The sequence below is a fragment of the Erysipelothrix piscisicarius genome (assembly GCF_003931795.1).
Taxonomy (GTDB): Bacteria; Bacillota_I; Bacilli_A; order Erysipelotrichales; family Erysipelotrichaceae; genus Erysipelothrix; species Erysipelothrix piscisicarius.
Window position 1 is genome coordinate 1,669,480 of sequence record NZ_CP034234.1, and the last position, 53,459, is coordinate 1,722,938.

Sequence of the window (53,459 nt, forward strand, 5' to 3'; positions counted from 1 at the left end):
ACGAAGTTTGTACGTAGTTTTCGCTTCTCCGTAACCATTCTCAACCAACCACGCTTGCATTGTTTCTATTGCTTCATCCTTACCCATACCATCTAAGAATCCAGAATTGATATGAATTCCATCTCCAGTGTACGCTTCTACAGAAGTATCGCCACCTTCAATCACTGGAATAATCTCAAGATTGTATTTCTTAGCAAACTCAAAATCACGTGTATCGTGTGCAGGTACTGCCATAATTGCACCCGTACCGTATGCTGCGAGAACATAATCTGCGATGTAAATTGGAACCTTTTTTCCATTTACAGGATTAATGGCATATGCTCCTGTAAATACACCTGATTTTTCTTTATTGAGTTCAGTACGTTCTAAATCAGACTTATGCAACACTTTCTCAACATAAGCATTTACTTCATCGATATTATCTGGCGTTGTAATTTCCTTAACAAAAGGATGTTCTGGAGCAAGAACACAATATGTATTTCCAAATAACGTATCTGCACGCGTTGTAAATACTGTAAATTCTTTATCATGATCTGCAATTTTAAAGATAACATTCGACCCTTCAGAGCGACCGATCCAGTTAATTTGCATTTCTTTTGTTGAATCTGGCCATTCGACTAAATCCAAATCTTCCAATAAACGATCTGCGTATTCCGTAATTTTTAAGACCCATTGACGCATTGGCATACGAATTACATCAAAACCACCCACTTCACTCTTACCGTCAATGACTTCTTCATTCGCAAGAACGGTTCCCAATTCAGGACAGAAGTTTACGGGTTTCTCATCAACGTAAGCCAATCCCATGTCATAAAGCTTTGTAAAGATCCATTGAGTCCATTTGTAGTAACCTGGATCTGTTGTGGAAATCTCACGACTCCAATCATAAGAAAGACCAAGACTTTTAATTTGATCAGTAAAGTGCGCGATATTTTGTTTTGTAAATTCATTTGGATGATTTCCAGTTTTCAAGGCAAATTGCTCTGCAGGTAGACCAAAAGCATCCCATCCCATAGGGTGTAAGACATTAAAACCATTCATGCGTTTATAACGTGCAATTACATCCGTCGCAGTATACCCACGTGGATGCCCTACATGAAGTCCATTTCCTGATGGATATGGGAACATGTCTAAAACATAATATTTTGGTAAATCAAAGTTATGAACATCTGTCTTAAACGTTTCATGTTCATCCCAATATTTTTGCCATTTTTTCTCAATTTTTAAATGGTTATACATTTTTTATCCTCCTATAACATAAAAAAAGTACCTCTAAAGGACGAATTGCTCGCGGTACCACCTTAATTCCTATCGATATTCGATAGACTCTCAATCCTTTAACGCAGGGGACGTAATTTCCTACTGATTCAGAAATTATGCTCAAAGATGAGTTCAAAAATCTTAATACACTGATTCACACCAACCATCAGTTCTCTTCGCTATTTTAATTTTCTACTATTTCTTATCATCGCTTTCTTAAATAATAGTGGAAACATCACCAAAAGTCAATAAACCAAGTCATTAAAAAAGGCGTCTTACGCCTCTTCATTTTTAGTTCCTTCTTTAACAATTGCCATGAGAACAATATTGGTTACGACTAAACCCGCAGCCAATAACATTGAGGGCTTCCGATTCGCCTTTTTAACCGCTTTATTTATAATTTTTTTCAAATGAACCTCGTAAAGATTTGATCGCGATTCTAATTTATCTAAGTGATAAACATCCCACAGATTAATGCGTTTTATGTTTGAATACTGTTCAGCTTTTTCAGTGAAAACACCATTGGTAACAACAATACCAATCTTCGCCTTATGAAACACCAAAGCAGCCGCGAGCTCTGAAATCGGATCGGTCCCTACTTCCTTAGGATTAAATACGATTTTAAATGCACAACGCATCCCATCTTTCTTTGCAACAACATGAACGCCATGGGCATACTTCGCCTCAGGAACTTGAATCGAATCATAACCCAACAGCGGTAACAGATTTAAGAAATAATTTTCAAATGCCTTCTGATTACGGACCTCTAATATGTGTTTAGGAGTTTTAGTTTTAAAAAGCGAAGCAATAAAATTCATATTTAATACCACCTTTCGTTAATCAATAATTAAACCGAGATAACCAATCAACGCACTTGCTTGATCAGCACGAATGCGCATTCCTTTTATAAGTGAGGGAGAATATACAATCGTATCAAAGGTGCAAGTCGTTAAATCTAAAGCGTTACAGCGCGTATCCGAGAGATTTAATCCTGTAAGCTCGCAATCGTTAAACTTCATATTCTTATATTTTGCCATCATCAAGGATGTCTCATTAAGTCGGCATCCCTCAAACACGACATTTTCAAAACTTGATTGTGACAAATTCATAAAATTCATCAGTGTATCTTTAAATAACACATCCTTAACTTTGCTATCGTAAATTTCACTCGCCATTAACTTACAGGACAAAAATTCACAGCGGTAAAGATAACTTTTTTGTAAAGAATGATTACTTAGATCACAACGATCAAACACAACATCCAGCAATTCGGCACGATCACACGCATCCATTTCAAATTCACATTTACTAAAACAGACTTGTTCACACTTTACTAATGCGTGATCTTGATAAATTAAACATGATTCATAACGTGTATTACGCTTTAATTCCGAAAAGAGTACACGAGCATTGCTCACTACCAACTCTTCGATAAACTGAGGTCTTTTCATAATTTCTCTTTTCTATAGATTGCAAGACCAAATTCTAAGCCTACATTTAAGTGTGAATACTTCGTCAGTCTTTCAATATTTTCTTTGGGTGTACGATGGGCATAAGGAGTCATCTTGAAAACATTTAAAATATCCTCGGTTGAGGTTATTTCTATGGGTCCCTTAATTTGCATCACATCGAGTAATTGGAATCCTTCATACATTTTCACGTCAACATCGTTTGCATAAGGCTGATCATAGACGATTTCTTTGAGTTCCATCAAATGATTCGCAAGTGGAAATACCTGAACAAAGATCCCATCGTCTTTTAAAACCCGAAAGATTTCTTCAATCTTAAAAGGAGCAAAAACAGATAAGCATGCATCGAATGAATCATCAATGATCGGTAAATCAAAGGTACTTCCCACTGCAAGCATCAAATCTGAGTTTCGTTTTGATCCCAAATCAACGGCATTCTTTGAAATATCAACACCATAAACCGTTCGTCCTGACTTGAGTAACGATTCCGTATACCAACACTCACCGCAACCCGCATCCAAAATGTGATTACTCGAGAACCTATCAAAGACATTCTTGATTTGATCAAGCAATAATCCGTAGTATCCTTTATCTAAAAATTCTCTCCGAGCACGAACCATCAGCTTATCATCACCATGTTGCTTCATTTTATCTTTTTGGGACATGAGTAAATTTACATAACCACTCTTGGCTCGATCAAACTGATGACCCTTAGAACAAACGTAAGATCGTTCCTGTTCTTCCAATGCTTGTCCACAATTAGGACACTTAAAATATGTCATATAAATCCCTGCCTTACTTAGTAATAATTATACCACACCTCATTCTCTTTTCTACCAACATACTTAACATATATATCGACTATGTTTATCTTGCAATTTTAGAAAAAAGTTTTATAATTTAAGAGACTAAGGAGGTCATTATGAAAAAAACATTACTCGTCCTACTCGTTTCAATTTTCGTATTAACAGGTTGCACCTCAAATAATCTCATGAAAGATTATAAAGGATTCACCAAGAAAGATCATCACTACGTAACAACTGATTCTGAAACGATCATCAAAAACTTAGAAGATTCTAAGGAAGGTATTTACTATATCGGTTATGCTGATTGTCCATGGTGTGTTGCCCTTGTTCCCGAAATGGAAACAGTGATAACAGACTTAGAAGCAAGCTACAAAGAACAAGGAATCGAAATTAAGCCTGAAATTATGATGTTGGATGTTCAAAATTCAGAATACAGTAATAGCGATGACTTGAAAAAACGGTTGTCTGATTGGGATAAACAACTTCCTGAAGCACTCCGATCAAATGGATATGTACCTTTTGTTGTAGCGATTGATAAAGATGGAAAAATTCAAACACATTTAGGTACGGTTGATGGACACAAACCTCCAGTTGCACTCACTGAAACTCAAGTTAAGTTCTTGCACTTACGTCTTAAAAATATGTTTGACGGTATCCATGCACATAGAAATTAGAGCCTAAGGTTCAATTCTATTTAGCACATTATGAATCAATAAAAAGCGAATCCCAATGCTTCGAGCAAGCATTGGGATTCGTTTTTTATTAGAACTTATTTAATGGGTTTATGAACAAACCACCAGTCAAGGTACTCTGTATCGCCTTCATTTGCTTGCGCTTTGCGTTTCTCAGCATCTGCGATTGTTGATGCTGGTGGAACAATTCCATGATCACCGATAAATTCATTATTTGGCCAATTTTCAGGGATTGCAACACTGTATTTATCCGCTGTTTGAAGCGCCTTTGTAGCACGAAGAATTTCATCAATACTACGTCCAACTTCTTGTGGATAATACATTGTTAATCTTAGCACACCTTTATCATCTACGATGAATACTGCACGAACTGTATTTGTACCCATTGCAGAATGAAGCATGCCGAGTTGTGATGCTGCACGTCCAAGTTCATCCGCAATAATTGGGAATGGAATCTTAACATTTGCATGTTCATCGATCCATTCAATCCATTTCATATGTGCATGAACCCCATCAATTGATAGACCAATGAGGTCTGCCCCAATTGCATTAAATTCATCTGCTGCTTTCGCAAATCCTATAAATTCTGTTGTACACACGGGTGTAAAGTCACTTGGGTGACTAAATAGAACGAACCATTTCCCTGCATATGCATCCGGTAAGGTCATTTGACCTTGTGTCGTTTTTACATTTAATGTAGGAAATTTTTCTCCCAACAATGGGAATGTACTGTTGTTTTCCATATATATCCTCCTAGTATAGGGCACCTGCCTTATACATTCATTATAGTGATAGTGATTATCATTGTCAACTTAATCCAGTGATATTCTCTAAGGATTTATGGTATGCTTATCTTACATTTATAAGGATTGAGGAAACGTATGCCAAAGATTATACATAACATTGAAGAAGAAATTTTTGCCAGCGCAGAACACCTTTTTTATTTACATGACTATGAAGACGTAAGTATGAAGATGATTGCGAAGGAGACAAACATCGCTGTGGGGACGCTTTATAATTATTATCGTGATAAAGCATCTCTCTATGCTGCAGTTGTGCATAAAAGTTGGGCCGACACATTTGCTCGTTTAAAAAATTGCATTACAACTGAAGTTGACTTTAATGCAAAATTTAGGAAGCGTTTGGAAGTTTTATACTACGACTCCGCGAAAAGACATGGCCTTGGAGTACATTTTAAACGTGTTCGAGGAATGAACGCTGAGAGCTTGGAAGATCTTCAAGGCTTTGTCCTTACCAATATTAAAGAAGTCTTCAAAGACATGCCGATTGCGAATCCTTGGGTGTTTGATACTGAGATTATCACAAAGTTAATCTATTCATTATTATCCAATCTTTCATTTTTAATTGAAAACTATCCGTTTTCGAAAGAAGATAACATTGATTTCTTATACCATTCATTGATTGCTTTTTTTCATTAATACAACGTAAAAGACCACACTTGGTAAAAGGTGGTCTTTTTTTAGAATTTTTTAATGTGATTATATAAAGATGGATCAATGTGCTCTTGTTCTTCAAGTTTTACGAGCATCGCTTGCATGTTCTCGGTAAAATGGGGCATTGGGACACATTGTCGTTTTCCTTCATGAAACACTTCGTAGCATATATACATCAAATCATCGATATTATTGTGTCGCTTCATCGATTCACGTGCAATTCGACTCGTTTTAAATTTAACTTTCATTCCCCAACCCGAAATACCCGCTGGAAATTTATAAGGTAAAATTTCTTGCTTGAAGTGATTCATATTGATGCCTCGTCCTCGAGCAATTAAGAGTGTTTCACGAATTGTTCGTATGCAATGCGCTAACGCTTTACTGTTTGTCATCACATACTCGACAGAAGCCCCCGGAAAACTAAGATTCCCATACAAAGCTACAGTTGATACAATTGCAGCACTTACTGACATTCTTACCCACATCCATTCTAACATGTCATGTGGTATCTCAAAGGTAATGTCACAACTTTTAAAAAGCGACATCATAAGATTGTAGTTTGGAATTCGAGCATTCGACTTTGACTCAATCATGGCATACTCATTTACGACGGCTGTAAGAACGCCTTCTTCATCCATCGAACCGCCTCCAACAGGATATCCTAAAATATAATTGTAGAATCCCATGATTTCATCGAGACGTTTGTGATCGGTCCAAACCCCCGTAAAGAGTAATACCGTTCCATGAATCTTCGCTTCCCGTAGGGAATCCATTGCTTCTTTTAGATTCCCTGATGATACACTAACAAAAATAAAATCATACTCTTTTTTTGTAGAAGGTTTAATTTTATAGTCAAAAGAAAGCTCTTTCCCCTTAGGATTGAGTCTTCCATCAAGTAATTTCACATGACCACAATCGACATGGTCTTTTCCTTCTCGAAGGAAATGTTCAACATTATGGCCCGCACGGAAAAACAAGGACCCGTATAGAGTTCCAATCGTGCCCAGTCCTAGAATTAAAATATCCATGAGCTCACGCCTCACTTCCTTTAACTCTATTTTAAACGATTTCTAAAATATTTTCATCTTTCTTATTATTTTCGTAGGCGATTATAGTTTCTATAGAAACGTTGATAACGTCGCCGTGATATTGGCAAACGTGTTCCATCATTTAAAAAAAGTAAGCTCGATGACACAGCGCGAACATATTTTAGATTAACCATTATGCCCCGATAACAATGTTCAAATGTAAATCGTGACAAAAGTCGTTCCCAAATTGAGAAAATACGATTACTATAAAATCTTCCGTTCTTAGTCACAACCGCAATTTTTCTCCCTTCTGTCTCTACATAGTAGATATCCTCTGCCCGAATACACTGGGACGGCTTCCCATCGATTACAATATTATCAGACCAAGGACGGTGCTCCTGAATAATCGTCACTAAGCACTTGTACAGTTTTTGCGGACAAAATGGAATATGGTATGTATACCTCAAAACATCATCTGTAAGAGGAACATCTAGATAGACAACATGCTGATCCATACCAACATGCTTTGACTGCGACATGCAATGATCAGTAATCACAATTTGATAATGCTGGTCCGCTTTACGAACACAGTACGCAACAATGGGCAACAGCAACAACTCACTACATTGAGTCACTACCTTTTTCACAAGTTCTCGATTTTTTTCTGCTTTAATACACATGGCAATAAATATCACTTCAATCACCTCATATCTTTCTCCACAAATTTATCGAATGTATAAACGCTTGTAAATGTAGTTTGCTTAAGTGGTATTTATATGCATAAGTGGCATTTTTTAATTAAACTTTTTCATCAATCTCGCCTAAGCATTTACCTTGACTTATACCGACTACAACTGTAATCTACTAGTAGAGGTGATTGAATGAAAGACACAAAATTAGTTTCCGATTCAGAATGGGAAGTTTTACGTGTTTTATGGACATTGAACCATGCTACAAGCCGTGAAGTTGCTGATCATTTTAAACTGTCAAAAAATTGGGAACCCGCAACGACGAAAACTTTAATTAGTCGATTGGTTAAAAAAGGTTATGTGAAAGCAGATACTGAGGGTAAGGCATATGTTTATCGGCCCACACTATCTGAAAAGCAAGGAACACAAAGCCGAATCATGGAGGCATTTGATTCAATTTGCGCCCAAGAAGTTGGTAGTACCTTAAAAAATATCATCGAGCACTATGAACTCTCGCATCATGATAAACACCTACTTTTGGAGGCGTTGAATCAAAAAACGTCAGTCGATGTTGTTAAATGTAATTGTGTCGTTTCATGTAACTGCGGTCAAGATACTTGTACTTGTAAGAAAGCATAATCTGCTTTCTTTTTTATTCTTAAGAGAGTCTTAATAGGTTTTTATATCGTTCTCTCATATAATAGAAACGAAAGGGGACTTTATGAAAACATTTAAAATACTTGAAACACTCAAGAAAAGTTTTATTCAAATTAAAGATGACACATTTCGTTACGTATTAATCATAATCCTCGCGGAATCCATGTCACTACTTTTAATTAAACAAATTGCAGATCGTGTGTTTAAGATTGCGCTTTTTAGAGCAAATATAATTGGAATTACCAATGAAAACTTTTGGGAATTACTTAGCAGTCCCACGGCGCTCTTTTTTCTTATTCTAAGCATCATTCTCATTGCCATTTTTATTTTATTTCAACTCACCGTCATCATTAAGTTTGCAAACCGACCTTATGAAAAGCAAAAATTGGTTAAAAATGATTTTATTAAACCACTTCGTAAAATATTTTCGTCACAGATTCTACTCATCCTGGTTTATATATTTTTAATTATGCCTAACGCAAACATTGGTATGACCACCAATATTACCTCTAATGTACACTTACCTCGATTTGTGGTTGATGCGGTCTTGGAGAACCCAGCTGGATTAGTTGCTTATACTATTGCGATTGTTACTGCATTTATTCTTAATATTCGTCTTTTCTTTACACCGGTAATTTTTATTACGCGAGACGAACTGAGTTTTATAGAAGCTGCAAAGGAAAGTTGGGGCCTAACAAAACGCCGTACATTTAAAATATTTCAGCTCGTCACAGTCATTGCCTTGCTAACCACTGCGGTTACGGTTGCAGGTGTTTTTATTCTCTCAATACCTATGGCCATAGTTCCCGAATCAAACATGCAAGTCACAAAGATTACGGGTGCTTTGTCTGTTTCTATGATTTTCTTTTTTCTAGCTTTTACCATTTCATACTCGAATATCTTTACCTTGCAAGCTACGGTTGTCGCCTATCACGAGATTCTAGATGAAAAGCCAATTCTTACTGAAAAGAACTTCGCCCCCAAAAAACATCATTTTCGCATCAATATTATTATGGTGGCAGTCTTTTCCTTGTTTGGTATCAATGTTTATTTAAGTACACCCAGTGATGCTTTAACTTCATCGACAAAAGTCGTATCTCACCGTGGTGAGTCTGTAAGAGCAATTGAAAATACATTGGAGTCTTTACAAAGAGCAAGTACTTACAAGCCTGATTATGTTGAAATGGATATCCAAATGACAGGAGATGGACATCTGGTTGTGTTTCATGATAATACGTTGAAACGACTGAGTGATCAAACGGACAACATTCATCTCCTCACACTTGAGGAAGTTCAAAATGTAACATTAGTACACAATGGATATGAAAGTCGTATTCCCACATTTGATGAATACGTTGCTGAAGCAAAACGCCTCAATCAACCGCTTATGGTTGAACTCAAAACATCAAAGTATGATGATCATACGTTTATTGATAAAATGATCGAGACGCTGGATAAATATGACATGCGCTCTGTGACTGCGTTCCAATCCCTTGATAAGACCGCAATACTAAAACTTAAAGCCATGTACCCTGACACGTATACCGGTTATATCTTAGGGTTGAATATCGGTGGTTTGGAACGGTTAAATGTTGATTTTTATTCGATTGAAGATTCATCAATTTCCTCTCGCACCCTTAATGATATTGCGCGTTATAATAAAGATCTCTTTGTATGGACGGTAAACGAAGAAGATCGTATGGATTTATATCTCACAATGGAAGTTACGGGTATTATTACGGACCACGTGGAAGCTGCACAAAAAGTAATTGAAGATTTAAAAGCGGCAACACCTTTTGACCGTATTTACAAAGATGTTTTGTCTTCTCTAAATTGAAAATTGTGAAAGTCGTTCCTCATTCTTCTTATTACTAATAAATCTTTTGCTTCTTCGTAAATTCAGTCATATTTTTTCAAAACTATCGTTTAAGACCTTTTCAAATTAAGTGAAAATCTATAAACTTATCCCGAGAGGATGTTGTAAGTATGAAAAAAAATTATTTAATTATATTTCTAATTATCACAAACCTATGTGCATTAAGCTACATTGGGTGGAAACAGTCACAACCTGTTCCCTATAAATCGGAGTTGAGAGTATTTGTGGAAGAAATTGCACGAATAACAGGCGAAAGTCCCGATACGATTAAGGAAGAAATACGAACACTTGCAAAAGATAATAACCTAAATAAAATGGAAGCTGCGCAGATTCGACTACGCGATGCAATTTTATCGCAGAACGAACACAATTTATTTCAAGAGTAAGGACCGCTATTAGCGGTCCTTATTGATTTCATTCAACGTTAATCGCAACGCACCTGCAATTGTAGCGGGATTATTACGAGGCTGCCCAAAGTGATGCGATACATGTTCCATTTGTTTTAAAAAAGTTTCTTGAAATAATTTGGTATCAATAACTTCACGGTTGATGGATTCATGATAAATATATGCATATTCGCGCAGTCCTTGTTCAAACCAATAAACCTGATCTGATGACACCGCATACGCGCTCAGCCAATCCCAAATTATCTCTGAATCACTGACATTTGGATTATCAGTATGACAATGTTTACAAAGTAAAACAAAGTTTGAAGGGGTATCCGCACCTCCAAGTGCATCCGCAAGTATATGACATCGATCTAATCGCTTTTTGACACCGCAACGCCAACAATGGGTGCTTGCTTGACTTGAAGATACGGTCAAATTCATCGTATCGATACGATCTGCCCAATAATCCGCAATTTCTTTTTTCGTTGTTTTGATACGTTTTGTCATCATGGCCTCCTACAAAAATAACACAGATATCTGTGTTATTTTTTCATTGCTTCAATTGCTTGTTCGAGTTTCAAATGAGGGTCTTCCCACCCCTTTGGTTTAATTGTTTTCCCATCTTCATTGTAATGAGGTTTTCCATCTTCCCAAAGTTTGCTCATATTTGCATGTTGGACAATTTCAAAAAGTGGTTCTGGTTCAATCCCCATCTCAACAAGCGTTCCTAACGCAAAATAAATTGTATCAATCATCGCGTCTGCTTGTTCAACAAGATCTTCTGCTTCAATGAACTCATTGATTTCTTCAAGCATCCATGCATAACGCTTTGCTGCACGATCCGCATCCATCATTACTGGTGATTCTTTGACAGGATGTCCAAACTTCTCATGAAATTCTTTAACGGCATTAAATTCTTTATTCATTCCCATAATAAACTCCTTTTATATCTGATATTAAGATACGTTACCTTAATGATATCAAATAAAGCTTTGAAATTCATGTCATTAACTAACCTTTATCCTCTTCGTCGATTTATGACGATGAGCGCCATTCCCAATCCGACCAGGAAAATCGAATCAAATTTTGATGACACACCCGTAAGCGGTAAATAATTCTCGTTTGAAGCATGATCCAGTGACTCGGTTTCGGGTTTTCTATTCGGACGCTCTGATGGTTTTTCAATCGGTTTATCGGTCGGGTTCTCTATTGGTTTATCAGTTGGGTTTTCCTCTTTATATTCTTCAAGGCTTTGATAGGCATTTGCCAATCGGATGTACCCCTCATCCACAACATCTTGGCTTAACGCTTGAAGACTAAGTTGGTCTTTCACTTCGTTCAAGACCTTTTGAAGATTACGCCAACTTCCAACCGTATATCGACGTTCCGACAGCCCTTCAACGGTTTCAATCAGTCTCTTGATTTCTTCTAAATTTAGTTTCTGTGCAAGATTTACGGCTTCAAATTCACGATGGATGACCGTACGTTTATCTTCAAATGAAACCTTCATAATTACATGTCGAGAGGCAATTCCACTGTGACTACGATTTTCTTTAGGCACATCGTAGAATGTTGTTTTAATATTTGATTGACCCGCATCGACGCTTAAATCTTCCAACTGAAATTTGTGTCTAAAATCAATCGTGTTGGCATCGGACGCAATCGTTTCATTCCCCAATCGTATTTCCACTCTATTTGGCGTAATCGGCGCATTGCGCAAAACGTGGATGACATGTGTAGCGGTCGTAACCCCATCTTCCGCAACGGCTTTTATATGATAACTTGTTACGCCATTAAAAATATCGAGACACACGCTTCCAGTTTCATCAACCGTTTTGATTATGCCGTGATCTTCATTCACAACCGTCACATTTTCATGAGGAACACTGGTTTTGATTTTTAAGTCAAGTGTATTCTCAGTATCCGTAAAAATAAATGTGTCATGCTGGCTTAAGTCAATGTTTCCAAAAGATGGTTCAATTGCTAGAATCTCAACTTCATTCGACTGAATTTTATTAAGATAGACGTGTTTGTTATCAAGTGTAATTGAGTCACGGTCTGCAATCGATACCGCCTGCAATGTTCCATTCAAATCAATGTAAGATAATTTAAGAAGATCTGCTGGAACTGTGAGAATCATCTGATCTTCAAGTTTTTGGTTGTGTATTAAAGCATAGGCTTCTCTGTCTTGGGTTGTATAGGTTTGGTGGATACGGTTCGAAAATTTTCCACTTGATGCTTGATGGATCACATCGATGTCATCGGTCTTCCCATCTTGTAAGGGGAATCGACCCTGATCCACATAGTTGATTTGCTCTTGGTTTCGAACAAATACATGTGTTTTTCCTTCATAATTCGTTTTAACGTGATACATGTTTGCTTCAGCATTCATTATCTCGAATGTTTCGAGATGATACGTATTCGAGTCTGGAATTTGTATTTTTAGCGGTTCTATATCACTACTTTCAAAGAGAGAGCCACGATATGCTTTAATATCACTCACTTCAAGTGTGCGATTCTTTTGTGTATTGCCCCAGCCTGCAAACGCAAAACTGGATGGTCTCCAAGATGCTCAATATTTTCAAATGTATGAATGTGTTTGAAGCCCTCATCATTTAGAACATAAGCATGCACTTTGTTATTGCGATGTTCCAACGCAAAGGTTTGCTTGGTCGTCGGATTATCCTCTATCGTGTTTGTTGCGGCTTCTTTCCCCTGCCCATTAATCTCCTGAACAAAACCAATACCATCAGCATGAGCCCGTTTACCCATCGAGATATAGTTATCGCGATCTAAGGTTCCATCTTCCTTTTTCTTCATTAATAACATATAACTTGAATCCCAACTGTTCTGAGCACGTAAAGGCAAGCCATCCATTGTCGCAATGTATACGCGAGCTTCATCGGATGTTGGTTCGAGATCGACGCGTACAAGATTCGATAATCGATTATCGTTTTCCCATAAATCTTGGCCATTTTCACGATCGATTGTAAAGGATGTCGTGTTAAGGTTTAGCGCATGATTTCGGTCTTCAATTTGAACTTGAGGATTTAGAACCAGCTGGTCTTCGGGTTGATCCACAACAAAGTACACAATGCCTTCTTTTTCATTGTAAGTTATCAATGCCTTGGCGATTCCGCTCTTTCTAATAGTTGGAATTCCACCTTCAAAAGATACTATCGCTTCATCAAAACTTTGAATGGTTAACGCTCTCATGTCAAAAGTCTCACCACCAATAAGCACCGATATGGAATCCATTGAAGGGTCTATATGGATAATGGGTTCATCAAATACAAGTCTTTCGGTCTGTATCTCATCAACGGTAATTGATTTCATGTTTGATTTGATGAGTGTATCATTCCAAACGGTATAGGCATAAATGTCTGTTTTTCCTTTTCGATGTGTTTGAATCACACCTTCAGCATCCACACTTGCGATGTCGGGATGCGTCGATACATAGTAAATGGCCCCCACAGGTTCAGTCGGTTTTCGATTTTCACGCTTGGTTAAAACATCGAGATCGACATCGTTAATCTGATAATGGTGAGGTCCCATCCCCTCAATAAGAACATTTTTCTTGAGTCCATCATCATAATTATTTCCTTCGACAATTACATTCTTACTATTCTTAAATTCTAAGACATTCGCAACTGAACCCGAATTGTTTTCTGGACCGTTGGGCAAGACACCTAGTCCCTGAACTTGATTACCATTCGCTTCCAAGCGGAGGGGGTATTCACGCCCAACAGCTAATGTTTCATCCCCGTCCAGGTGCAGACTTATTTCTGGGTTAAGACGTAATACCTTATTATTTCTAAAGGTGAGGTTCTCAACACTTTCTGCACGTAAGACACCATCACTTTCGAGATAAAAGGTATTATCTTCTATAAGAATATTTTTATGAATTGGATGCTCTGCGGATGGTAGATGGCCGCCTTTGGTTACAGGATGGAAGTAGATAGCCGGTGCATATTTCCACCAGGTCCTTCCTAGTGATCGAATTTTAAATGTATTGTTTCGAATCTCTAAATCACGGATTGGACCGGATTCATACCATTCATCCGAGTCATTCGAGAAAAATAAAGTTGGCATTGTCGGTGCATCAAAACGATTGTCTTCAATGATTACCTTTTTTCTTGAAGTTACAAGAATCATCCGAGTAAATACATTTTTGAAATCATTGTTTTTAATCAAAATTTCCGGTGTGTAGGTAATGTTTTCCGCAACATATTTGGGCTCGTTTCCAATGTTCTCATCAACATAATCGGGAATTCGTTCTTCAAATTCGACGACCATCGTACGAGGATTGGATGCATCCGGACCTTGAACATTTTTAACGGTATATTCCGTTTCTAAATCGTTAGATTCCAACGTATCGCGTGAATAGAAGATTACCTTGTCTCCAGGGTAAAATTGTGGAAACCCTCCTTGTTGTTTATGAATATAGTTTAATTGAAGTGTGGTGTCGGAGATTCTTTTTTCCCCACGGGTAAATGTTCCGTGAATATTTATGGGATCATCATGGGTATTATTAAAAAACGAATTGGTAATTTCAATCTTCCCTTTTGATCCCGATACATGAATTCCATCTGCATAACTTGAAGTATTTTTCCCTGTTTCAATATCTGTTTCCATTTTTAAACGATTAAAATAAACATTCTCAGACATTTGAACCAGCAGTCCAAAACCATGCATGTATGAAATCTTAACATCCTCAAACGTTACGTCTTTACTCTCCCACACAAGCGCTCCCGCAGTACTGCGTTCGGTATTGGACAGCAATTGATAATTCATGCCCAATACCGGATCAATCTGAGGTTTTGAGTTGTAGGTGAACCGTAGGCGTCCGCTGGGTAAGGTTTCAATATTTGAAACACCATGAAATGGGTCTTGATTCGCATAATAGCTTCGTCCCATCATTTCAGTAGGATATTTAACTTGAATTCCATAGTTCCTATGACCATTACGTTCAGTCCAATACGGCTTCCCACTTGTATCTAACTCGGATTTCCATAAGATCGAATTCCCTTGAATTTCATAATTAAAATATGATGGAATAAAAAAATCCACCGTTTTATTTTCAGTATCGAAATCAAAAACCGTCATTTCAGATGTTGTGGGAACTAAGAAATCCCACGATAAGTTTTGGATGGTAATGTTTGAAGATTGGACAACCGCCAAAGCCATCATATTCCCCTCAAACAGTATTTGGGCTCCTTGACCATTTAGCGTTAAATTATGATTGTCTTCAATCAGAATCCCAATGTGTTTGGTTGGAAAATCAACACTATCTGTGTTTGATGTATGAATATCACGTGTTTGCGCAAATTCTTTGGTTATCCGGTAAGTTCCCGGATTAAATTGGACTTCGACTGGACCTTCAAACGCTTTCGCTACTTCAAGTGCTCGTGCAACAGCCGGTCCACTTTCTTTCATTCCCGATGCATCCGCACCATAATCATTCACTGAGATGATTTTCATTGAGTTATCCCCGCTAATTTTTGTAATTGGTAACAATGGTATCGCTAGGCTAAGTGATAAAAGTGTCATCACCATGCGATATTTACTTTTTTTCATATTCCCCTCCTGTATACGCTTTCATTAATCATTATAGATAAATCGATGATGACTATCAACTTTAATCCAGGAAAGATTAGGCGGTAACAATACTGAAGTTTACTAAAAATACCGCATTGGCGCATTGAATCCAATTAAGGTGCGCAAATGATTGGAGTTTTTAGTGGGGAATTTGTTATATTTAGTGTACAAAGTGATTTAAAAGCATCGCAGTTACATGCTCTAAACAGCATAAAAATAGAAAGAAGGCATACAATGAAGAAAGTAAAAAATGTTATTATTGGTTTTGGAAAAGCTGGGAAAACACTCGCTAAACGACTCGCTTCAGAACAAGAAGAAGTCTTCGTTATTGAGACGTCATCGGAAATGTATGGCGGTACCTGCATTAATATTGGGTGCATCCCTTCGAAGTCCTTAATTCATGATAGTGAAACGCATATTCCTTTTACCGATGCAGTTCGTTCAAAAGATCAAACGGTTTCGCTGCTTCGACATAAGAATTATCACATGCTTCAGGACAATCCGCTTATCACGGTTGTAGATGGGACTGCACGTTTTGTTTCAAATACAGTCCTTGAAATCACAAATGACACAACGGAAACGTATCAAATCGAAGCTGAACGGATTTTTATTAATACAGGATCTGTTCCAATTCCACCCCAAGCTTCAATGCTTCAAAACAGTAAATATTTAATCGATTCCACACAGGCCATGAACCTTTCAAAATTACCCGAAGAGTTAATTATTATTGGAGCAGGCTATATTGGTTTGGAGTTTGCTTCGATGTTTAACGCTTATGGTTCCAAGGTAACCATTCTTGATGAAAAAGCGGTTTTCTTGCCTCGGGAAGATCGTGACATCGCCAATGCGATTTACGATGCCTTTACCGATCGGGGAATCGCGATTAATATGGGTGTTTCCTTGAGCGGTGTGGATGACTATCAAGACCATGCATTAGTAAGCTATATCACACAAGACGAACTGCACAGTACTCGTGCCTCGAAGATTCTCGGTGCAATCGGTCGTAAGCAAAATACCGAAAATCTTGGATTAGAACATACCGATATAAACGTTGATGATCGAGGTGCCATTCTTGTCGATTCACACCTTAAAACCAATGTCCCTAATATTTGGGCTTTGGGAGATGTGAAAGGTGGACCTCAGTTTACGTATATTTCTCTCGATGATTTCCGCATTGTGGAAGATGATCTCTTTGGTAATCATCAACGCACAACGGATAATCGAACTACCGTACCTTATACGCTCTTTATCACTCCTCCTCTATCACGAGTTGGCCTTACGGAACAACAAGCCCTTGATCAAAACATTGACATCCAAGTGTTTAAACAACACCTCAGCGCCATTCCTAAAGCACATGTAAGTGGCAATACAACGGGACTCTTTAAAATCATAATTGACCGCACCACAAATCATCTTATCGGTGCCTCACTCTTTGGCATTGAATCCCACGAAATGATTAACTTAATCACACTTGCCATGGATTTAAAACTCGATTATCGTATCTTGCGAGACCGTATTTATACTCACCCTACAATCACTGAGTCATTAAACGATATCTTGAAATAAAAAAAACAGAGTAGAACGCACATAACTGCGTCACACTCTGTTTTTTTGGGGCTACTGTTTGATAAGCAATGCAATGGTTTCCACATGTGGCATCACTAATATAGTAACATGATTTGTCTAAGTGGTTATTAGTATAGGAAGACAATTCAGCAGAGTTTTTCCCTATAGTTTTATTCTTTGCATTTTTTCTAGGAGATTTAAAGTCTTCTCCATTTAATCCATCCTTAAAGCCAGTCTTATATACAAAGGTAAGCTTATATGGATCCACCTTGCCATCATCGTCTATCTCTCCAACAATAACCTTTTCTACTATACTTTCAAATACATACCTGTCAAAGTCTCTTAGGAGTTCTTTTCTTTCCAGCATGGATTTAAAGTCCTTCATCCTACTCTTTATTTTATTGTTGTTTTCTAGGCTGTATTCTAAGGTTTCTTTTTCCTTCTTCTTTTCTAAATACTCCTTTTGGAAAGCTAGGTACTTTTCCTCATATAAACCACCATCTATTTTTTCTTCTAGTCTTAGCTCAACTAAGGCATTTTGCTTATTGTTTATTCTTATTATTTCTCCCTCTAGCTTCTTTATAGTTTTCTCAAGGCTCTTATCATTTAAGCTGGATTCTACTAGTTCTAAGAAGTCTTTGACTATATCCTTATTGTTTGAAGTTAATTGCCTATAACTCTCTAGAAAGGCCTTTTCTATGGCTATTTCCTCTATACCCTTACTATTAGGACAAAACTTTTCCCCCTTCTTAGTTCCAGTTACACATTGCCAAATAACCTTCTTGTATTGGGAATTGCTATGCCAGGTCCTTCTGGATAAATTCGAACCACAGAAGCCACATTCTAATAGGCAGGAAAAAGCATATTCCCTACTGAATTTATCTCTTTTACCATTCTTTGAGCCTACAGTATTTCTATTCTTAGCCCTTTTAAGTCTAATAACTTGAGCTTTATCAAAATCCTCTTCACTTATAATCCCTTCATGGTGGTCCTTTATAAAACTTATCTTCTTCACCAAAGTTCTCCAGTCTTCTTTAATAGGATCTAGAGTAAAGGTCTTTCCCATCAAAGATCTCCTTGTACTTTTCATTCTTTATAATTCCTAGTACAGTAGTTGCTGACCACTTACTAGAGCCTCTAGGAGAGCTGTATCCAAGGTTTTCTAGTTCTCTGCATATTACACTTCCCCCTGCCCCTTCTAAGTATCTCTTGAAGATATATCTTACTATCTGGGCTTCATCTTCATTTATGGATATAGTTTTACTCTCACTATCATAATCATAACCTAGACAACCATGAAAGCCTACTAGTTCCCCTCTTTGCATTTTCATCTTTAAACCTTTCTTAACATTGGCAGAAATATTTTCCACCTCTTGCTGGGCTACAGAACTAAGTATAACTAGGAGTAATTCTCCATCCATAGTTAGAGTGTTAATGTTCTCTTCTTCAAAAAAGACTGCCACATTCATTTCTTTTAATTGCCTTACATACTTAAGAGTATCTAAAGTATTCCTAGCGAATCTGGATATAGACTTGGTGATAATCATGTCTATATCTCCATTCATACAATCATTTATCAGTCTTTGAAAATCTAATCTTTTGTCTATTTGTGTCCCTGTGATAGCTTCATCTGCATATATCACTGCCATAGTCCAATCAGAGTTATCGTTTATTAAATCTGTATAATAGTTTACTTGGGAATGATAACTTTGAAGCTGATCTTCACTATCAGTACTTACTCTACAATAGGCTGCCACTCTTTTTAATTTTATCTCCACACCATTTCTTCTAGCATTTAAAAGTCCTTCACCTTTTATGACTTCAACCTTCTTCATAATCTCACCTCACTTTTGTATTCCTCTATAAAATCCTGTTCTACCGCAACTAGTTAAATTTAGCAGGTCAAATCTGAAGAAATATTATATTTTTCCATAAGAAGTTTTTTAATCTTAAAATATTCCTGCTTGTTTATTAGCTTTTTACTTAATAATTGCCTGATCATGGCAAGCTGAATGCTATATTCTAATATGTCCTTCATCTATTCTTCCCCCTTTAAAATTGTTACCAAGAGTTTCTTTATTCTCATAGGGCTACTTAAGTCCCCCTATATATAACAGTGAAAATATGACCATCTTGATTCGCTATTTTAAAAAAGTTTTTGGAAAGATTAAATAAAAATAGACACAAAAAAAGCGACTAACTTAAGAAAAATTATTCTTAAGTCAATCACCTTGTTTAATATTGATATTTTAAAATAACTTTAATAGACCAACTAAGAAAGTCAAGAGAATTTTTAAAAACAATTCCATTTTTTTAAAAACAAATGTTATTTTAAAAATAGGCACAACAAAAAGATCCACTGAATATATGTGTAATTTTGAAAACTAAGCTGCTTGTTTGTTATTTAGACGAATCATCTTTTGATGGTCATCTGGTGTTCTTAATTCAAATGTTTTTTGATCTCTAAGAACTGCAAAAATAATTTGTACTATCTTTCTCATTACAGCACACATAACAACTTTATAGGGTTTATCTACAATTTTCTTTTCAAAATAATCTCGCATAACAGGGTTTGGATATTTTCTGTTATGATTTGAATATACATTGGCCTTAGCTAACATATGAAGAATTGTACGAACATAAGGGGAGCCTCTTTTTGAAATCTTATTGTTTTTTCTGTTACAGCTTCCACTTTGCGATACACCTGGATCCAGTCCGAAAAAAGCTACCAGCTGTTTAGGTTTAGAGAAGTTTTCAATGTTCCCCATTTCTGATAATAAAACACAGGCTGTATATTCTCCTATGCCAGGAATTGTTTGCAGGAGCTTTACATTGATTTGGAATTGCTCGTCTACAATTGATAGTCTGCTTATCTCATCGTCAATAGCCCTTAAAGCTTCTTTTAAGCTAAAAATAACAGCTATTGTAGTTTGTATAAGAATAGATGTACTAAGGTTAGAAATGCAAATTTCACTTGAGTTTCTAGCAGCTTGATAAAGCTTGTCATATTTCTTAATAGCATAAGATTCGCTTTTATGGGAGATAGTTTTGATTTGATTGATTATCTTTGCCTTATCTAACTCAGGATCTAAAATAGCTGTTACTGTTGGATATTCTGCAAGAATAGTTAAGGCTGTCTTTCCTTGTAGATCAGTGAAAACCTTTCTGAAATCAGGGAAGGATGTATCTAGAAAACCTATTAAACGGTTGATATGCTCAACTATTTCATCAGTCAACTCTTTATGTTGGCGACAAAGTTTTTTGATACTAATAATTATATCTGCATGGGTCTCGGTTTCACTATAATTTTTAAGCCTATAGAGTAGTGCAATATTATATGCATCGGTTTTATCTGACTTTACTTTTCTGATGTTAATATTTTTATAGCATTACTTTGGATTGGATTAATAACAATAATTTTATAATCAAGCTTGCGAAAAAAATTAGCCAATAATTGATGATAATGAGCTGTAGCCTCCATAATAACTACTAGCTGAGTATTATAATCTGTTTCTAACTTTTTAAAAGTTAAATCAATAGATTTCATACCCTCATAATCATTATTGATTTTAGTATGGACAATAATTTCATTTCTTGGTGATAAAATACATATATCACTAAAAGCTTTGCTGATATCAATTCCAGCAACTAATTTGTTTGACATAGTTATTACCTCTTTCTATTTAGGATGCCCTATTATTCTAAAACCACACCAGGCTCACGATTTATCCAGGTAATCAGTAAATGAACCTAAGCACCCGAAAAGATGATAGGTGATAGAATGAGGGTGGAGTCTACTAAAAGAGTTATCCTTTATAGGAACCCAGCAAGCACATAAAACAATCCCATTACATCCCTAGTACTTTCATTATACCATCGATGATTATGTTCATTTTTAGAAACAAGCTTAAAGCTGTTCCTATACTATTAGTATATGAGCAAGCACAGTAAGTGTAGACACACTTACGAGAAAATTGATGAAGTGTACCCTTTTAGGTTCGCTTCATCAATTTTCTACTCTTCCTATCGGAATAATTTAGGGGACACCCCTAATACCCTCTTATAAATAAAAAAGTAATAACTAGAGAGATTTTTCCTCCATCAAGTGAAAACTTGATTTTCCTTTTTTCATTTCTTGCTTCTCCTTTCATTTTTTTGCATTAAAAAATTAAACTCCTTTTATTAAAAAAATAGTTGAAGGATATTTTGAAATAAACCAACTGTTGAAACACTTTTTAATTACGGTGTTCTATTAAATTTTATATTTTAAGTCTATGCCAATTAACTTATCTCCTAATAAAAGATGGTTTTAAAACCATCTTTTATTCATCAACGTAAGCCAACTTATTTTTTATTTTTATGATAGTCCTGCAAGTGTTCGCATTACTAAGTCAACGTCTTTATTTTCTAATTCCTGTATAATATGCAGATATGTTTTCTGAGTTGTATTTATACTGGAATGTCCAAGCCTCCTTGCTACACTTGCTGTGGAAACCCCTGCAAACAAAAGTAAAGAAGCATGGGTATGCCTTAATCCATGAATAGATATAATAGGAACATTACTTTTTTTACAGAGTCTTGCAAGTTTATCATTAATAGTCGAATTATATATTTTTTTATTTTCTTTTATAAATATCGGCTTGTCTTCAGGTAAACCTTTTATAAGTTCAGAAAACTGAATTACAGTCTGCCAATCAATTTGAACCTTGCGTTCTGATGAGCGATTTTTTGTTGGAAGAAAACCACCTTTACCTTTGTAATCCCATGTTTTAGAAATAGACACAGACTGTTGTCTAAAATTAAAGTCATCTGGAGTAAGAGCAAGTGCTTCTGAAAATCTCATTCCAGTTTTTGCAGCCAATAAAATAAAGTAATCCCAATTAACTTCCTCTTTAAGTTCAAGATTAGAAAGTAAAGTCTGGAGCTGAAACTGATTTAAATACTTGATTTTTTTTGCTCCCGGAGTTTTCCCTTTAATAATTGCTTTCCTTGTCGGATCTCTGTCAATCAGTCCTTCATCAACTGCATCAAGAATTGCACCTTTCATTTGATGATGAAAATCCATTGTTGTCTGTCTTTCATGAGTCTTGGCATATTCATTTAAAAGTTTTTGATATTCAATTCTATCAAGTTCTTCAAGTGTAAGTTTTGGTACAAGTCTTGTTATCCATCTATGTGTCATACGATATTTATTCATTGTAACTTCTCTTACTGCTCCATTCTTGTATACATCAATCCATCTTTCATAATAATCGCAGAACAATTCCTTATTTTTATCCTCTTTAGCCATAATTTTATCCCCCTTAACAAAAGATTAGCTTACGATGATGATGGAATTAAAATTAAAGCATCTTTTATATAGGTATTCCCCTGTACAAGAATATAATTATTAGAATTTGAAACTAAATAGAAATATAATAACTGTATCTTGGGAACAGCGTAAGTTGGGGGAGGTTGGAAAAGCAACAGGAGGAACTTCTATTGAATCAGAATTTGTAGCGGGTGGTAAATATAAAGTTATTAGCATAGTCTCATATTCTGAAGATAGCATATACACAGACCAAGGAATTAGAGCCAATGAAACAAAAAAAACATCAAATCGTATTTTAAACAAAGATGATTTAACAATGATACTTAATGATAAGACAACTTCAGGAAATATTATTGGACGTGTACTGCTTATAGACGCTGATGATGCTTATGTTTACAATCAGCGAACTCCAAGAATTGAGGTAAATAAGGATGAATATATACCAGTATTTTTATATCATTATTTGAACGCAACAAATATTCGCTCTAAAGTTATCAATGCATCTCAAGGGAATACTCAGATTTATGTTAATTGGTCTGCTATTAGTGAATTACAATATCTAATGCCTAAGTCTTTATCAGAACAAAAGCAGATTGGTACCTTTTTTAGCAAACTAGACAACCTTATCACCCTTCATCAGCGTCAGTTTTTCTCATGAAAAAGAGTCAGTATATTTCTGACTCTTTTTCGCAAGATTTAATATAAATCATTTTATTCTTCTGTTTTACTGTTTTAACCATCATAACATAAGCTCCAAATTATTCTTCTAACACTTCATGTGCTATTCTTCCTCATAAATATCAAAGCCACCAGTTAAAATAAATTCTCTCAGGAGTTTTGAAATATCCCTATTTACCATAAACATTGGAAGTTTTTTACCACTTTTATTTTCAAGAAGTTCCATATCTAGTCCAATAGCATTATGCAGATCTATAACTTGCTTATTCTTAGCAGATAACTGATATTCTGTAATATAATCTCTAAAAGATTTACCTTCTACAAGGTCTGCTTCCCCTCTCTCTACATCATGTAAAAAAATATTTGCAAACTTTTGTTCTTCCTGAGATAAACTAGCAAATGATTTATGAAGTTCATTAAGAGTCTTTTGGATTTCCTCTGGATCTATATTTTCTTGTCTTAAATCCCTTAAATACTTTTCAAATCTTGAATTCATATAGTTTGTATCTATCTTTCCAGTATCTATCTCTGTAAGATACCCATCTATATCAAAGGGTAAATCTCCATCAGAATCACCAGTTTCAACAAACTCTGATAATTCCTTATATCTCTGAGCCAATGTAAGATAAATGTATTCATCCATTTTAATATTAATTTCTTCACCATCTTCAAAACTATAGAACTTTTTGTCCCAAGTAAATCCCTGGACTTTTCCAGCTTCAAGATATTTATTAAATTCTGAGAAAAGTTTTGCAAACTGCCCTCTTTCCGATAAATCTTCTGGCAATTTTTCAAAATTAGGTATTCCTGCTCTATCAAAAAGATATTCAATATCCCTTGTCAATTCATTCATCTTACTAAGATTAAAAGGTAGATGTTCTACAAATAAATCAACCTCCCTATCACCTGAATAATACTTAACTGCCTCCTCTATATTTTCTCCATCGTATTAGGATAACGATAATATCTTATTACACCAAAGGGTTTATCTGGTCCAAACAATCTATTTGTTCTAGAAAATGCCTGAATAATATTCTCATATTTAAGACCCTTATCCAGATACAAGGTATTTACCCACTTAGAGTCAAAACCTGTAAGCATCTGATCTACAACAATCAAAATATCAATTCTTTATCCTTTTCATTTTCAATACGTTCATAAGGTTTTATGTGAAAGTCTAGAAGATATATCCTTTTTAAATTTATCATGAGTAGAAAGATTAAAATCTTGTCCATATCTCTTATTATAATCTGACATAATCTCTACAAGACCATCTTCTTTAAATAAAGCCCCCTCGCCTTTTCCATTACCATTATTATCAATACTAGAATCAAAAAGAGCTGTAACTTTAAGATCAGGTCTTTCTTTTTTTATTAATCTATAATACTTAATAGCTTCAGGTATTGAGCTTGTAGCAAAAATTCCATGAAATTTTCCATTGTGACTTAAAGTAACCCAATTTTCAAATATATCTCTAACTACCATCTTCCTATGTTCATCTCTATCATACTGGATAGATTTAATCTCATCTTCTATTCCTCTTACATATTTCCCAGCTTCATCTTTATATCCTGCCATAGGTATATCTATCATATATTTTAAATATATAGCTTTCTTTTCTTCATCTTTAAAGGCCTCTTCTTCGCTATCTGCTTTTGACTTTTCAAGAGCCACTGCTTTTCTTAAATCTCTATCTTTATAGGTTGTAATCTTGTATGGATCAAATCCCAATACGTTTTTATCTCTTATTCCATCTGCAATAGTATATCTGTGTAGTTCATCACCAAAAACCGTTGCTGTTGTAGAGTTTTTCTTTTTATTTTTATCATATATAGGTGTTCCTGTAAAACCAAAAAATATTGCATCGGGAAAAGTCTTTTTTATTGTAATAAGCATATCTCCAAAAGTGCTTCTATGTGCCTCATCAATAATAAAAACAATCCTTTTACTATTCATTTCCTCTATATCATGTAAGTTAAGACCATCTTCATCCTCTTCTATTCTAGACATCTTTTGAATAGATGTAACTATAAGAGTATTAGAAGGATCATCACTTTTAAGTTTGTTTATCAAGGTTTTTGTATCTTCTGTTGCCTGAACATCATCTGTATCATCTGCAAAAGCCCTATATTCATAAAGAGATTGGGTACCAAGCTCAACCCTATCCATAAGAAATATAACCTTATCTGCATCTTTAGAATTAGCTATAAGTTGGGCTGACTTGAAACTTGTCATAGTTTTACCACTAACTGTAGTATGCCAAATATAGCCACCACGTTGATTTTTTTCATCCCAATTTATCTTTGAAACTTTATCTGATATTGCATTTGCTGCATAGTACTGATAACTTCTCATAACCTTTAGGATACCATCTGAATCATCTGCTACAGTATAAAAACCTATAAGCTGATGGGCCATAGGAATTGATAAAAGTCTTGCAGCTATATCCTTCCAGTCATTTAATATCTCATTATTAAAATCTGCCCAATGAAAATAAAAGTCCTTATTAAATTTTCCATCAGGACCAGGATTAGCAAAGTATACTGTCTCATCAGGATTCATTGCTACAAATATTTGAACTAAAGAGTAGATTCCTGTAAATATTCCTTCATAAGCATATTTTTCAATTTGATTATAGGCTTGACTAACAGGTATTCCCGATTTTGTAAGTTCTACATGAATAACAGGCATACCATTTATAAGTAGCATGAAATCTCCCCGCCTACTATTTAAGATAGGGGATTTGCTGTTAAAAATTGGCTGCTGGGCTATCTGATATCTACTCTGACCTGCAGCAATCTCATGCCTATCATAAATTTTAAGGCTTACTTCCTTACCATAATGAAGTTTATCATCTGGATTGTCCCTAGTTATAGCAACAGTCCTTCCATTTATAAAAGAATTAAGTTTTAAAGGTGTTCTAAGTGATATAACCTGTTCTAAAATTTGCTCCATTTCAGTTTTAGTAAGAGGAGCATCGTTAAGCCTATCTATTCCTCTATTATTTTCAAATAAAATATTTGCCCAGTTATCTATTAAATCCTCTTCAGTAGGATATTTTAAAACTTCCTCCTCCCATCCCTTTCTTTTAAGTGCAGATATTAATGCTTCTTCAAAGTCTATTTCTGTCTTAAAAATCAATTTTCTGCCTCCTCTCATTCTTTAAAATATAATTTTTATCATTTTTTATAGAAAAACACTTACGCTGATGAAGGGTGATAAGCTTGTCTAGGTTAGAAAAGAAGGTACCAATTTTTTCTTGTTCTTCAATTATTTCAGGCATCATCAACCTCATATTTGCCATTTGCTTTCCAGATACCTCAACAAATGTAGAGCCTGCACCTACTGTTTCACCATACCTTTTTAACTCTTCAGTTCGAGAAAAAATAAAATAGGAATCAAGTTCATTTTTATGTGGAACAATAGACTGAAAGCCTTGATTAGTACATCCTTCTTTGGCTAAAATGGCAGTTTTTCCTATCCCTGCACGTGAAGTAAATAAAACGGTTCCTACAGGCAAAATCTTTGTTGAACTATTTTTAAACCCCTGATCTGTAATCTTTCTTTCACTTGAATTCACGTATATTTGATTATTAATTTCGGCAGGAGAATACCAATCTATTTTGCCATCCCAATAGTCAGGATTTAACGTACTTGGTGTTCCACCACCAACAATGTCTGCCACTTCTCCCAACCTACGCTGTTCCCAAGCTTCATTAAATCCTTTAAACCTAATTGCTGGTTTATTCTTATTCTCTTCCATCTTACTTACCTCCCAGCAAATTTTTTAATTCCTCTAATCCCTTAATATCCAAATCTGATCCAGTAAGCTGATCTATAAATCCTATAAGTTCTTTTTCAGTTTTTTTAATATCTTCTTCTATATCTGCAAAAGTAGTATCATACTTATCAGCTATAGCCTGTATTTTATTAGATAGTTTTTCTAAAACTGATCTAGGAAGTTCTGATATACCTTCTACAACAGGTTTTACCCATTTTATTTTAAGAAGTTCTTCTGCTTCACTTTCACTTAATTTATCAATAGCTTCTTTTGTTAAGGCGTGAAGTTTACTTTCAGCTTCTTTTATATCTTTTTTAAGGGATTTTTCTTCTTGAGAAAGCTCCTTTGTAAGAATAACCTTGTATTCTATACTTTCTTCATCAAAGGAGTCTAAGTTTCCTTCTTTTAGATATTCCTTTGAAAGTTTATTAAGTCCTCCAGCAAGGAAGGCTGTATTGTCATTGTTCAAAGCTTCCCCTAGGTCCTCTTTATCTTCTTCTGAAAATGAATCAAATATCTCCTCTTGCTGGCTTATAAGCTCATTAAGTCTTTCTTCTTTTTCCTTCAATACTTTTGTTTCTTCACTCAAAATTGTATCTTGGACAAGCTCAAATGGAATAATCCTTCCAGTCCAACCTTCTTGAACTTCCACATCTTTACCTTTTTTCTTTCTTGATACCATATTTGGATCAACTTGAGTGATTATAGATTTACCTTCTGTCTTAATCATTTCAAGGTCTTGTGATATTTTTATCCATTCGTCGTCAAGAATTTGGTATGCCTCATATTCATCTATAAGGGGAATATCTTCCATTCTTTTAAATATTTCTTCTGTTAAGAGAGTTGTTTCTCTAGAAATATTAAGTTTTTCCATATCTTTTATAAGTTTATTTTCCATAATTTCTTTAAAACCATCAAAAGAATTTCTGTAATTTTCTTTAAAGGTTTTTATATCTGGGTGATTTTTTATTGTATTATTTACAACTTCAGATTTAAGCTGAAAATGTTCTGAACTTTCCTCTATAAATAGATCCTCTTTTAAATTAGGAAAGGCTTTCCAATAATCTGATAGTTCTTCAATTTCATTTTTAGGAATTCCCCCAAACATTGAAGCATATATATCATAAGTTTCAGGTGTTTCTGATGAATCTACATATCTTGGGATGTTAAGGTTATAATCATTTTTCCTTATTTCTTCTCTTGATACTTTTCTAGAATATTTTTCTATATCTCGCCTATATTTTACAGTGTCTACAATTCTTCTTATATCTGAAGCTCGTAACTTATTATTTTTTCCTTCTTTTACAAAACCTTTAGAAGCATCTATTATAAGTAGATCTGTGGTTTCTCTTTTCTGCTTTAAAACCATAATTATTGTTGGTATGCCTGTACCAAAAAATATATTTGCAGGTAGTCCAATAATAGTATCTATATGATTATTTTCAATTAAATTTTTTCTTATCGTTCCTTCTTCCCCACCTCTAAAAAGCCCACCATGTGGAAGTACAATAGTCATAATCCCATCAGGCTTTATGTGATAAAGATCATGAAGTAAAAATGCATAGTCTGCCTTTGTCCTAGGTGCAAGTCCAAATCTTGAATATCTGGCATCATTTTCCTTATCTTCAGGGTTCCAACGCTGGGAGTATGGTGGATTTGATACAACAGCATCTACATATAGTGGATCATATGTAGCTACTGGATCATTTTCATCAAAATAAGGCCAATCATCTTCAAGAGTATCTCCATTTCTTGTGACAATATTTGATGGCAATATTCCTCGCATAATCAAATTCATTCTTGTTAGGTTATATGTATTCTGTTTAAGTTCTTGAGCATAGTATTTAATATTATCCTTATCATCCATATATTTAGCTACTGATTTACCAATATTTATAAGTAAACTTCCACTACCACTTGTACTGTCATATATTTGGATTGATTCTCTATCTTTTAAATGTTCTACTACAATCTCACTCATAAGAAGTGATACTTCATGAGGAGTGTAAAACTCTCCTGCCTTCTTCCCAGCATTTGCTGCAAAGTTTCCAATAAGAAATTCATAAATATATCCTAGAACATCATAGTCCTGGTTGCCATCGATAGGAATATCTTTTATAAGTTGAATTAAGTCCCTTATAGCCTTTGTTTGCTGTCCTGATGTTGTTCCAAGGTTTGATAACCCTGTTTCTAGTGTGTCAAAAATTCCCTCAAAAAGTTCCTTATAGTTTTTATCTATAAGACGGTTAAAGGCTGAAAGTCCGTCCCTTACATTTGATACATCAAAATCTTTCCCCATTTCTAGCCAAGTGGAAAAAAGATTGTCATATGATATGAAATATCCTATTTTAGATTGGACCCATTCTACTGTTTCAACATCTTCTTCATTTAAATATTCTTTCATATCTTCTTTAGCCATATCCTGACTTTCCATAAATCTAACTTCTTTATCCGATAAAAATTTATAAAATATAAAACCTAGGATATAATCCTTATATTCATTTGCTTCTATTTTGGAACGCATTTTATTAGCTGATTCCCATATTTTATTAGCCAACTCTTGTTTGTTCATCTACTTTTAACTCCTCCATGTCCTATAAAATTCTATTTATTATCTTTATCATCTACAAATTCAATAACTTCATTAGGTGTTAAATCAAGGGCAACACAGACCTTTTCAAGGTTCTTTAAATGGATTGCCCGATTTTTTCCCATCTTCGCCATAACATTAGTTGAAATATCAGCTATCTCAATAACTTCTGTTTTATTAAGTCCTTTTTTAGCCATTGCTACCCATAAGGGTCTATAACTTAATGCCATATAAACACCTCCTAGTTTGCTCTTATATAAATTAATTTTATCATTTTAATTGACTTTAAGCCATTTATCTTTGCTATTAGCATTGATAATATTGTAATTCCATTATTTTATAACCTAATACTGTAAATCACCGTTTCAGCGTATTTCCAATTTTAAAATCCAGGTTCATTTTTATCTTCTTCACTAAAATCAATATAACTCTATCAATCTAACTAATCTCTATATAGTTAGATTGTCATTTTGATAAGTCTAGACTTTTCTTTTTTACCATTCTTGAATTATCAAAATCGCCATTCTTGACTTGTCCTTTTGACAAGTCTGAAAGTATAAATGCAAAAATCAGCAAGTTTTTTATCCTTGCTGATTCTCACTATTGTCCTTATTTTCTTGTGTCTCCACTAACTAGGTCACCCACCACTGAAACATTAAAATACTTTTTTAGCACTTTTTTCTTAAAATTATGCTCATCTTCTTCGAAGGCAAAATAGTCATGAAATAGCTTGAATCTCAGGATTTCTACGAAATTTCCCTTTGTAGTAACGCAATGCACTCCACATGTGTGGTTTGAGGGAACATATCGACCGGTTGGACTTTTTCCAATCGATAACCACCGTCGATAAACATTCTTAAGTCTTTCGCAAGTGAAATCGGATTGCAACTTACGTAAACAATACGACGCGGATGTGATGTCAATGCGGCTTCAATAAATACAGGATCAAGCCCCTTACGTGGGGGATCCACCACCAACACATCAATTTCAATGCCTTGCTTAACCCATGCAGGCATAATTTTTTCAGCTTCACCCGCCTCAAACTGCACATTCTCAATGTGATTGAGTTTCGCGTTTTCTTTCGCCATAGTAATTGCATCTTCGACAATCTCAACACCATAAACAAACTTCGCTTTATCGGCAAGGTTTAAGGTAATCGATCCAATTCCACAATAAGCATCTACGACAACATCATCGTTTGTAACTTCTGCCATTTCAATGGCTTGTTGATAAAGAAGTTCCGTTTGTTTTGTGTTGATTTGGAAAAAGGACTTCGAAGAAATCTTAAATGTTTTTCCTAAAAGTTGATCCTGATAAATATCTTCTCCATAAAGAACGTTCTGTTCTCTTCCCAAAATAACATTTGTTTGTTTTGGATTAATATTTTGAACGATACTGACCGTTTTGGGTAAAGCTTCCACAATGGCATTCACAATTTCTTTTTCGAAAGGAAGTTTTGAACCATTTGTTACCAAAACCACCATTAATTCTTGCGTGTAATGGCCTTGACGCACCATAATATTTCGAATTAATCCGGTGTGATTTGTTTCATCATAGGCTGTAATTTTATATTGACGAAGTAAATCCCGAATCACTAAGATTGCTTTGTCCAAAGCTTCTTCTTGAATATAGTAATCTTCGATTGAAATAAGATCATGAGTTCCACGCTTAAAGAATCCTGTCTCTATGACACCGTTAACGGATTGGACCGGTATGGTTGCTTTATTACGGTAGTGCCATGGATTTTTCATTCCAAGTGTTGGTAGAACCGGAACACCATCAAGATTAATTACACGACCTAAGGTTGCCTTAACTTGATTTTTTTTAAACTCACATTGAAGGTCATATGCCATGTGTTGAAGGGGCATGGTTCCAATGCGTGTTCCGACTTTATCAACCAACTCTACACGTTTGGGTGATGGATTTTCAATGCTTAATATACGTCCGTAAGCATAGCGTTTGGTCACCTTCGTGACCCTTAGAGTAATGATTTCCCCTGGAATTGAATTTTCCACAAAAATTGGAAATCCTTCTTTTTTAACCACACCAAATCCTTCAAATGTGAGGTCCATTACTTCCAGTGTTAATTGTTCGTTTTTTATTACAGGTATTTTCTTCATATCCATCACCTTTTCTTCCTTTAAGAATAGCATAAATCCGGGCCATTGACACGACTTAAAGCATACAAGATGCAACCATCCTCCTTTAATTCTATAATAGGTATAAGGAGCGTGATTAATATGGAAATAACAAAAAAAGGTGTTCCAACCGCTTTAGCAGGATCTCAACCTGTTGTTGGAGAAAAAGCACCGACATTTAAACTTAAAAATTTAGAGGACGTTTATGTAGGAACGGATACACTCGCCGGAAACGTTGTATTGCTGAGTGTCTTCCCAGACATCAACACGCGTATCTGTGATTTACAGACGCGTCATTTCTTCCAAGTTGCGAGCGAACTTGACGATGTAACGATTGTGAATATTTCAAATAATACCAAGGAAGAATTTGCTTCTTGGTGTGCAACGAATGGCATTGATAGTGAGATGTTGCGTGATGAGGATCATGCATTTGCCGATGCTTATGGTATTTGGATTCCGGAATTTGAAGTGCTGGCACGATCTATATTTGTGATTGATCGCAAGGGCATGCTTGTTTATTCTGAGATTGTTCCCGAAATGGCACAAGAACCCAATTACGAAGCAGCAATTGCTGCCGCAAAAAATATTTAATAAAGAAAAACGAACATGAATCCACATGTTCGTTTTTTCTTTATTTTTTCTTCTTTGAGAACCAGTAGAAGATGCCTCCTATGAGGACAACTCCAATTCCCACATAAAGTGCAGTTTGAGTTGGCGTAACACCTGTTCCTGGTAATTTACCACCTGGTTTCTCTGCTTCTTTTTCTAAGATAGTAATGGGAAGCTCTGTTTTTTCACCTTTTTTATTCGTATAGGTGATGGTTGTTGTTCCTGCTTTGAGTGCAGTAAAGGTTGCAGGACTGTTGAAGGTTGCAGAGAAGAATACTTCATCGTATACCCATCCTTCGCCTTTTTCTTGGTCATCGTTGCTTGGTGTTAATACGAAAACATCGCCAACCCGAACTTTATCAGGTAATCCTGTAAGTTTTAAAGTTACTTTGGGACCCGGTTTTGGTTCTGGTTCTGGTTCCGGCTGTTTAACCTCAATATCCATCGTATCACCTAAGTATTTGGTGAAAATTCCATTGGTCACATAGCGATAATCATCTTTTTGATGTGCTTTGTTTGTAATCGAGTTTGCGAAGATTAGAAGATCATGTGTATCATTTTTAAGCTCGATGGCCTGAATTGAATTTTTATAAGTGTCAATATGATCTTGTGACATAAAACCTTCAATGGGTTCATCATCAGTCGTTTTAATAAGTACTGTTGATCCTTCAGGTGCTTTCACGATACTGTTTCCACCGTGCCCGTACATAATATAATCATTTTCTTGAGCATATTTTAATGTTATATAACTGGATTCAGGATACGTAACCGTTGTGAGGGCATCAAAGCTCATATCATAATTCGCTTCAATTTCGAGCCCCATTTTTTCAAGTGAATCCAACGCGTATCCACCATATCCAATATAGGATTTTCCAGCATTTACGGCATTCCGTTCATCCTCTCGTAATGGACGGTTCCCAATCACAATATCTGCTACGTCAAGATCCTGGGTTAAATCAAATCCAAGTTCTTGTCCCCAAACATAATAATCCCAGTTGAGGTTTGTATTGAGTCGATTTGTATAATTTGTATGACCGTAAGGCTCACCCGTGTCTTTTTTCACCGAGAATGTTGGTGCAGCACCCGGCACATAAAGCAGTGCGGATTTTGTGATAACTTGTGCCTTAGGCATTGTATTGGTTCGCGTTGCTTGAAGAATATAATCGTCTTCAATCAAATCAAAGGTTGCTTCAGACATTACAAAGTCTCCACGATAATCGCCATCGGTTATAAACCCAACTGCTTCTTCAGATTTAAGTAATGCATTTATGGCTTGGATTGAAGCGACACTGTTATTGGAAACAATCACAATTTCACCCTTACCATCAACATGCGTTGTGGTTTCAGGTGCTGCATCAAGCCATGTAAATTCTGCGCTTTCGAAGGCACCAACTTGGGTGATCACATCCATATCAAAGCCACGTAGCTCTGAGAATGCGGTGAGCGGTTCTGAATAGAGGTCGGTCCAATTTTTAATAACGATGTTGTTGTAGAGTGCTGCATTGGCCATATTTCGTTTTGCCTGATGCAAATCAACAATCATGGTTCCTTTAGGATTCGTGATGCCCTTAACGTCTATCTCATTTCCTAACACTTTTACCTTAACATCATTACGTAAAAGATATTCCATCATCTCGGATGCTGCGTGTAAGTTTTTTTGCATTGCCGGTTCCATTGGAATAACATAATACTCAGGGAAGAAGTTATTATTTTCTTCATAACGGGCACGGAAGATATCTGCTTCTGCACCTTTTTCATCTTGTTGATTTACGTAGTATGGGCGAATTTCATCGGCATCAATATTCTTATGACCTCGGTCCCAACCTTTCAATTGGTTGGTATAAAATGCTTTTTTATGCATTCCCACATAACGTCCATTGTTGAGTAGTGCATACTTAACTGCTTGCGTCGCATCCTCATTTCCATATGGAACTTCAACGGTATAAGCAACGACACCGTGAAGCATCGAATATTGGGGTGTATAACTTGAAGACATATCGTCAAACGGTTCCCATTCATAGCCACCTTTATCGCTTGCTTTTAAATAATCACGCATCGGCATTTGGAAACTGTTAATTGATTTATTATTTGTAATCGCAACACCCCCAAACTCTTCCCCTTGTGCGAGTGCATTCTCAATAAACAAATCATACTCCACGTTTGGCTCATGGGTTGGTGAGCAAGGTTCAATTTGGAATTGATTATAGAAACCATGAATTTCATAAAGGTTCACAGGATTCCACGTTGAAATAAGACGCGCCATGGCTTGTGTTTCTGGTTGTGTTTGGTAAGTGTTATCACGATTTAAATCGAACCCATTACCATTTGTTCGAACATTTGTTGCGGCTGCATCCGCATTTTCTGCAGGCACAACGATAAAGAACACATCCTCGAGCATCGTTTTAATGTTTAAGTCTACTTGCTCCATTTCATAAAATTTCGCAAGTTGTTCTTCACTTAAATTTGCAGCTGCATCGGTACTGTTAGGATGTTCTTCACTTTGAACGCCATTCCGGATATAACCCACTCCGGTGACATCATTTGCAATGAGTTCAGACCACTTAATACCTCTGCTTGCTTTTTCTGCCTCGACTTGTGCTTTTCCTTCAGACGTTAATCCACTAATACGACGGTATTCAACACTTCCATCAGCATTCTCGATCATCACGGATAAAAATTCCATAATCGCATCAATTCCCGGATTTTCATCGGAGTGAATGTTATTGTAGAGAATTGGAACTTTATAATCAATTGATCCCGATTCAATATCTTGAATCACAGATTGTGGATCCGCCTCTGCGCGTTCATTTAACGCAAGGTGATTCGACAGCGTCTCAGCCGTATCCGCAATAAAGATTGCATTCATCGGTCTTCCCATTGCCGTACGTCCCAATTCGCGAACTTCCGCATGAATTCCCTTGGATAATGCGAGTGCTGCAAGATCTGCAAGACGTTGATCGATTTCATTATAAAGTGTGTAGCTATTATAAGGTTTAAAGGACACGGGCGTTGTTGCCAATACCTGTTCCCCTTCCACCAGTTTTAAATCATAGGTCCCTGTGTAATCAAGAAGTGCATTACGGATTAAGGCGCGATCACGACCATCAATTCCATTCACACCAAACATCAGCACATTCTTAAACGTTAACTGCAATCCTCCAGGAATGACTTCCGTTTTTATATCTTTAAATAGAGTATCGCCTGCAGTGGTAAAATTAGTTTTAAAGACAGTCCATTCATTCAAAGGTCCACCCAAATACTGATAAGGGAAATCCTCCTCATTTTGACCCCCTTCATCCCGCGTCAAAGTCCAAGACGCATTCTCAGCCAAAACTTTAAGTTCCTCAGGCGTTTTCCCCTCAAACATTACTGTCGCTTTATATTCTTTTGACTCTGTCATGGAAATGACTTCAGACTCACCCGTAGTATTTATAAAATCAATGACCGGTTGAGTATCACTATAAATTGGACGCGCATGACTGAATACCAGTCCAATCGATAGTACAAATATGGTTAAGCATTTTAGGATTCTATGTTCATTTCTTTTGTCCATTTTTTTCTCCTCATAGTATTAATAAAAATATACGAACATCCAATACTTAAACCGCTACAATCCCCCTTCCTTTACTTTTAATATTTTTGTGAGTTCACGGACTCACGCTAAGCATATTGTAATCAATTTTATTGGGTGTTGTAGGACATTTATAACGACTTTTTATGTATAAACGGTTGCACTTTTAGGGAAACTTTTTATTGAAATGGCAAGATATCAAAGCCTTCGTCCCAAATTACGCAGCCATTCATAAAAACCGTGCAATTTTGTATTAAAAATAAAAAAAATGATTGAAATCCAATCATTTTTTATTTTTGAGAAAATTCATACCATATTCGATTGATTCACAGACTTCTTTGGTAAAGGCAGCCACAAAAATGCAACCCATATAAATAAAAATCAACCCCGTAAAATCGTCTAGAAAAAATACAGCGAGCATCATTATTATTTGTGCTCCGATAACCAACACTTCTTCAAAGCGTTCTTTATTGATCATCAACACGTGATTATCTTCGGTCTCAGACTTCAATAAGTCATCCACACGCACACCATAATACTTCGCAATTTGAAGCAGCATATTCGCATCGGGGTAACGTTTCCCTTGTTCCCAATTTGAGACAGCTTGGCGTGAAACGTTTAAGGCCTTCGCAACCGTATCTTGTGTAAGCGATCGTTTTTCTCGTAATCGTTTTAAATTATCATTAAGTTTCATAAAGCCTCCTCTAACTCACATTCTAAAGTAGCTTCACCGAATCGTAAAGACACATTTTGTTGCATCAAAGTTTTTCAAGGACCATAACACCAATTCCCAAAAGTCCCGTCAAAACAATAATCTTCGTAGGATCTAACTTAAATTTTCGTAAACCAAGGGTTGCGAATACAAATAGAATACCGTTTGAAACATCAAAATGACTTATATCGCGGAGACCTTCACCAAAAAACGCAGTAATAAGGATTGTAAGCCCCGCTGAAGCAATTAAAGCCACCACGGTAGGTCTTAGTCCATCCAAAACATTTTGAATGATGGTGATATCACTAAACTTGTAATAGATTGTCGCAAGAAGAAGGACAATTACAATTGAAGGAAAAACATTACCTAAGGTGGCCGCAACGGCACCTGGAATCCCTGCTACCCTTAATCCAACAAACGTAGCTGCATTCAACGCAATGGGTCCAGGGGTCATTTGCGATATTGTAATTAAATCCGTAAACTCGGTCATCGTAAGCCAACCATGACCGACGACCACTTGACTTTGAATGGGTGCAAGCGCTGCATAACCACCGCCAAAACTTACCAAACCAATTTGCATAAAAGAAATAAAAAGTTCCCAAAGAATCATTGTGACTCCTCTATCTTTCCACCTCGAGACAATGCCCCAACAATCCCTGCCGCAAGGATAATATAAAGGACATTAATCTTAAGGAAATATGCAGCAATAAATGACGTAACCATTATCACGATTGGTAAGGTTCGTTTAAGATTAAATACCTGCCGTGCCATCGTCATAACCACATCCACAATCACTGCCGCAACGCCCGCTTGCATCCCATGAAGTGCTGCATTCACAAACACATTGGATTTAAACTCCGCATAAAATTGAGAAATTATTGTGAGGAGAAATAAAGGTGGTAAAATGGTGCCGAGAATGGAAAATATCGCGCCCATAACCCCATCAACTTTATATCCAACTAAAATGGATGCATTCACCGCTAAAGATCCTGGAGAGGATTGCGCAAGTGCCATCAAATCCATCATTTCATCCTCATCAATCCAGCCTAATTCTTCCACAAATTTCGTTCGCATTAATGGGATGATAACATAACCACCCCCAAACGTAAATGCACTTAAGTGAAACGATGATTTAAACAATTTCCAATATACCTCTGATTTTTTCATAATTCACGACCTTCCACTGTTTACTATTCTATCGCGTATCTTTTCAAGATTGCAAATGCGAAAAAAAGAGCGTAACTCACGCTCTAATTATTTAACTAAATTTTCATAGATATCTTCCAGTTTTTGAACATTTATCCGCTCGTCAAACCCTTTTTCAATTAATTGTTCCCGAGTACTTCGACGCTCATAGTCTAGATGTCCCACAATATAATCAGCCCACTCATGGGGATTATCTATGGGTAGAAAATGAAAATGATCTGTGAGAGCACTTTGACGATCAATTGTATCGGATGCAAAGCATAAGAGTCCTGCCGCTTGAGCCTCTACCAGCACATATGGCAACCCTTCAAAAACGGAAGGGAGCAAAAAGACATCGAGAACTTGTAAAACATCCGGAATATCATCCCTTAATCCAAGGAACTTAACATGATCTTCAATTCCAAAATTTTTCACTTGCAATTTCACATCGTCAAACAACTCCCCTTCGCCTGCTAGTGCTAAGATTGCATTGGGTTTTGTTTTCACGACTTCATTAAACACTTCAATCAGAAATTTATGATTTTTTTGGAAGTTAAAACGACCGATATGACCAAATACCAATTGGTCATCCAAATTCAATGCTTTACGTAATCGTTTTCGTTTCGTTTCATTATACTCGTATTGTTCAAGATCAATTCCGTTATTCATAATTGTATATTCTAAATTAGGGTAGAGAAAATCGCCTGCTTCTTTTGAACACGCTAAAAGCACATCCGCATAATCAGGAATCTTCTTCATCAATTGATCCTTATATTTGATTAATAGAACATTGTCAACAAAATGACGACTCCCATGGGAATGTGAAATCATATAGGGAATTCCAATCTTACGAGCAGCTTGGAATATGAGTGGATTCAGTGCGTTCATATGACTGTGAATAATATCATATTGCTCTTTTTCTAACATTTTTAGAATTGTTTTACGTGAAGGATGTTTCCCAAAAAAATCATGGGGGGTTAATGGAATTCTAAAAATTTTACCCCCATGCGTAATGACTTCCTTATCGTAATAACCTTCCTTGCATCCAAAAACAAGAAAATCAATATGAACTTTTTTTGGATCAATATTTCGAAATACACTCATCATATATGCTTCAGTACCCGCTTTTTCAAGCGTTCCACCGTGGGCAAATAATACTTTAATTGGTTTCATAGACACCTCGAAAATAATCGTATCATTTAAAAATTACGATTGCAATGACCACAAAATACCACTTGACTGTTATTGCTTGACTTGATTGTAATATTCTATAAATTGATTCATGACCCCATCGATAAAGGTTACAGTCCCTTCATCAATTAACATCCCGGATTCATCAAATTTTGTATGTACAGCACCAATCAAGATATCATTGCCAGGTAGAAGCCACATAGGCATTGTATCAAGCACTGTATAGAGGTTTAGATAACCTCGTGCCCCAGCCGTTTGTCCCATCGAACAAGAAGCAATTAAACCCGCTTTATTCTTAAGTCCTGGTTGCGTACGGCTTGCCCAATCAATAGCATTTTTAATACACCTGATAATCCATGATTATATTCTGGCGTAATCATAAACACTGCATCCGCATCATGAATTTTGATTCATAACCTTTACCTTTCAGGTGTATCCGTTGGATTATCAAATCACCATTATAGTTTGGAACATCGATATCTAGTATTTCAATTTCCATCTGATCTGCATATCGTTTTGTATATGTTTTCCCAACATCATATTGTAAGAACCTTTACGTAAACTTCCAACCATCATCACAATTTTTATCATAGCATGTGCTCCTTTTTATTTATAGTATACGTGATTTTAAGGGTTCGTATTTGAAATCTGTATTAAATGTTAAATTAATGTGACGAAATGGTGTTTTTTAATTGATATTATCTTGCTCTTTCTATATGATAGTCTTAGCGTTTTAGAAGGAGGTCGAATCGATGAATCTAAAGCGATTTGTAGGCGATAAAGACTTTTATAAAAGGCTTTATTTATTGCAATTCCGTTAATGCTCAACAGCTTATCAGTACATCCGTAAACTTACTGGATAACTTGATGATCGGTCAGCTCGGGGACCATGCATTATCGGGTGTTGCCACCGTAAATCGTTACTTTATTATCGCTGTATTTGGAACAAATGGCGTGATTGCTGCATCAGCTGTATTTATGGCTCAATTCTTCGGAGCAAGAGACAAAGATCATATGAAGCAAACATTCCGTTTTCAATTCTAACATCAATGTTGATAATGAGTACATTCGTCATCCTCGCATTACTTTTCAGGAAATATTATCCGGTTCTTTGTAAAGGATCCAAAAGTAATTGAGCAAGGTATGAGATATATTTACGTATGTGCGTTGGCGTTTATTCCCAACCTATTTACATTGGCCATAGCGGGCTCAATGAGAGCAACTGGAGATTCAAAACTCCTCTTGTTGCAAGTGTTATTTCAATGATTACAAACTTTGTTTTAATTATTGTTTGATTTATGGTAACTTCGGTGCACCACGTCTTGGTGTACTAGGTGGTGCAATTGGAACGTTTATTGCACGATGTGTTGAATTAACATTTATCAGTTATTTCCTTGTTACGGGAAATTATGCGTTTAAGACACGCATTCGTGATATGTTTGATATCTCTAAAACAAAACGAATTACCGCCAAAGCCTTTCCCTTGCTTTAAATGAAGTATTGTGGGCATCAGGAATGGCATTATTACTTCGTTTCTATGCAACCCGTGGAGCGGAAGTTATTTCTGGTTACTCGATTGCGACTACGGTTTCGGATATGTTCTTCACCATGAATGCCGGTATGTCTGTCGCCATTACCATTCTTGTTTCTCAACCACTTGGAGCTAATAAACTCGACGAAGCGCGCGAAAACGGGTATCGCCTTATTGGATTTGGTGTATTACTCAATGCAGTCTTTGGCACCCTGCTTTTAGGTTCCACGTTCCTTATACCGAAAATTTATTCAGTATCGGCTGAAGCGATGTGGACCGCTCAAACATTCTTGAGAATTCAAGCACCATTATTTAGTATCTATGTGATTAATACAACATGTTACTTTATTCTTCGTGCTGGTGGTGATACACGTTCTACATTACTTCTGGACTCAGGGTATATGTGGTGTGTGAATTTGGTTGCGGTGGGCATTGCAACCTACACAACAGACTTAAGCATTCTTTGGCTTTATATTGTAGGGCAATCTACAGATATCTTAAAAATGATGCTTGCATTACGATTTGTGAATAAAGAAAAATGGATCGTAAATCTTGCGGAAGAAGAAAAGCAAGAAGAAGCATTTGTTTTAGAGTTTGAATCTTAATCGATCAATTGAAACGAAGAAAAACACCATCATAGTGAAAGGAACTGACCTAGTTCCAAATGATGGTGTTTTTTTTAATGATCTGGTTTTTCTTTTGCTAATTCAAAGGACACAATTTTAGAACCATTGGTTGTTATGATTACATGAGTTCCTTTAGTCAAGAATGCAAGTTCATCATTTAGAATAAGATTTGCTTGATAAATGGCTTCATCCCCTTCAAGACGAATGAGGTAATGCGTATTGCCATCAATGATAACTTGTTTAACATCTGAAACGACCCCGGTTTTCTCCACAATTTCTTCTGGAACAATACCTACTTGATTTCCCATAACATTGAGATAATTCTTCTCAGATAGTTGATAGGTGTCGCCTACGGCTGACTTGGTGTAATCTTGGTAATTAACCATTGAGAAACCACGAACTACACTCGATGTATCTTTGAGAGACATCACATATGTAGGGAATCCTCCAACGTTTTGTAGAATTGGTGTTGTTGGTGTATATCCTTTTTCTTGGATCGAACCAACTGAAGTCATTTCAGCCGCTGTAATGGAAACCCCTGGTAAATCCATTTGAAGCGTCTCTCCAGTTCGCTTATTCATAAATAAGAGCCCTGTTGTTGAACTTGAATCTAATTTTATGGGACGTATTCCAGTAAAGATATAGATCTCATCGTCGATACTTACATAGTTATAAGAACCTTCTTGCTGGTCTACAGCCATCACACCTTGTTGTTGCATGAAAGAATTAAAATAACCTCCCTTTAAAGTGAAATGATCTTTCGCATGCGATAACATCATATCCGTTGGATAAACGGAATCCACCCACTCTGGGATTTCATTGAGTTCATAACGTGCAGTTTCTCCAGTGACCGCATCCACAACAATCACAGCATCCATGTCTTTAGCGCCCCAAATCCCAACACGTTTTGTAATCGATTGAACAATCCAATAGGGATGTCCTGCATCGTCAATTTCAAAGTTCCAATCATCAAGATAACTAAATTTATGGTGTAAAGCCACATGACGACGTAGATCATATTGTAATGGTGCACCTGGGTAATATTTAATGGGTGCGGGTAACGTTACAATCTCTGACTTCGCATTCATATTTCCGTCCCTGTAGTTACAAGAACATAGTAGGGCACACCACTTGAGAAGTTCGTATATTTTTAAAAGTATCCGCATAAACAAACGGTGCAACACGCGCCATTTGCCTTGATAATTTATTTGGGTAAATTCATTGGTATTAATATCAAAACGCGATGATACCTCACTGAGTTCTCCCATTTTTTTCTCTGCCGATAACAACGCTGAGTCCTTATCTACATAAGAAACTTCAATATTATGATTTTCACCATAGAGATCTTTAAACTCTACTGGTTTTACTTGCTAATACATTTGCATAGCGTTTCGCATTAATCATACGTGATGATGTCACACTACCCACTAAGAAAACAATGGCAAAGATCCCTACGATGATGCCGAAGGTATTAAAGAACTTTTATAGTTTTCACGGTCGATAAACAGTATTCCAGCAATCACTAAGATAAATGTACTTAAATAGAGCATCGAGCCGATATCCATGTAGTGATATGTATTTCCAAACCAGATATCAAGTAGGATAAATACAATCACAACGATACCGATTTGTATTGATTTGCGTTTATTCATAGTAGAACCTCCATCTCCTTATATCTTAACGATTTCTCACACGCAGTGCAAATAAAAAAGCTAGATAACCTAGCTTTTTTATTCAACAGTACAAACCCCATCAGTACACATCATTGCATCATTTTTTTGAGCATTAAGCGTCTCAACATGTTGGAGCGCTGACTTAAATGTTTCAATAGGTTGAGCTCCTGATAAGGATACTTGGTCATCAATTACAAAGTGTGGAACACCTCGAGCACCAATCATCTGTGCCCATTGCTCGTCTTGACGAACACTTAATCCGTACTCATCAGATTCAAATGCATGTTTGATGCCTTCTGCATCAAGTCCAACTGAGACACCAAGTTCAATTAAGGCCTCAAGATCGTTTAAGTAAACACCTTTTGAAAAATACGCATCCATTAACTTTTCACTGTATTCATTTCCTAAACCTTTAAACTTTGCATACTGAAATACTTTATGTGCTTTAAATGTATTAGTATATTTCATCGCATCAAAATCATAGTTTAATCCAACTGTCTGAGCCATGGACCCTACACGTTCGTTATTCAATCGTGCTTCATCAACGGATATGTTATATTTTTGAGCCAACATTTCATGAATGTTTAAATCCGGTTGATCAACATAGTTTTGATCTAATTCAAAACTCATAAACTCTACTTCAATTTCTTTATCTAATTGCTTTATTGCTTCTTCCAAATGTCTTTTTCCCACATAGCAAAATGGGCAGACAAAATCGGACCATACTTGTACTTTCATCACATTCACCTCTAGATACATATTGTATCGACTAAGCGATTTGAGCGCCATCAATATGCCCCCCATGGTATAATATAACCAAGGAGGAATTATGAATAATACAATTAAACAACAACTCAACCATCGTACCATTCGTCAATTTACGGATGAACCCATTTCTCAAGAAATTATTGATACGTTGGTTTCCGTCGCTCAAGCGACATCCACAAGTAATTACATGCAATCTTATTCAATTATTAGCGTAACGGATAAAGCAAAGAAGAAAGCAATCGCAACTATAGGCGCACAACCTTATATCGAAAACGTTGGTCACTTATTTATTTTTGTGATTGATCAACATCGTAATGGGAAAATTGCACACGAAGGAAATATCGACGACATCGAAGTCCTTGAAACATTTGATCGTATGATGATTGGATATACCGATGCGATTCTCGCTGCACAAAACACAATGTTAGCTATTGAGAGCCTTGGCATGGGTGGGGTATTTTTAGGAAGTATTCTCAATGATGCTCAAGCAATCATCGACTTATTAGAGTTGCCTGAATATGTTTTCCCTGTACTGGGACTTGGTTTTGGTTATCCGAATCAAAAGCCTCAGCTCAAACCGCGAATGCCACAACAACTCATGCATTTTGAAAATACATATCCTAACATGGATGCAATTACCGATGCGATGCGCGACTATGACGAGACGGTTACAGAATATTATGACTTACGTGATGCAAACAAACGCATCGACTCATTCACAAATCAGATTAAACAAAGCATGAGTCGACGACATCCTGGACGCATGCAGTTAAAAGATGCGATGCATAAACAAAAGCTCGGTCTAAAATAAAAAAAGTCTATCACTTGGAACTGACCTAGTTCCTTGGGACTAAAGAAAAAAACCAAGTTAGGATGAAGTTAACCGATAATTTACGGGAGATTGATATCCTAGCTTTTCTTGTATTCGATTTTCATTGTAATATTTTAAATAGTTTATCACAGTTTGTGATACAATTTCAGTAGAACCCTTTAGTTCTGGGTTTAATTCGAATGTTTCACACTTTAGCGAGGCATGAAACGATTCGATAGGAGCATTATCAGCGGTGTACCCTTACGGGACATACTCATGGTAATGCTTTTATTTTACTTTGAGTTGATACTCTTTTGATGTATAGACACTCCTTGATCAGAATGAAGAATACATGGCTGAACGATATCCGGAAGTTGATTTAATGTATCAACCACATTCTAGGTTTTGTCTGTCACTCAATGTAGACGCAATAATCTCACCATTATATAAATCCATGATCGTAGATAAATAGAGCATCTTATGGCCATAAGGGATGTAAGTGATATCTGTCACCAATTTCTCTAGAGGAAGTAGTGATTTAAAGTCGCGATTAATGATATTGGGCATAATGATCTTCGGATTTTGTTTTCGATACCGTTTGACCTTAACACGGCATTGACATTGGTGTTTCTGCATTATCTTTTGAACAGTGTTCTTATTGATAATTCTTTCTTTTCGAATTAATGCAGTTATTTTTCGATATCCATAACGAAATTTATTTTCTTTACAAAGTTCAATTACTAATGCTTCATTGACAGAATAATTATTAGACTCTAGTTGCTCTTTTTTAGTCCAACGGTAATACGTTGACTTAGGTACCCCAAAAAGATTCAAGATATCTTTAAGAGATACAGTGTTGCGATACTCTTCAACGAGCTTGATGATTATTTCAGGAACCACATCCTTTCTCTTTCAAATACTTTTAATAGTTCAATTTGTTGCTCAAAGATTTAATTCTAAGTCTTTGTGTTTCTTCGACCGTGTCTCCTTCAGGCCCTTTTCAAAAGTATATTGCTTGCCTACAGGTTGAGAAAATCGATAGTGTTCACCATTTCGATACCATCTCCACCATGTTTTGACTTGTGTTACATTTTTTATTCCAAGTTCAGTCTGAATAAACCTGCTTGAGTAGCCTGCCAATTTCATTTCTATAACTTTCATCTTTGTCTCATAGCTATGCATAGTTCGTGTTCCCATATAAAAACCTCCTATATTGAACTATTTTACAATAATTCTCATACAAGAGGTTTTTTTCTTTAGTCCCACGGAACTAGGTCAGTTCCTGTTTTAAATACGCTACTGATTTTCGTTTTTTTTCTTTTTATTCATAAGCATTAAGACAAATCCTAGAACAACAAGGCCACTTGCAAGAAGTACGGGTGTACTCTCGACTGCAATACCTGTTGATGGAAGGGATGAACCCTTGGATTCTGAATGCGTTCCGTTCTCAGAACCGTTACTTGATTCTTGATTGGAACCGTTATTCGATCCATTGCCATTACTGCTATCAACCGTAATATTTAAGTTGACATTCTTGCTCATGGTTTTCATAAGTCCAAATGTCATTGGATCTTTTACGCATGTTTCTTCATCAATAAAGTCACCATCAATCGCGTATGTCAACTCAATATCATAGTTACCGGGTGCAAGTTTCTCAACATCAATTGATCGGTAATCAACTTCTGCTAATTCTGCTTCTTCACCGGTATCCAGATTGATCAGTTTTCCTTCAGCACGGTTGATAATTTCTTTTTCGAGCGTACCGTTTGCTTTAAATGTCTTGAATTCGGTCATTGTCATGTTTAAATCATGACCTACAACTTCATAACGTGCGGATACACGACCTAATACCGTGACCTGAACACCCTTCGCTTCAAAGACAAAGTTATGGTATCCAGCGGTTTGAGGTAGTTCGCCAACAAGTTTAATATCTTGAACATCAACTGCATTTCCCGCAGCATCAAATGCAGTAACACCTGCTGCGATACGCACGGAATCTTGTGTCATATGCTTCATTTTAATTTCAAAGTTGTTTGCGTAAATTGAACCGGTTCCAGGAACAACAGTACCGTTGTTGTAAAGCGTTGCTACTACACTCAGTGTCGACGTTTTTCCGAGGTCACTTGTTGCTTCGAAAGTAACTGTATGGTTACCCAATGACTGTGGAAGGTCTGTAAGTACTGTAATATCTGTAATCGGTGTGATTTGCGTTGGATTTGATACATCAAATGCTTCAACTCCTGAATTTGCAATCAGTGCTTCCGTAGATACATCATCAAGCAACATTGAGAAATCATGAGCATTCATAGCAATCTTATTCACATTATCAATCACATCGAAGACATGGGCAACGACCGTAATCTGTGTCCCCTTCAACGTCGTAAATGTAATGTTATGATCACCAATTGTTGTGGGTAAATCTGAAACGGTAATGGTATCTAGATCTAACGGAAGTGCTGGATTGACACTAATATCGTAGGCTTCTAAACCGGATAATTGTTTTACATTAATCTCATTCACATAAGATAATTGAATTACGAAGTCATCGGCGTTCATTGCTTCTTTATTTTCTATATTTACAGAGCTGTAAACATGAGCCGTAACTTCTTTTGACGTACCTTGGTCCGTTTCAAATTTTACAGTGTAATCACCCGTACCGGTAATCGCATGCGTTACTTTTGTAATCTCAATTTCTTTAGGTTTTCCACCCAATACGATGAATGCTTTGGCTTGCGCATGCTCAATAAGATTTTTATCATTGACATCCTCAAGTTGAATATCGAAGTCATGAGCATTTATGGATTCATTTGTATTTGGATCAAATTTATCAACTACATTGACGGTAATGGTCTCAACATTTGAACCCAATCCCGCTTTATCGATAACTTGAATTTGGAATTGGTAGCGACCAATTTCATTCCCTTTTACCGACCCAAAGTCGATTGTAGTTTCTTCAATTCCTGTCATATCACCATTATCGGTAAAACTTGGATTGATTTCTTGTTTAAGGTCCGCATAGGTTAAACCATCGGTCTTTTCAAGCACTACCACATTCTTAGCGATTGTTAAGATTGGTGCAGTTGTATCCTTTACCGTTACTTTAACGGTTACAAATTTTGTATTGCCTGCACCATCTGTTGCAGTGATTGTGACGTTTACACCAATTGCATTTGGTGTCTTTTGGTCAACGCCAATGGTATCAAAGTCTGATGACACGGTAACATTACCACTGTTATCTGTTGCATTCACATTCACAAGCCCAAGGAATGCACTTTCATTAAGATCGGCATCGCTCGAGTTTAAGACTAAGCTTGACTCCGCTGTAATTTCTGGTTTCACATCATCCACCAAGGTTACAGATACAGCGAATACTTGTGTATTGTTTGAAGCGTCTGTAGCTTTAAGTGTCACAACAACACTTCCGGGTTTTGACTGAATTGCTTGCGTTAGCTTGATGTCAAAGTCAGATGTTGTTACAGTCCCAAGTGAGTTATCCGTAACATGATATTGAATTAGTGCTAAGAACTCTGCTTCTGTTAGCGGCTTGGAGTTGTTGATGTTTACCGCATTTAACGTTTCAGATCCAATGGTTGGAGCCAATGTATCAACCGTTGTAAATTTGATTGTTTGTTTGACTTCATTGTCATCTCGATCTTTTACCGAGTATTCTACATTTTGTATTGCACCCAATACTGATGTATCAAGTGTAGATGGTGTAATCACAACATTAGAAGGATCAATAGGACCATCTTCATTATCCGTAACACTCGCAATATAATCACTAAGATTTACCGATGTGTTAATTTCCACATCCGCCACGATTTTTTGAAGCGTTAAGACTGGAGGGGTATTGCTTGTAACAGTAACTTGAATCGTATCACTTGCGGTATTACCGTAAATATCAGTAACCGTTACAGTGATATCTGCAGTTCCTACAGCTTGCCCAGTAACACGACCGGTTGATGATACAATTGCCACACTTTCCTTACTTGAAGTAAAGGTCATTGATTCTTTAATTGAATTAAAGAAATCTGGTGTAATGGTTGTAGCAAGATCAATTTCCTTTTTCGCTTTAACAGTTTCAGATGATTTATCAAATTTAACCGTTAATTGCGTGAGGTCGTAGTCAATAACACCGACTGTAATTTGTCCAGATTGTGTTGATGTTGGATCAATAGACGATACAAGACCAGCATTTGGTCCTTTCACATCGACATCAGAATCTTTCATGCCATCATTACCTTGGCCTTTTAGTGTAAACATTTGATTACTTCCTAATACACCATTGAAGTTTACTTGGTAATCACCATTTCCTAAATCACCAAAAGCATACGTTCCATCTGCATTCGTGTTCATCGTTTTCACGGAAACATAGGCTCCGTTTGTATCTTTTTTCAAAAGTTCTACGGGTTTGCTTCCAAGTCCAACTTCTGAACCGTCCATGATCCCATTCTTGTTTGCATCAAGGAATACAAGACCTTTAATTTCTGCAATTTCTAAATTAGCACCAACACGTGATCCGGATGACCCCCCAACAGTTCCTGCATCAAATGAGTAGAATGGCATAAAGTCATTAATTTTACCCAATTTGCCAATTGCGGTTGCAGGTGTTTCATCCACAACATAGTCCATCACAAGCACGGCACGTTCTCCACTTTCAACCGATCCGCTTGTATTTTCGAGTCGAATCATGGTTGTATTGGGGTTAAAGGATGTACCGTAGGCTGCACCTAAATAATTAGCTTCTGTTGTTGCATCGGTAGAGTATGTTAGTTTATAACTTGAACCTTTTTCTATCGAAATGTCAGCACCATTCTTATCGTAAATTTCAATTTTTGGTACTGCATTCAGTTTCATATTCCATGCGAATGGTGTCGATTGGAAGTTCTTTCCGAAATCATTACCCTCTTTTGGTACTGGAATATATACTGCGAATCCATTGATTGGAACATTTTTATTGTTTAATAAATCAACGGTATAGGTCGCTTCTGTACCTGGTGTAAATGAAACTGCTGTTTCCGGTTTCGTGATATCAAATGAAGGACGACGAATATCTCCTTTAGGTTGGGTATACGTATCAATAATTAACTCTTCACGCGAAATAATATTTAATTGGGTAGCTTTCGCGGGCATAATGCGTTCTGTTACGTCGTTATCATTATTGATATCGTCAGTATCCGCAACAGATCCAGGTTGCCCGGAAACATTTGAAACGGTCCAATTTTTATCCAATTTCCAGAATCCTGCTTTATTTAGCTCATAAATACCACCAGATTTAATATTGGTGTTTAAGTTAAAACGAACATAAGGCAATACTGGTAAATAACTGTCTTTATAGTTTGCACCAAAGACGCCTGAGAATTGTACTCTTAATGCACGTTGTCCTGTAGCATTAATTGTGTAAATCTCTGAAGTGTAATCAGAACTTCCTATCGCTTTATTTGATGCCCACACTTTAAATGTGCTCATATCAATTTGTGTATTTTCTGGGATGATAAAGAAGAATTCTGGATCAATTATACCAAATGAGTTGGCACCATTATCGTAGTAATATTGCTCTGAGAGGTTAAATTGTAACGTTGTAGTGTCTCCCGCATTCACAACTTTACCGTCGTTGTTTGGAAGCATACGTACATGTGGCTTCGCAATTCGACTTACGACTTGAGTTTCTGAAACGACAGACTCTAAATCTTCGGTTCCATCTGCAAGGCGCGCAAATACTTTTACAGTAACATTACCGGCAGCAGCACCATCTTTTAGACGTCCAATGATATTTCCATATTTGCTATTTGAAAGATAGTCAGCAGATCGATATGCTTTTGGAATATCATTCATCTCAAATACAACGCGTGTAAAGTACTCATCCGCTTGGAGACCCAGGATTGTTTGGCTTACACCAGTCATACCTGCAGAGTTCAAGCCTACAATTTGACTTTTATTCGCTTCTCGAAGCGAAGTGTTCTTATTGGTAACATAGAATACCTTTTTAACATTTTTAACGCCACCTGGAGCTAAAGCTGCTTTAACTTCTAAATTCGCATCAAAATCTAATTGAATAATTTGATTTGTTTTGACTGTTGTATTGTCGTTTAAAATTGAGTAACGAACAAGACTGTTACTAAAGTCTTCGTGTTGATTCACAAAGGGTGTTTTATCTGTTCGCAATGTTAATTTATTTGGAACTGTTTCAGGATCAATAATGTTTAGTGAAGCTTTAGGGACATCTTTATCCGTAACCTTAATGACAGCGCCATCGTAGGTATTTATTTCGAAATATGACTGATCCGAAGCATAGTAAAATCCTTCAGCTAAATGACCATATTTTAAAGGTACAGTAAATAGCTGTGAAGTTGAACTCGATAGATTATCTGCTGATAAAACAATTTTTCCGATTGAATCATCTTTAGATACAACTGTTTGAGTAAGTTGTGTGTCATCAATTGTCGTTCCAATTGGATAATACATGGTAGTTGTAATGTTTTTTACAGCAAAGCGTGTTTGATTAAAACGACCATCACGACTTACACGAGGATTCCCCATTATCAATGTGTCTGTATCACCTTTTGATACTGTAGCATGAAAGTTTGAAGACGGCGCACGCAAGAGGTAAGAAACCTTTTCTACGGTTGTATGAGAAAATGATTTCATATCTGCAAGATCGCCATTTTTAAATGCTTCTACTTTAATCGCATCGGTAAATGTTTTGGGTCCATAGTAAATTTTTTCATCTACTTTAACGGTAATCATACGTTCTAACTCAACAATTTGAGTTGTATCGCTGACTTTATAGACAATTTGCCCATTAAAGGATTCGTAATACGTTGGTTCTAATTTTTGTGATTCTGTAATAACACCATCAACCAGTGTACCATTCATCGAATATTCTGGAGTACCACTTTCTGGTGATCCTTTAACGGGATAGGAAACGACTTCCATTCCTTCAGGAACGTTAATTCGAATCTCTTTACCGGTTGAGTTATTGTCCTTGAAATCAACCTTTACATTAATCTGATGTTGTTCTCCCGCTTTCCATTCAACAGAAGGATCATAGTCCACAACTTCTAAGGTAATATCCGCATCACCCAATGCATCCACCGAAACTTCAGGTGCCTTAACATCCTCCGTTTGTGTTAAGGGTGCTTCAGAATTGGTTTCTGGCTCTACTTCTGTGATTTCATCAACATTTACACTAAATGTAAGTGTTTCTTCACGGTTAATTGCTTCCGCATCATCTTGAGCTTCCTTGACCTCTTTTGAATACGTTAACTCAAATTCATAGTCATCATTTTCTGAAATTTTAATTTCATACTCATCCTCTGAATCATTGCGTAGCGAAAGTTCCTCTTTCTCCACACCTTCTTTTTTTGAGTTTTTTGATAAGTGAGAAATCTCCTTTGGAGTATCTTTCTTCTTATCTTCGAGTTTGATTTTTAAATCTACTGTAAGATTCGTAGGGTTTAGTTTCTTATCAACGCCCACTTTATAGTCGTCATTTCCCAAATCTGCATCCATCGCAAATGTTGGGGCCATTTCAAATGATGACATCATGAGAACTGCTGATAAGAATGCTACTAAATTTTTCTTAAATCCCGCCATATCTTTTCCTACTTCTGACACACCGCAGTGCGCTTATGTATGAATCTTAAAAGAGAATGAACGCGTTAAGCTGGATATGTCACAAACAAAACTATATTTGTCATGAATAAAAACGGGATTTATGTAGATAGTGAAGATGAAAAGCGTTCGTGAACAAGATTGTGAAACAGCCTTAAATCCTTTAATAAGTGGGTTTGTGTTTTTTCGTATATGAATCATGTTCACATAACCATCTCATTAATCTACACAAATTGTTCACAGTGATTTACGTTTTAATGGATAAATTCCATGAAATAATTCATAAATTTAATTTTATTACATGTATACGTATTTCGAAACATCAAGACCTTCATATTCTTTAAAAACAGTAAATTAAATCATAAAAAGAGGTGACATTTATGAAAAATACTATTTGTAGAAGATGATGTTGAGTATTCAAACTTTATCACTGAACAACTTTTAAAAGTACCCTATGAGGTCGATTGTGTCTATAGCGGGATTGATGCCATGGAACACTTAGCGTTAAACCAATATGATTTATTGCTTACGGATCTAGAGTTAGATGTATTAGATGGATTGCGCTTGGTAGATTCTGCACGAAAATGGCACCAGGAACCCGTTCCATTATTCTGACAGGAAAACCAAGCAATCACACTGAACTTGAATCCTTGAAACTTCATGCTGATCTCTACATTGAGAAATCAAAAGCTTAAAAGTGATTCTACACTATATCGCCAATATTTTGGAACGCGAAAGTTTACCAATCACACATGTTTCTTTCTTCAAGTGTTGAGAATATCATGATGGACCTAAGAAACCGTACGGTATATAAAGAAAATGTATCTTATAAGTTAACGCCTACAGAGTTCAATCTACTTGAATATTTCTTGAATCATAAAACACATTGGTTATGCGTGAAGATTTATTGCGCGCTGTATGGGCTGAAGAACCGACAGCTGACAATATCCGAAAGGTTGATGTTCATCTTAAAAATTTAAGAACTAAAATGGGAATCTTTTCGATTGTTTCAGTAAGAGGGGCTGGATATAAGTGGAATGAAGGCTCTAAACGAAGTACGTGGGTCGGGGTTGTTTAACACTTGCCTATGCCGTGCTCATCGTTGTATACATTCTTAATCTTGTGAATTTCCCTCAACGCTATCAAGGAAAAGAATACCGTGCACCAAATGGAACAACGTATTAGT

The 53,459-nt window shown here is 36.2% G+C and carries 42 protein-coding genes, 5 pseudogenes and 1 other annotated feature (1 of these 48 running past the window's edge); of the genes and pseudogenes, 14 read left to right on the forward strand and 33 right to left on the reverse strand.

What is annotated here, in order from left to right; translation table 11 throughout:
- From leuS to EEI45_RS08315, 4 genes are all read right to left on the reverse strand, one after another.
- Positions 1-1,239 carry the 5' portion of a leucine--tRNA ligase gene (gene leuS / locus EEI45_RS08300; protein ID WP_125164859.1) on the reverse strand. Its footprint begins 1,164 nt before the window's first position, so the window shows 1,239 of its 2,403 coding nt (coding positions 1-1,239); the start codon lies at positions 1,237-1,239; its stop codon lies beyond the left edge, outside the window.
- Between the two features lie 33 nt (positions 1,240-1,272).
- Positions 1,273-1,478 (reverse strand) — a binding site (T-box leader).
- Positions 1,479-1,535: 57 nt separating this feature from the next.
- Entirely contained in the window at positions 1,536-2,078 is a 543-nt protein-coding gene (locus EEI45_RS08305; protein ID WP_228410356.1) for a restriction endonuclease, read from the reverse strand.
- Between the two features lie 18 nt (positions 2,079-2,096).
- Positions 2,097-2,711, reverse strand: a complete 615-nt coding sequence (locus EEI45_RS08310; protein ID WP_125164860.1) for a pentapeptide repeat-containing protein — start codon at positions 2,709-2,711, stop codon at positions 2,097-2,099.
- Positions 2,708-3,511: a putative RNA methyltransferase gene (locus EEI45_RS08315; RefSeq protein ID WP_125164861.1), complete on the reverse strand. Its 804-nt coding sequence runs from the start codon at positions 3,509-3,511 to the stop codon at positions 2,708-2,710. Before EEI45_RS08315 ends, EEI45_RS08310 begins: the two co-directional genes overlap by 4 nt.
- 140 nt (positions 3,512-3,651) lie before the next feature.
- On the opposite strand from EEI45_RS08315, the gene EEI45_RS08320 reads away from it, so the two are divergent.
- Complete coding sequence (locus EEI45_RS08320; RefSeq protein ID WP_125164862.1) at positions 3,652-4,209, forward strand: thioredoxin domain-containing protein; 558 nt, start codon at positions 3,652-3,654, stop codon at positions 4,207-4,209.
- 95 nt (positions 4,210-4,304) lie between these two features.
- Here the strand turns inward: EEI45_RS08320 and EEI45_RS08325 are convergent, their stop codons facing one another.
- On the reverse strand, positions 4,305-4,970 hold the full coding sequence (locus EEI45_RS08325) for a peroxiredoxin (RefSeq protein ID WP_125164863.1): 666 nt from the start codon (positions 4,968-4,970) through the stop codon (positions 4,305-4,307).
- 138 nt (positions 4,971-5,108) lie between these two features.
- On the opposite strand from EEI45_RS08325, the gene EEI45_RS08330 reads away from it, so the two are divergent.
- Positions 5,109-5,666, forward strand: a complete 558-nt coding sequence (locus EEI45_RS08330; RefSeq protein ID WP_125164864.1) for a TetR/AcrR family transcriptional regulator — start codon at positions 5,109-5,111, stop codon at positions 5,664-5,666.
- A 41-nt stretch (positions 5,667-5,707) separates the two neighbouring features.
- Here the strand turns inward: EEI45_RS08330 and EEI45_RS08335 are convergent, their stop codons facing one another.
- Both EEI45_RS08335 and EEI45_RS08340 read right to left on the reverse strand, forming a co-directional pair.
- Positions 5,708-6,709 carry a ketopantoate reductase family protein gene (locus EEI45_RS08335; RefSeq protein ID WP_125164865.1) on the reverse strand — a complete coding sequence of 334 codons (1,002 nt, stop codon included), beginning with the start codon at positions 6,707-6,709 and terminating at the stop codon, positions 5,708-5,710.
- A gap of 65 nt (positions 6,710-6,774) precedes the next feature.
- The gene (locus EEI45_RS08340; protein WP_125164866.1) at positions 6,775-7,413 is read right to left on the reverse strand and encodes a LytR/AlgR family response regulator transcription factor; all 639 of its coding nucleotides are present in this window, start codon (positions 7,411-7,413) and stop codon (positions 6,775-6,777) included.
- Between the two features lie 177 nt (positions 7,414-7,590).
- On the opposite strand from EEI45_RS08340, the gene EEI45_RS08345 reads away from it, so the two are divergent.
- The 3 genes from EEI45_RS08345 to EEI45_RS08355 all read left to right on the forward strand — a co-directional run bounded on the left by EEI45_RS08345 (position 7,591) and on the right by EEI45_RS08355 (position 10,317).
- Positions 7,591-8,037, forward strand: coding sequence for a CopY/TcrY family copper transport repressor (locus EEI45_RS08345; protein ID WP_125164867.1), 447 nt, complete (start codon positions 7,591-7,593; stop codon positions 8,035-8,037).
- An 82-nt stretch (positions 8,038-8,119) separates the two neighbouring features.
- Positions 8,120-9,892: a glycerophosphoryl diester phosphodiesterase membrane domain-containing protein gene (locus tag EEI45_RS08350; protein WP_125164868.1), complete on the forward strand. Its 1,773-nt coding sequence runs from the start codon at positions 8,120-8,122 to the stop codon at positions 9,890-9,892.
- Between the two features lie 149 nt (positions 9,893-10,041).
- The gene (locus tag EEI45_RS08355; RefSeq protein ID WP_125164869.1) at positions 10,042-10,317 is read left to right on the forward strand and encodes a hypothetical protein; all 276 of its coding nucleotides are present in this window, start codon (positions 10,042-10,044) and stop codon (positions 10,315-10,317) included.
- A 9-nt stretch (positions 10,318-10,326) separates the two neighbouring features.
- On the opposite strand, the gene EEI45_RS08360 is transcribed toward EEI45_RS08355, so the two are convergent.
- From EEI45_RS08360 to EEI45_RS08370, 4 genes are all read right to left on the reverse strand, one after another.
- A complete protein-coding gene (locus tag EEI45_RS08360; protein WP_125164870.1) occupies positions 10,327-10,827 on the reverse strand; it encodes an HNH endonuclease in 501 nt (166 codons plus the stop codon).
- Between the two features lie 35 nt (positions 10,828-10,862).
- On the reverse strand, positions 10,863-11,252 hold the full coding sequence (locus EEI45_RS08365; protein WP_125164871.1) for a pyrophosphohydrolase domain-containing protein: 390 nt from the start codon (positions 11,250-11,252) through the stop codon (positions 10,863-10,865).
- Positions 11,253-11,338: 86 nt separating this feature from the next.
- The gene (locus EEI45_RS09750) at positions 11,339-12,823 is read right to left on the reverse strand and encodes a hypothetical protein (protein WP_228410357.1); all 1,485 of its coding nucleotides are present in this window, start codon (positions 12,821-12,823) and stop codon (positions 11,339-11,341) included.
- Entirely contained in the window at positions 12,820-15,897 is a 3,078-nt protein-coding gene (locus tag EEI45_RS08370) for an alpha-1,3-galactosidase-related protein (protein ID WP_228410358.1), read from the reverse strand. The genes EEI45_RS09750 and EEI45_RS08370 overlap by 4 nt, the downstream gene beginning before the upstream one ends.
- Positions 15,898-16,152: 255 nt before the next feature.
- Here EEI45_RS08370 and EEI45_RS08375 point away from each other — a divergent pair, with 255 nt between their 5' ends.
- Positions 16,153-17,484 carry an FAD-dependent oxidoreductase gene (locus EEI45_RS08375; protein WP_125164872.1) on the forward strand — a complete coding sequence of 444 codons (1,332 nt, stop codon included), beginning with the start codon at positions 16,153-16,155 and terminating at the stop codon, positions 17,482-17,484.
- On the opposite strand, the gene EEI45_RS09755 is transcribed toward EEI45_RS08375, so the two are convergent.
- The 5 genes and pseudogenes from EEI45_RS09755 to EEI45_RS08395 all read right to left on the reverse strand — a co-directional run bounded on the left by EEI45_RS09755 (position 17,453) and on the right by EEI45_RS08395 (position 22,774).
- Entirely contained in the window at positions 17,453-18,550 is a 1,098-nt protein-coding gene (locus EEI45_RS09755; RefSeq protein ID WP_228410359.1) for a recombinase zinc beta ribbon domain-containing protein, read from the reverse strand. The genes EEI45_RS08375 and EEI45_RS09755 overlap by 32 nt on opposite strands.
- Positions 18,519-19,319: a recombinase family protein gene (locus tag EEI45_RS09760; RefSeq protein WP_228410360.1), complete on the reverse strand. Its 801-nt coding sequence runs from the start codon at positions 19,317-19,319 to the stop codon at positions 18,519-18,521. The genes EEI45_RS09755 and EEI45_RS09760 overlap by 32 nt, the downstream gene beginning before the upstream one ends.
- A 59-nt stretch (positions 19,320-19,378) precedes the next feature.
- Positions 19,379-19,522, reverse strand: a complete 144-nt coding sequence (locus tag EEI45_RS10125; RefSeq protein WP_125164873.1) for an SHOCT domain-containing protein — start codon at positions 19,520-19,522, stop codon at positions 19,379-19,381.
- 346 nt (positions 19,523-19,868) lie between these two features.
- Positions 19,869-21,148, reverse strand: a pseudogene (locus EEI45_RS08390) (IS110 family RNA-guided transposase).
- A gap of 693 nt (positions 21,149-21,841) precedes the next feature.
- Positions 21,842-22,774, reverse strand: a complete 933-nt coding sequence (locus EEI45_RS08395) for a site-specific integrase (RefSeq protein ID WP_125164874.1) — start codon at positions 22,772-22,774, stop codon at positions 21,842-21,844.
- Between the two features lie 106 nt (positions 22,775-22,880).
- Between EEI45_RS08395 and EEI45_RS08400 the strand changes: the two genes are divergently transcribed.
- The gene (locus EEI45_RS08400) at positions 22,881-23,453 is read left to right on the forward strand and encodes a restriction endonuclease subunit S (protein ID WP_125164875.1); all 573 of its coding nucleotides are present in this window, start codon (positions 22,881-22,883) and stop codon (positions 23,451-23,453) included.
- Positions 23,454-23,576: 123 nt separating this feature from the next.
- Here EEI45_RS08400 and EEI45_RS09765 read toward each other — a convergent pair whose 3' ends face one another.
- From EEI45_RS09765 to rlmD, 6 genes and pseudogenes are all read right to left on the reverse strand, one after another.
- Positions 23,577-24,407: a type I restriction endonuclease subunit R, EcoR124 family gene (locus EEI45_RS09765; RefSeq protein ID WP_228410603.1), complete on the reverse strand. Its 831-nt coding sequence runs from the start codon at positions 24,405-24,407 to the stop codon at positions 23,577-23,579.
- Positions 24,404-26,632, reverse strand: a pseudogene (locus EEI45_RS08405) (type I restriction endonuclease subunit R). Before EEI45_RS08405 ends, EEI45_RS09765 begins: the two are co-directional and overlap by 4 nt.
- A complete protein-coding gene (locus tag EEI45_RS08410) occupies positions 26,604-27,236 on the reverse strand; it encodes a restriction endonuclease subunit S (protein ID WP_125164876.1) in 633 nt (210 codons plus the stop codon). The pseudogene EEI45_RS08405 and the gene EEI45_RS08410 overlap by 29 nt, the downstream one beginning before the upstream one ends.
- Position 27,237: 1 nt before the next feature.
- Positions 27,238-29,826 (reverse strand): type I restriction-modification system subunit M, encoded by a 2,589-nt coding sequence (locus EEI45_RS08415; protein WP_125164877.1) that lies wholly within the window; start codon positions 29,824-29,826, stop codon positions 27,238-27,240.
- Between the two features lie 32 nt (positions 29,827-29,858).
- Positions 29,859-30,074 (reverse strand): helix-turn-helix domain-containing protein, encoded by a 216-nt coding sequence (locus tag EEI45_RS08420; protein WP_125164878.1) that lies wholly within the window; start codon positions 30,072-30,074, stop codon positions 29,859-29,861.
- A 516-nt stretch (positions 30,075-30,590) separates the two neighbouring features.
- Positions 30,591-31,964: a 23S rRNA (uracil(1939)-C(5))-methyltransferase RlmD gene (gene rlmD / locus EEI45_RS08425; protein ID WP_228410362.1), complete on the reverse strand. Its 1,374-nt coding sequence runs from the start codon at positions 31,962-31,964 to the stop codon at positions 30,591-30,593.
- A 120-nt stretch (positions 31,965-32,084) separates the two neighbouring features.
- Here rlmD and tpx point away from each other — a divergent pair, with 120 nt between their 5' ends.
- A complete protein-coding gene (gene tpx, locus EEI45_RS08430) occupies positions 32,085-32,573 on the forward strand; it encodes a thiol peroxidase (RefSeq protein WP_125164879.1) in 489 nt (162 codons plus the stop codon).
- Between the two features lie 40 nt (positions 32,574-32,613).
- Here tpx and EEI45_RS08435 read toward each other — a convergent pair whose 3' ends face one another.
- The 6 genes and pseudogenes from EEI45_RS08435 to EEI45_RS09770 all read right to left on the reverse strand — a co-directional run bounded on the left by EEI45_RS08435 (position 32,614) and on the right by EEI45_RS09770 (position 39,630).
- Positions 32,614-36,144, reverse strand: a complete 3,531-nt coding sequence (locus tag EEI45_RS08435) for an LPXTG cell wall anchor domain-containing protein (protein ID WP_125164880.1) — start codon at positions 36,142-36,144, stop codon at positions 32,614-32,616.
- Between the two features lie 301 nt (positions 36,145-36,445).
- Positions 36,446-36,856 carry a helix-turn-helix domain-containing protein gene (locus EEI45_RS08440; protein ID WP_125164881.1) on the reverse strand — a complete coding sequence of 137 codons (411 nt, stop codon included), beginning with the start codon at positions 36,854-36,856 and terminating at the stop codon, positions 36,446-36,448.
- Positions 36,857-36,920: 64 nt separating this feature from the next.
- The gene (locus tag EEI45_RS08445) at positions 36,921-37,484 is read right to left on the reverse strand and encodes a chromate transporter (protein WP_125164882.1); all 564 of its coding nucleotides are present in this window, start codon (positions 37,482-37,484) and stop codon (positions 36,921-36,923) included.
- Positions 37,481-38,041, reverse strand: coding sequence for a chromate transporter (locus EEI45_RS08450; RefSeq protein WP_125164883.1), 561 nt, complete (start codon positions 38,039-38,041; stop codon positions 37,481-37,483). Before EEI45_RS08450 ends, EEI45_RS08445 begins: the two co-directional genes overlap by 4 nt.
- Positions 38,042-38,128: 87 nt before the next feature.
- Positions 38,129-39,232 (reverse strand): glycosyltransferase family 1 protein, encoded by a 1,104-nt coding sequence (locus EEI45_RS08455; RefSeq protein WP_125164884.1) that lies wholly within the window; start codon positions 39,230-39,232, stop codon positions 38,129-38,131.
- A gap of 69 nt (positions 39,233-39,301) precedes the next feature.
- Positions 39,302-39,630: pseudogene (locus EEI45_RS09770) on the reverse strand (NADPH-dependent FMN reductase).
- A 487-nt stretch (positions 39,631-40,117) separates the two neighbouring features.
- Here EEI45_RS09770 and EEI45_RS10000 point away from each other — a divergent pair.
- From EEI45_RS10000 to EEI45_RS09795, 3 genes and pseudogenes are all read left to right on the forward strand, one after another.
- Positions 40,118-40,516: pseudogene (locus EEI45_RS10000) on the forward strand (MATE family efflux transporter).
- Positions 40,517-40,541: 25 nt separating this feature from the next.
- Positions 40,542-40,742: a hypothetical protein gene (locus tag EEI45_RS09790; protein ID WP_228410364.1), complete on the forward strand. Its 201-nt coding sequence runs from the start codon at positions 40,542-40,544 to the stop codon at positions 40,740-40,742.
- A 23-nt stretch (positions 40,743-40,765) separates the two neighbouring features.
- Positions 40,766-41,386 (forward strand): MATE family efflux transporter, encoded by a 621-nt coding sequence (locus EEI45_RS09795; RefSeq protein ID WP_267128120.1) that lies wholly within the window; start codon positions 40,766-40,768, stop codon positions 41,384-41,386.
- Between the two features lie 74 nt (positions 41,387-41,460).
- On the opposite strand, the gene EEI45_RS09800 is transcribed toward EEI45_RS09795, so the two are convergent.
- The 3 genes from EEI45_RS09800 to EEI45_RS08475 all read right to left on the reverse strand — a co-directional run bounded on the left by EEI45_RS09800 (position 41,461) and on the right by EEI45_RS08475 (position 43,818).
- The gene (locus EEI45_RS09800; RefSeq protein ID WP_228410366.1) at positions 41,461-42,495 is read right to left on the reverse strand and encodes a hypothetical protein; all 1,035 of its coding nucleotides are present in this window, start codon (positions 42,493-42,495) and stop codon (positions 41,461-41,463) included.
- A 363-nt stretch (positions 42,496-42,858) separates the two neighbouring features.
- Complete coding sequence (locus EEI45_RS09805; protein ID WP_228410367.1) at positions 42,859-43,059, reverse strand: hypothetical protein; 201 nt, start codon at positions 43,057-43,059, stop codon at positions 42,859-42,861.
- A 78-nt stretch (positions 43,060-43,137) separates the two neighbouring features.
- Entirely contained in the window at positions 43,138-43,818 is a 681-nt protein-coding gene (locus tag EEI45_RS08475) for a DsbA family oxidoreductase (RefSeq protein ID WP_125164885.1), read from the reverse strand.
- Between the two features lie 91 nt (positions 43,819-43,909).
- Between EEI45_RS08475 and nfsA the strand changes: the two genes are divergently transcribed.
- Positions 43,910-44,659: an oxygen-insensitive NADPH nitroreductase gene (gene nfsA, locus EEI45_RS08480; RefSeq protein ID WP_125164886.1), complete on the forward strand. Its 750-nt coding sequence runs from the start codon at positions 43,910-43,912 to the stop codon at positions 44,657-44,659.
- 57 nt (positions 44,660-44,716) lie between these two features.
- Here nfsA and EEI45_RS08485 read toward each other — a convergent pair.
- Positions 44,717-45,856: pseudogene (locus tag EEI45_RS08485) on the reverse strand (IS3 family transposase).
- Between the two features lie 99 nt (positions 45,857-45,955).
- Positions 45,956-52,276: an SdrD B-like domain-containing protein gene (locus EEI45_RS08490; RefSeq protein WP_228410368.1), complete on the reverse strand. Its 6,321-nt coding sequence runs from the start codon at positions 52,274-52,276 to the stop codon at positions 45,956-45,958.
- Between the two features lie 423 nt (positions 52,277-52,699).
- Between EEI45_RS08490 and EEI45_RS09810 the strand changes: the two genes are divergently transcribed.
- Both EEI45_RS09810 and EEI45_RS09815 read left to right on the forward strand, forming a co-directional pair.
- The gene (locus tag EEI45_RS09810; RefSeq protein WP_267128177.1) at positions 52,700-52,888 is read left to right on the forward strand and encodes a hypothetical protein; all 189 of its coding nucleotides are present in this window, start codon (positions 52,700-52,702) and stop codon (positions 52,886-52,888) included.
- A gap of 277 nt (positions 52,889-53,165) precedes the next feature.
- Positions 53,166-53,351 carry a winged helix-turn-helix domain-containing protein gene (locus tag EEI45_RS09815; RefSeq protein ID WP_228410369.1) on the forward strand — a complete coding sequence of 62 codons (186 nt, stop codon included), beginning with the start codon at positions 53,166-53,168 and terminating at the stop codon, positions 53,349-53,351.
- Positions 53,352-53,459: the final 108 nt, after the last annotated feature.

Coding starts and splice junctions, on each gene's coding strand:
- nfsA (WP_125164886.1), top strand. CDS start 43,910: ATGAATAATACAATTAAACAACAACTCAACCATCGTACCATTCGTCAA.
- tpx (WP_125164879.1), top strand. CDS start 32,085: ATGGAAATAACAAAAAAAGGTGTTCCAACCGCTTTAGCAGGATCTCAA.
- EEI45_RS08310 (WP_125164860.1), bottom strand. CDS start 2,711: ATGAAAAGACCTCAGTTTATCGAAGAGTTGGTAGTGAGCAATGCTCGT.
- rlmD (WP_228410362.1), bottom strand. CDS start 31,964: ATGAAGAAAATACCTGTAATAAAAAACGAACAATTAACACTGGAAGTA.
- EEI45_RS09805 (WP_228410367.1), bottom strand. CDS start 43,059: ATGAATAAACGCAAATCAATACAAATCGGTATCGTTGTGATTGTATTT.
- EEI45_RS08395 (WP_125164874.1), bottom strand. CDS start 22,774: ATGGCTAAAGAGGATAAAAATAAGGAATTGTTCTGCGATTATTATGAA.
- EEI45_RS08335 (WP_125164865.1), bottom strand. CDS start 6,709: ATGGATATTTTAATTCTAGGACTGGGCACGATTGGAACTCTATACGGG.
- EEI45_RS08325 (WP_125164863.1), bottom strand. CDS start 4,970: ATGGAAAACAACAGTACATTCCCATTGTTGGGAGAAAAATTTCCTACA.
- EEI45_RS09815 (WP_228410369.1), top strand. CDS start 53,166: ATGCGTGAAGATTTATTGCGCGCTGTATGGGCTGAAGAACCGACAGCT.
- EEI45_RS08360 (WP_125164870.1), bottom strand. CDS start 10,827: ATGACAAAACGTATCAAAACAACGAAAAAAGAAATTGCGGATTATTGG.
- EEI45_RS10125 (WP_125164873.1), bottom strand. CDS start 19,522: ATGAAGGACATATTAGAATATAGCATTCAGCTTGCCATGATCAGGCAA.
- EEI45_RS08365 (WP_125164871.1), bottom strand. CDS start 11,252: ATGGGAATGAATAAAGAATTTAATGCCGTTAAAGAATTTCATGAGAAG.
- EEI45_RS08350 (WP_125164868.1), top strand. CDS start 8,120: ATGAAAACATTTAAAATACTTGAAACACTCAAGAAAAGTTTTATTCAA.
- EEI45_RS09795 (WP_267128120.1), top strand. CDS start 40,766: ATGGCATTATTACTTCGTTTCTATGCAACCCGTGGAGCGGAAGTTATT.
- EEI45_RS08305 (WP_228410356.1), bottom strand. CDS start 2,078: ATGAATTTTATTGCTTCGCTTTTTAAAACTAAAACTCCTAAACACATA.
- EEI45_RS08355 (WP_125164869.1), top strand. CDS start 10,042: ATGAAAAAAAATTATTTAATTATATTTCTAATTATCACAAACCTATGT.
- EEI45_RS08475 (WP_125164885.1), bottom strand. CDS start 43,818: ATGAAAGTACAAGTATGGTCCGATTTTGTCTGCCCATTTTGCTATGTG.
- EEI45_RS08450 (WP_125164883.1), bottom strand. CDS start 38,041: ATGAAAAAATCAGAGGTATATTGGAAATTGTTTAAATCATCGTTTCAC.
- EEI45_RS08320 (WP_125164862.1), top strand. CDS start 3,652: ATGAAAAAAACATTACTCGTCCTACTCGTTTCAATTTTCGTATTAACA.
- EEI45_RS08420 (WP_125164878.1), bottom strand. CDS start 30,074: ATGGCATTAAGTTATAGACCCTTATGGGTAGCAATGGCTAAAAAAGGA.
- EEI45_RS08445 (WP_125164882.1), bottom strand. CDS start 37,484: ATGATTCTTTGGGAACTTTTTATTTCTTTTATGCAAATTGGTTTGGTA.
- EEI45_RS08345 (WP_125164867.1), top strand. CDS start 7,591: ATGAAAGACACAAAATTAGTTTCCGATTCAGAATGGGAAGTTTTACGT.
- EEI45_RS08435 (WP_125164880.1), bottom strand. CDS start 36,144: ATGGACAAAAGAAATGAACATAGAATCCTAAAATGCTTAACCATATTT.
- EEI45_RS09755 (WP_228410359.1), bottom strand. CDS start 18,550: ATGGGAAAGACCTTTACTCTAGATCCTATTAAAGAAGACTGGAGAACT.
- EEI45_RS09760 (WP_228410360.1), bottom strand. CDS start 19,319: ATGAAGAAGGTTGAAGTCATAAAAGGTGAAGGACTTTTAAATGCTAGA.
- EEI45_RS08370 (WP_228410358.1), bottom strand. CDS start 15,897: ATGAAAAAAAGTAAATATCGCATGGTGATGACACTTTTATCACTTAGC.
- EEI45_RS08330 (WP_125164864.1), top strand. CDS start 5,109: ATGCCAAAGATTATACATAACATTGAAGAAGAAATTTTTGCCAGCGCA.
- EEI45_RS08440 (WP_125164881.1), bottom strand. CDS start 36,856: ATGAAACTTAATGATAATTTAAAACGATTACGAGAAAAACGATCGCTT.
- EEI45_RS09800 (WP_228410366.1), bottom strand. CDS start 42,495: ATGAATGCGAAGTCAGAGATTGTAACGTTACCCGCACCCATTAAATAT.
- EEI45_RS08410 (WP_125164876.1), bottom strand. CDS start 27,236: ATGGAAGAGAATAAGAATAAACCAGCAATTAGGTTTAAAGGATTTAAT.
- EEI45_RS08415 (WP_125164877.1), bottom strand. CDS start 29,826: ATGAACAAACAAGAGTTGGCTAATAAAATATGGGAATCAGCTAATAAA.
- EEI45_RS08315 (WP_125164861.1), bottom strand. CDS start 3,511: ATGACATATTTTAAGTGTCCTAATTGTGGACAAGCATTGGAAGAACAG.
- EEI45_RS08375 (WP_125164872.1), top strand. CDS start 16,153: ATGAAGAAAGTAAAAAATGTTATTATTGGTTTTGGAAAAGCTGGGAAA.
- EEI45_RS08455 (WP_125164884.1), bottom strand. CDS start 39,232: ATGAAACCAATTAAAGTATTATTTGCCCACGGTGGAACGCTTGAAAAA.